The organism is Streptomyces sp. A0642, assembly GCF_004795105.1.
In the GTDB taxonomy this organism is placed as follows: domain Bacteria; phylum Actinomycetota; class Actinomycetes; order Streptomycetales; family Streptomycetaceae; genus Streptomyces.
In genome coordinates this window covers 1-56,241 of the sequence record NZ_SSBL01000037.1, presented here as the reverse complement: position 1 = coordinate 56,241, position 56,241 = coordinate 1, and the positions used below count along the sequence as shown (strand labels likewise).

The following is a 56,241-nucleotide window of genomic DNA, read 5'->3' as shown; positions in this document are numbered from 1 at the left end:
TAGGGCTCGTAGGCAGAGTTAGCGTCGTCGGTATGAAGGCCGTGACCGAGCAGGACATCCGCACATCGTTCGTCAATTGCTCCAAGGGGGAGGCCAAGCGCTTGCCGCTGCCCCGGGAGTTCGAGGAGCTGCCGTGGGACGATCTCGACTTCCTGGGGTGGCGTGACCTCTCCGCCCCGGGGCGGAGCTACCTCGTCACCGAGCACGAAGGCCGGCTGACCGGGATCTCGCTGCGCTTCCCCTCCCACCAGCGCGGATTCCTCCACCGCAGCATGTGTTCGCTCTGCCTGACCACACACCCGGGCAGCGGGGTCTCCCTGCAGACGGCCCGCAAGGCGGGGGTGGCGGGACGCGAGGGGAATTCGGTCGGGCTGTACATGTGCACCGACCTGGCCTGCTCGCTCTATGTGCGCGGGAAGAAGGCGGTGGCCTCGGGCGCCCGGTTCGAGGAGTCCCTGTCGCTCGAGGAGAAGATCGCGCGGACGAGGGGGAATCTCTCCGCGTTCCTGGCCAAGCTCTCCAGCTGAGGACGGCCGGCCGCGGGCGCCTGCGCACCGGTCCGAGGGCCGGCCGCGGGCCCCTGCCCACCGGCGTTTCCGCGGACCGGCCGCTGTTCCGGCCGCGGCCCGGTCCCCCGCCGACGCGGTGAGCCGAACAGGCCCGCCCCTGCCCTCGGAAGCGCAGAACGGGGTCCTGGGACGGTGGTCGCCGATCGGCGACGGCTGCGCCGAGAACGACCGAGGGGCCGATCCGGATTGCTCCGGATCGGCCCCTCGGTCTACGACTCTCTCGAGTCGGGACGACAGGATTTGAACCTGCGACCCCTTGACCCCCAGTCAAGTGCGCTACCAAGCTGCGCCACGTCCCGCTGCCAGTCCCCCGGTCCTCCGGGCGGCTGCGCAGGACAAACATTACCTCACTCCGTGGACCGGATCGACGCCCGTGCCTGCTGGGCGCGGGTCGCCAGTGCTTCGGCGCCGCAGGCCGTCGCCAGCTTGTGCGCCCGGGCGAGTTCCCGAGGGGACCGGGTGGCGACGCCGTGGTCGAACAGGGCGAGCGCGCGTTCGTAGCCGGACGGCGAGGCCTCCAGGTGGCGGACCGCCTCGCCCAGCAGATGGACGGCCTCCTCGGGGCGGGCGAAGACGGCCACACAGCGCAGCGCCTCGCCGATCGCCGTGTCGGTACCGAACCGCTCGGCGTGTATCCGGGCGGAGTTGGCCAGCTGGGCGGCGCGGTTCGGGTCGTCGTCGGCCAGGGCGCGGGCCAGGTCGCCGGCCCAGGGCGCCCAGATGCCGTTGAACCTGCCCCGCGGTTCGAGGGCGTGGCCGGCCGCCTCCAGTTCCGTGACGGCCTCCTTCGTACGGCCTTCGGCGAGGAGCAGGCGGCCGCGGACGCACGGGGCGTCGGGCAGCACCATGGCGCTGGGGTAGGGCAGGCCGAAGTCGTACTGGTCGGCTGTCTTGCGGGCTTCCGTGACGCGGCCACGGGCCAGCAGCGTGTCGATGAGCAGACAGGCGGCGTCCCAGTGGACGGGCAGTCCGCTGCCCACACGGTCGGCGAGGCGGAGCCCCTCGCGCAGGAAGCCCTCCGCCTCGGCCAGCCGCCCGCGACGGCGGTGGACCAGTCCCATCAGCGTGTGGGCGAAGGCCAGATGGGCACCGCTCCAGCCCGAGATCTCGAAGGCGCGGACGGCCTCCCCGAAGAGTTCCTCGGCGCGGTCGAGTTGGTCGGTGAAGGCGTACGTGATGCCGAGCAGCGTCGGGAGTTCGAAACCCCATTCGGTGTCGGTCCAGCCGAGGCCGCGTGCGGGATGGCCGTTGACCAGGGCGCGTTCGCACAGGTCCACGATCAGCTGGGAGTTCTCGCCGCGCAGCATCGCGTCGAAGGCGCGCAGCGTGAGCAGCGCCCGTTCGGCGTTGTCCCGGCCGGCGAGGTGGTCGGCGTTGGCGGCGAGCCGGCGGGAGCGGCCGGGACCGTCCTCCTCGGTGGCCTGCATGCCCTCCCAAAGGAAGTGGGCGGCCTGCAGGCGCATCAGGCCCGGGCCGGGCGCGGTGCGCTCGGCCTCGGCCGCCAGGGCGAGCGCCGCCTCCTTCAGCTGGTTGTTGTGCGACAGCGCGGCGGCGAGCCGGTACGTGGCGTCGACCCGCAGTTCGTCGGCGAGGCCCGGCATGTCGAGCGCGGCCCGCAGGTGCTGGACGGTGGTGGCGGGCGAACTGAGGAGGGTGGCGCAGCCCAGTTCGTAGAGCAGGGTCGCGCGCACGTCGTGGCGCGGGGGCTCCCGCAGGGCCCGCTCGAGGCAGCGCCGGGCGGCCTCGGGGGCGCCGACCGCGAGGTGCTGGTTGGCGGCCGCCCGCAACTGTGCGACCAGTTCCTGGTCGTCGTCCGGGTGGACTTCGAGCAGATGGCGGGAAGCGGCGGCCGGTCCCAGGCCGGCCCGGGTGATCGCCCAGGCGGCCCTGCCGTGCATGGCGGTGCGGGTGGCCGGCGGGATGGAGCGGTACACGGCGGTGGCGATCAGGGGGTGCACGAACTCCAGCGGGTCGAAGCCGCTGACGATACGGGCCTCGCGCAGCCGGGCCGTGCAGTCCGCCGCTTCGGCGGGGCTCATCCCGGCCAGGGTGGCGGCGAGGTCCTGGGAGATCTCCGTACCGAGGACGGCGGCGGCCCACGCGAACCGGTTGGCGTTCGTGCCGAGCCGTTCGAGCCGGTCGACGAGACCGCTGCCCCGGGCGGACGCACCGAGTTCGCGCAGCAGTCCGGCGGATTCCTCGAGCGGGGCCAGCTCCCGGTCCTGGACCTTGGCGACGAGTTCGACCGCCTCGTAGGGATTTCCGCCCGTGACGGCCCACACCTCACGGCAGAACGGGTCGTCGGCGTGCTCCCCGAGGGTGGCGCGGACCAGCTCCGCGGTCGCGTCGGGGGTGAGCGCGCGCAGGGCGACCCGGACCTGTGCCGGGTGGCTGCCGGCCGGGGTGCGCTTGGCCTCGCGGGCCGCGAGCTCCTCGGGGCGGTGGGCCTGGACGACCAGGACCTTCACCTCGCCGAGCCGGGCGGTGAACGAGGCGAGCCAGGCGAGGGATTCACCGTCCGCCCAGTGCGCGTCGTCGATGATGAGCAGCAGCGGGCGGTGGCTCCACCGGGAGGCGAGCTGCCGGACGACCCAGTCGAGGCCGTCACGCACACCCTGCGGGTCGGGCTGCGGTCCGGTCGGCTCGGCGAGGCCGAGGGCCGGTGCCGCGCTCTCGTACCACGCCCCGAACAGGGCCTTCACCTCGTCGGCGGAGAACTCGTCGAGCGCGGGCTGGAGCAGTTGGCGCACGACATGGAACGGGACCGAGGTGACCGTCTCGCCGCCTCGTGCGGACCAGATGGTGCACCGGTCGGCGGCCATGGCCTGGATCTCGGCCAGCAGCGCCGTCTTCCCAATCCCCGCTTCGCCGCTGAAGACCAGCAGCCCGCCGGTGGCCTGCGCGCCGCAGAGCGCGTCAACGGCTTGTGCGGCAGCGGCGAGTTCCGGTTCGCGCTCGTACAGCGGCCGGGACGGCTTCATGCCTACCCTCCCCCAAAGTCGTTTCGGTGACAGTCGAGACTAGTCGTGCGCGGGGGCCCACCGACAGTGGTTCGGGCAGTTCGTCGCAGGTACGAGGCACAATCGACGGGTGGACGAGACGCGCAGGGACCGGGATGTGGAGGGGCGGGCGCACAACGCGCGCCCCCGGGACGGGCTGGGACGCCCCCTGCCGTACGGGGCGCCGGGGGTGGAGCGGCAGCCCGAGGGGGTGGTGCGCGACCCCTTGGAGACCGTACGGGAGGCTCAGCGGCTGCTGGACGCGGGAATGCCGTTCCACGCGCACGAGGTCTTCGAGGACGCGTGGAAGTCGGGCCCCGACGCGGAGCGGGAGTTGTGGCGCGGGCTGGCCCAGCTGGCCGTCGGGCTGACCCATGCGGCCCGGGGGAACGCGACGGGCGGGGCGCGGCTGCTCCGGCGGGGCGCGGCGGCGCTGGAGGAGTTCGCCACCCGAGCGGATGCGTCCGGCTCCGGCTCCGCCCCGCCGCCGTACGGGATGCGCATCGGCGCACTCACCGACTGGGTTACGGAGCTGGCGGCGCGGGTGGAGGAGCCGGGCGCCCCGGCCGTCGACGCGGCCGCGGAAGCACCGCGACTGCGCCCGGACGACTGACGGCTGCGCGTAGACGCCTCACGGCTGACGGCGCACGCCTCACGGCCGACGGCTGACGGCTGACGGGGCGAGCGGTGCGGTGGGCGCGGGAGCCAGGGGGCGCCGGACTCCGAACTCCCGTTACTTTCCCTCTCCTTGACCGAGAGCGGTGAACAGTGTCGTGGGAAACCATTACGATCCGGCGTCATGAGCACTTCTGACCAGGACCAGGCCGTGGACGCACCGATAGCCGAACCGGAGGACTCCGCCGAAGCCGGCGACCGGAGGCTGACGCCCCGGCAGGCCAGACGCCTGCGGATCGTCCTCTCCTCGGTCGGGATGGCGGCGATGGCGGTCGTCCTCGGGCTGCGGATCGCGAGCCGGTCCTCGGTCCTGGTGGTGGGGGTGTACGGGCTCGCGCTGATCCTGTGCGGGATCGTGATCGAGCTCAGCAGGAACGGCCGGACCCGGCTCGGCAGCTGGCTGCTGGGAGTCGGCCTGGTCGCGGCGATCGGTGCGGACTGGCTGCTCATCCCCTGAGCAGCCGTTCAGCCGGTCGAGACGTTCACCGTCCCGCCGTGCGGATCGGCCCGGTCGAGCCAGCCGGCGGGCAGGTGGAAGGGGCGGCCCGGCCGGACGGTGCGCAGCAGGCGCCGGCGGTACAGCTCCCGCCCGCCCTGCCGGACCACGAGCAGCGGGGCCGTCAGCGGCCGGACGGCGCGCAGGACGAAGCGGCCGTGCAGCGGCCGGTCGCCGTCGGGTCCGAGCAGGTTGGGCGCGATCCATTCCAGCGGGTGGGCGACGGTGATCGCGGGCCGGCGGGCGGGCCAGGCGCCCGCGGCCAGATGGCGTCGTACGGGGACGGCGAGGGCGCGGCCCTCCGCCGCCGCGGCACCGGCGCTCTCCACCGCGTGGAGCAGATTGCCGACGGCGAACACCCCGGGTGCGCCGGTGCGGTAGGCCGCGTCGTACGCGGGACCGCGGGTCCCCGCGTCCAGCGGCACCTCGCCGCGGCGCGCGAGTTCGTGGTCGGGGATCCAGTCGCCGGTGAACACCACGGTGTCGCACGGCAGGGTCGTCGTACGGCCGTCCCTGTGCCGCACCGCGACCCCGGTGAGCCGGGTGCGGCCCGTCAGGGCCGTGACCGTGGTGCGGGTGAGCAGCGGGACGCCGTGGCGCGGTCCGAGGGCTGCGGGGAGGAAGGGCGGGCGGTCGGTGACCCGGGCGACGACCGCGACCCCGGCGGCCCGCAGGGTGCCGGCCGCGGCGAGGCTGACCGGCTCGTCGCCGACGATCACGGCGCGGGTGCCGATGTGCTGGTGGTGGAGGTGAACGGCCTGCTGGAGTTCTCCGGTGGTGTAGACCCCCGCCGGGCGGGTCCCGGGGACGAGCCGGGCGCTGCGCGGGCGTTCACGGGCTCCGGTGGCGAGGACGACGGCGTGTGCGGTGATCCGTTCGAGCCCGCCCGGTCCCGTGGCGTCGAGGGTGAGCGGTCCGGCCCACCCGGTGACGGTGACGCCGGTGCGCAGGGTCGCACCGGCGCGCGTGGCCGCGTCCGTGCACCGGCGGGCGTACTCGGGGCCGGTCGTCCCGCCTTCCGTACGGCTGCCGCCGAATCCCGTGCGGTGGCAGTGGCGGGGGATGCCGCCCGCGGTCTGTTCCCGTTCCAGGACCTCGACCCGTCGTACGCCGGACGCGGCGAGTTCGGCGGCGGCGGCCAGTCCTGCGGGTCCCGCTCCGACGACGAGGACGTCGACGGTCCGCTCGCGGCGGCTCATGGCTGTACCCCCTCGGTCAGTGCGCGGAGTGCGGCTCCGCAGTGGAAGCCCTGGCAGCGTCCGTTGCCGGCTCGGGTCCTGCGGGCAAGTCCGGCGACGGTGCGCGGCGGGAGGGTGGAGGCGAGTGCGTCACGGATCTCGCCCGCCGTGACACGTTCGCAGTGGCAGACCACGGTGCCGTAGGCCGGGTCCCGGGCGATGAGTTCCGCGTCGAGGCAGGGGCGGCGGCCCGCCTCGCCGAGGCCGGGCATGGTGAGGGGTTCGAGCCCGGTGGGGTCGCCCGGATCGAGTCCGGTGCGGGCGAGGAGGGCGATCACGTGGTCCGCGATGGCCATGGACGCGGTCAGCCCGGTGGACCGGATGCCGCCTACGGCGACGTAACGCCGGTCGGGGTACTCCTGGATCCGGTAGTCCTCCTGGCCGGTGGCGGCCCGCAGTCCCGCGTACACGGCGGTCACCTCCTCGTCGAGGAGCCGGGGCAGAATCCTGCGGCCCTTCTCCCTCAGCAGGTCGAGGCCCTCCCGGGTGGATCCGGTGGCGGTCTTGTCGTCGAGTTCCTCGGCGGTGGGGCCGAGCAGCACGTTCCCGAAGACCGTCGGTGCGATCAGGACGCCCTTGCCCGCCGCGGTGGGAACGGGGAGCAGGATGTGGCGGACGAGGTCGCGCGCGAGTTTGTCGAACACGATCAGCTGGCCGCGGCGCGGGGTGACGGTGAAGACGTCGTGGCCGAGCAGCCGGTCGATCTCGTCGGCGTACAGCCCGGCGGCGTTGACCAGGAAGCGGGTGCGCAGGGGTCCGCGCCCGGTCGCCAGGGTGTGGACGGCGGCCCCGGGCCGGATGTCGCGGACCGGGCAGTCCAGGTGCAGGTGGACGCCCCCGCGGACCGCCTGGGTGGCGAAGGCGAGGGGGGTGGTCCATGGGCAGATGACGGATTCGCCGGGGACGTCGAGCGCACCGAGTGCGCCGGGGCCCAGAAGGGGTTCCCGTTCGGCGACCTCGTCGGCGTCCAGGATCCTGGCTGCGTGGTAGCCGTTGGCTTCGGCCTTGGCCAGCAGGCCGGGGAGCGCGCCGAGTTGCTCCGTGTCCCAGGCGACCAGGAGGGCGCCGACGCGTTCCACGGGGATCCCCGTCTCGGCGGCGTACGCGGAGAGCTTCCGCTGTCCCTCGCGTACGAGACGGGCCTCCAGCGAACCGGGGACGGCGTCGAACCCGGTGTGCAGGATCGCGGTGTTGGCCTTGGACGTGCCGTTGCCGATGTCGTCCGACGCCTCGACGAGGGCGGTGTGCAGCGGGTAGCGGGCGAGTTCGCGGGCGATGGCGGTGCCGACCACGCCCGCTCCGATGACGGTGACGTCGTACGGGGCTCCGCCGGGCAGTACCGGCAGCGGGTCCCCGGCGGTCGTGACGGTCTGCCTCATCGGGCGGTCCGGCCGGTGCTCACCGCGATCCAGCCGGCGCACACACCATGCCAGTCGGCGCTCACGACGCTCCGGACGGGGCTCATGCCGTGCCAGTCGGCGCTCACGACGCTCCAGCCGGCGCTCACGCCGTGCCGGCCGCTGCTCACGACGATCCCGCCGGCGCTCATGACCGTTCCAGGAGGGTTTCGACGGCCGCACGGAAGCCGGCGAGGCGCTCGGCCGCCTCGTCACCGCCGATGCGCGGTTCGTACACCGCGGCGGGGCGCCAGGCGGGGACGGCCTCGGCGACGGAGAGTCCGGGATCGATGCCGAGCCTGGCCACGGCCCCGGCGCCGAGTGCGGTGACGTCGGGCAGGGCGGAGACCTCTACGGGTCGTTGCAGCAGGTCGGCCTGGGTCTGCATGAGCAGTGCCGAGCGGGTCAGCCCGCCGTCGACGCGCAGGGCGGAAAGCGGCCGGCCCAGGTCGGCCGCCACCGCGTCGGTGAGCTCGACGACCTGGGCGGCGATGCCCTCGCACAGCGCGCGCACGAGGTGGCCGGCGGTGGTGTCCAGGCCCAGGCCGGTCACCGAGCCGCGCAGGTCGCCCCGCCACCAGGGGGCGGCGAGTCCGGCGAGCGCCGGTACGAAGGTGACGCCCCCGGAGTCGGGGACGGAGCCGCCGACGGGGTCGAGGTCGGCGGCTCCGGAGATCACGTTGAGGTCGGTGAGCCAGCGGACCGCGGAGGCTGCCGTGTAGACCTGGCCGTCCAGGCAGTAGCTGGTGCGTCCGCCGAGGCGCCAGGCCACGCAGCTGACCAGCCCGGTGGAGCTTCGGCGGGGCACGGATCCCGTCTGGGCGAGGAGGAACGCCCCGGTGCCGTACGTGCACTTGGCGGATCCCGGGTCCAGGGCGCCCTGGGCCAGCAGGGCGGCCTGCTGGTCGACGAGGAGGCCCGTGAGCGGGAGTTCGCCGCCGAACGCGGTCGTCGTACCGAACGCGCCGGCCGCGTCGACCACATCCGGCAGGCGCTCGTCGCCCAGGCCGAAGACGTCCAGGGCGGCGGGTGACCAGCCGACGTGGTCGAGGTCGAGCAGTTGGGTGCGCCCGGCCGTGGCCGCGTCCGTCACGAACGCGCCGGTGAGCCGGTGGACCAGCCAGGAGTCGCTGGTGGTGACGACGCCTTCCCGGGTCAGTTCGCGACGGATCCAGGCCATCTTGGGCGCGGCGAAGTAGGGATCCAGCGGCAGCCCGCTGAGACGTCTCAACTCATTCGCATGAGACGCGAGTTCACGACAGATCCCCTCGGCCCGGCGGTCCTGCCACACGACCGCGTCGGTGAGCGGTCTCCCGGTGTCCGGGTCCCAGGCGAGCACCGTCTCGCCCTGGTTGGCCAGCCCGACGGCGACGACCGGTTCGGCGGCCTCCGCCAAGGCCCGCGCCCCGGCGTCGAGGACCGAGCCGAGGAGCTCCTCGGGGTCCACCTCCACCGCTCCCCCGGGTCCGTACCGCGGGCGCACCGGCGCGGAACCGGAACCGATCACGCCGCGCTCGGGGCAGATCACCAGCGCCTTCGTCCCCGAGGTTCCCTGGTCCACGGCGAGTACCGGGCCTGTCATCGGGTCTCCAGCGGTACGCAAGCCCACGGGCTTGAACGGAATCATGATCTTCGGGCGCGGGACTTCAGGGTGGTGCAGCCCAGCTGTTACGTCAAGCGCCCGCAAGACCTGTGTCCGGAACCCCGCACCGGTACTCAACCTCCTGTTTGCATACGCGACTTGAAGAAGATCCACGATTCGTTCGGGAGTTCGGCGCGCAGGGCTCTACACTCACCGCCGAGCAAGAAGCCGAGCAACAACCGGACGCTTTACAGCGGTTCACGCTTCAACCGCTGCTTCACCCCCCACGTCCCGAGGACCGATGAGACCGACACCATGCCCCGAGCACGTCCATGGCCAACAGTGAATTCCGGCCGGTCTACCATCCGGCCGGTCACGACAACGAACTCCGTTCCGCATTACAGGACTTACGAACCGGTCGATGGCTCTCCATGCGGGATCTGTTGGAGAGCACCCCGGACTGGGCCCTGTGGACCCAGCGGACCCAGGTGCTCGGGGCGGTCGCCGCGGGATCGGACGCCGTCCAGGCCTGGCTGACCGAGGAGCCGCGCAGCGTCGCGGCTGCCGTGATGCGCGCACGGGTCGCCGTGGAGCGGGCGGTCCGCGCCCGCCGCGCGGACCACCCCAGCGGGCAGGAGCTCTGGCAGGCGGCCTGGGAGGCATGCCGTTCGGCCGCTCACGCCTCGCCCGCGGACCCGGTGCCCTGGGTGTGCCTGCTGGCCCTCTCCCAGCTCGACGAGCGCCAGCGGCTCGAGGAGCACCGGCTGCATCCCCCCGGGCCGATGCTCTTCCCCGGGCCGTGGGGTCTGCTCGCGGAAGCCGACAAGCGCGACCCGCACAACCGCGAGGCGTACCACCGCATGCTCCAGTTCGTGTACGCCCGCCAGGCCGGGGGCTCGCTCTCGGAGGCGGTCAACTTCGTCCAGTGGGCCGCCTCCTCCGCGCCCGACGGGTCGGCGCTCCATGTGCTGCCGCTGTACGTGAGGGTGGAGCGCTATCGCCGCGAGCACGGCCACGAGAAGGCGCTCGACCTGCACTGGGTCACCGAGGACGCGGAACGCGAGGCGCTGCGCGCCCTGGAGATCTGGTTCCGCCGCACACCGCCGGCCACCCACACCCTGCTCGATCTCAACCATCTGGCGCACGCGCTGTGGGGGGCGCTCCGCTTCGCCGAGGCCGCTCCCGTGTTCCAGGAGCTCGGTCCGTACTTCACCTCGCTGCCGTGGGCGTCCCGCACCCGCTCGCCCAAGGACCCCGGCGGGGCGGAGGAAGTGTTCCTGCGCGCCCGCACCCGCGCCCTCGCCGCCGCCCGCGATCCCGGCCGGGGGCCGCACGGCTGAGGCCGGCCCGTACTCCCCGTACGTCCCTTTGTTCCCTTATCTGCTCACCGCTCACGGAGGTCTCCCCATGTCCATATCCACCTCGAACCGGAAGGGCGCCGAGGCCGTACCGCCCCAGGACGAGGAACAGCGGCTGCGCGAACTCGGCTACCAGCCGGTGCTCGCCCGCCGCATGGGCGGCTTCGGCAACTTCGCCATCAGTTTCTCCGTCATCTCGATCCTGTCGGGCTGCATGACCCTGTACGGCTTCGGCATGTCCACCGGCGGGCCGTCGGTGATGCTCTGGGGCTGGGCCGGGGTCGGTCTCTTCGTGCTCTGCGTGGGCATGGCGCTCGCCGAGGTCACCAGCGCGTATCCCACCTCCGGGGCGCTGTACTACATGGCGGACCGGCTCGGTGGCCGCAAGTGGGGCTGGTACACGGGTTGGCTGAATCTGCTCGGGCTGCTCGGGGCGATCGCCGGCATCGACTACGGTGCCGCGCTGTTCACCGGTGCGTTGATGAACCTGCAATGGGGCTTCACCCCGACGCCGGGCAAGACGATGGTCATCTTCCTCTGCATCCTGCTGCTGCACGCCGTCCTGAACCTCTTCGGCGTCCGGCTGGTCAGCGTGCTCAACTCGATCAGCGTGTGGTGGCACCTGGCGGGTGTCGCCGTGATCGTGTCCGTGCTCGCGATCGTGCCCTCGCACCACCAGTCGCCGTCGTTCGTCTTCACCGAGTTCGTCAATGACACCGGCTGGGAGAACCCCCTCTACGTGGCGGCCATCGGTCTGCTGCTCGCGCAGTACACCTTCTGTGGTTACGACGCCTCCGCCCACCTGTCGGAGGAGACCTCGGACGCCTCGGTCTCGGCGCCCCGCGGCATCGTCCGCTCGATCTGGGTCTCCTGGGTGGCCGGTTTCGTCCTGCTCGCCGGGCTGACGTTCGCCATCCAGGACTACGCGGGCACCCAGGAGAGCGCCACCGGGGTGCCTCCGGCCCAGATCCTGATCGACGCGCTGGGAACCTCGGGCGCCACGGCGATGCTGCTGATCGTCATCGCCGCGCAGCTGTTCTGCGGCAACGCCGAGGTCGCCGCGACCAGCCGGATGGTGTTCGCCTTCAGCCGGGACAACGCGCTGCCGGGCTCCTCGCTCTGGCGCAAGGTGAGCGCCCGCACGCAGACCCCGGTCAACGCGGTATGGCTGTCGGTCGTCGTCGCCGGAGTGCTCGCCCTTCCGTCGCTGTACTCGGCGACCGCGTACGGGGCGGTGACCGCGATCAACGTCATCGGCATCACGCCCGCCTACGCGATCCCGATCTACCTGAAGCTGCGCGCGGGGGGCCGCTTCGAGCGCGGGCCGTGGCACCTGGGCCGCTGGTCGAAGCCGGTCGGCTGGATCGCCGTGGTGTGGGTCGTGCTCGTGACCGTGCTGTTCCTGCTGCCGCAGAGGTCCCCGGTCACCGTCGACTCGATGAACTACGCGTCGATCGCGCTCGTCGCCGTGCTCGCGCTGGCCACCGTGTGGTGGTTCGTCGCCCGTGGCTCGTACGGCACCCCGTCGGCGTACGGAAGCGCGCGTCAGCAGGCGGAGATCGAGGAGGACATCGTCTGAGCGGCCCGGTCCCGTCCGCTCACCGGCCCTTCCGGATCACTCCGGTCCGGAAGGGCCTGGGGCCTTTCGTCCGGATCAGGCCGGGGACCCGGCGTGATCCGAACGAGAGGCCCTATGGGTTCAGGAGCAGTTGCAGGCCGCCCAGCACCGTGGCGCCGATCACCAGGCGCTCGAAGAGCAGCTGGTTGATCCGGTCCACGCATGTGCGGCCGATCCATGCGCCCGGGAGGACGAACAGCAGCAGGCAGGCGTCCAGGAGCAGCGAGCGGGCGTCGATCAGCCCGAGCCCCACGCTGAAGGGCACCTTGGACGTGTTGACGATGAGGAAGAACCACGCCGACGTGCCGAGGAAGCCGAGCTTGCGGAAACCCGCGGACAGCAGGTAGAGCGACATCACGGGGCCGCCGGCGTTGGCGACCATGGTGGTGAAACCGCCCAGAACGCCGTACGACCGCGCCTTGAGCCGTTCGGCCGCGGTGGGCGGTCCCGCACCTGCCGCCGGCTCCGCACTCGTGTCGGTGGTGCGGCGACGCCAGACCGTGACCCCGGCCATGAAGACCAGGATCGCGCCGATCGAGGTCCGGACGGCGGCGTCGCCCGCCCACATCATGAAAAGCGTGCCCGCCACCACGCCGACGGCGACGGCGGGGAAGAGCCGCAGCAGTGTCGGCCAGTGCGCATGGCGCCGGTAGGTGAGCACGGCGAGGACATCACCGGCGATGAGGATCGGGAGCAGCACTCCGGTGGATTCGCGGGCGGGCAGGACCGCCGCGAAGACCGCGAGACTGATCGTGTTGGCACCGCTGACGGCCGTCTTGGAGAAGCCGACGAGTGCGGATGCCGCGGCCAGTGCCGCCAGTTGCCAGAGGGTGAGGGTGTCCATGCCAGGGACAGATCGTAATACCCGTGATCTCACGCCCGGCACGAGCCCTCGACGGCCCATGGCTATGCTGCGCTCCAAGCGCTCACACGAAGCGTTCAAACGCACAACGCACAGCGGTAGGGCGAGGGGGCCAGCAGCATGCGGGAGCCGGTTGAACTCAGGCGGCGGCGAATCCTGGCGGTGGTGGAGTCGCGCGGCGCGGTCAAGGTCAGCGCGCTCGCGGCCGAACTGGACGTCTCCGTGGTGACGGTGCGGCGCGACGTGGAGGAGCTGGCCCGGGCGGGGCGGCTGCGGCGCGGGCACGGGGTGGCCCGGCCCGTGCGCGATCCGGCGGGGCCGCCGGCGGTGCCCGCGCCGAGGGACGGCGACCCGGCCGGTGACGGGGGCGCGATCGCCCTGGTCGTGCCGGAGCGGCATTCGTATCTGTACGAGACCCTGCACGGCGCCCGGACCGTCCTGGAGGAGGCCGGGATTCGCATCGCCCTGCACATCGCACCGCAGGCGGCCGGTGCCGAACGGCCTCTGGTGGAACGGGCGCTGGCGGACGGTGCACGTGGTCTCCTCATCGCCCCCCGGTGGCGCAACGCCCTCTCCGAGGAGCTCGACTACGGCTGGCTGGCGGAGGTGGGGGTGCCGACCGTGCTGATGGAGCGGCGGCCCCGGCCGGGCAGCGCCCTGCACGCCCTGGACTCGGTCTGCTCGGATCACTGGTACGGGATCCACCTCGCCGTGGAGCACCTCGTGTCCCTCGGGCACCGCCGGATCGTCCTGGCCGCCCGCGACGACAGCCCGACGGCCCGGACGGTGCGCGCCGCCTTCGCGTCCGTGGCGGAGGCCCGGCCCGAGGTCGAGGACTGGACGGTGGTGCTGAGTTCGCCGGACGCGGTGCCCGGCCCCGGCCCCTCCGAGCCGGGGTACGAGGGCGGCGGGGCGCCTCGGAGCGAAGGCGACCCGCTCGATCTCGCCGCGCTGCTGCGGGAGCGGGGTGCGACGGCCGCCGTGCTGCACGGCGATGTGGACGCGCTGATGCTGGTGCAGCGCCTGGCGGAGAGCGGGGTGCAGGTGCCGCGGGACTGCTCGGTGGTGGCGTACGACGATGTGGTCGCGGCGCTGGGCAGCACCCCGCTGACCGCGGTGGCCCCGCCCAAGGCGGACATCGGCCGGGCCGCCGCCGAACTGCTGCTGCACCGGCTGTCGCCGGCTCCCGGGGCGGCCGGGCCGGTGCGCAGGACGGAACTGCTGCCGGAGCTGAAGGTCCGTGGATCGGCGCAGGCGATTGCGCCCGACGAGGAGTGAGCGTTTGACCGCTTTATTTTTCTTCTGAGCGATCTATTGACCGCTACCGATCAGCCGATCAGGATTCCCCGTGTCTTCATTCAGGAGCCGCGGGAGGCGCCCATGTCCGGTCGACAGAGCCGTCGGTCCCTGCTCGCCACGATGGCCGCGCTACCGCTGGCCGGCGCGCTCGGCGCATGCAGCGGTGGAGCGTCGGGGGCGAGCAGCACGAGCAGAACCACCACCGGCGACAAGGCCGGCCGCAACGCCACACACATCACCTTCTGGTCCGCCCTGCGCGGGAGCCAGCAGGTGGTGGACGCGTTCAACCGGACGCACGACACGGTCCAGGTCGACTTCCAGCAGATCCCCGCGGGAGGTCAGGGCGGCTACGCGAAACTGAGCAACGCCTCGCGGGCCGGCAACGCCCCGGACGTCGCGACGATCGAGTACCCCCAGGTCCCCGGCTTCGCCATCGACGGAGTCGCGTCGGACCTCACGGACATGATGAGCGACGGCCTGCGGTCCAAGCTCCTGCCGCAGGCCCTGGGGCTGACCACCTTCGAGAAGCGCGTCTTCAGCGTTCCGCTCGACGTGGAACCGATGGTGATGCACTACCGCACCGACCTCTTCGCCGCGTACGGCATCGAAGTCCCGCGCACCTGGGACGCGTTCGAGGAGGCGGCCCGTACCGTTCGCAGCAAGGCGCCCGGCCGCCGGCTGGTGGCCTTCGCCACGGACGGCGAGCCGCACTTCGCCGCGTTCGCCTGGCAGGCGGGCGCCCAGTGGTTCGACACCCGCGGCGGTGCCTGGAACGTCTCGCTGGCGGACGAGCCGACCCGCCGTGTGGCGGCGTACTGGCAGCGCATGATCGACCAGGACCTGGTCTTCATGACACCCGTGGACAGCCGTCAGTTCGACTCACAGGTCAGCAACGGCAAGGTACTGGTCCGGCTGAGCGGCGCCTGGGACGCCGGAGCCCAGATGAACGCCCGGCCCGGCCAGAAGGGCAAGTGGGCCATCGCGCCGCTCCCCCAGTGGAAGGCGGGGGACGCCGCGCTCGGCACGCACGGCGGGTCGACCTTCGCGGTCACCCGGGGCAGCAGGCATCCGGAGGCCGCGCTGGAGTTCATCGAGTGGCAGGTCTCGCACCCCGACGCGCTGCGGGCCCGGCTCTCGAGCGGGGCGAGCAGCCAGTACCCGGCGGCGCCCGGTCTCGTCGCCGTCGGCCGCGAGGCCTTCGACCGCGCCTACTACAGCGGCCAGGACATCTACACCCTCTTCGAGCAGGAGGCGCACAAGATCCGGGACGGCTGGACCTGGGGGCCTCGGATGACCGCCACGCAGAAGGTCATGCAGGACGGCTTCGCCCGGGTGAGCGGCGGCCAGGGCTCGGTGCTCGAATCCGTGCGCGCGGCGCAGCGGGGCACCATGCCCGACCTCAGGGCGCTCGGCCTGTCCACCACCGAGCACAGCAGCTGAACCGTGATCCGTCCCCCTTCCCCGCAGCAGAGAGGCAGGTGACCATCGATGACCACCCCCGTCACCACGCCGGCTTCCACCCCCGTACGCGTCTCCGCGGCGGCGCCGGCGTCCACCCCGTCCCCGCGCACCGGGCGGAAGTCGGCCCGTCGCCGTGAACTCGGCGCGGCCGGAGCCCTGATGACCCCCTTCTTCGTCCTGATGGTGACGGTCTTCCTCATCCCCGTCGGGACCGCCGTCTGGCTCAGCTTCTTCAGCGACGACCAGCCGGGACTCGGCTTCGGCCCGGAGCGCACGGTCTTCGTCGGGATGCGCAGCTACACCGCCGTACTGACCGACCCGACGTTCCTGAGCGGGCTCGGCACCGTCGTGCTGTACTGCGTGATCTACATCCCGCTGATGGTCACCGGCGCTCTCGCGCTGGCCCTCCTGCTGGACTCCGGCGTGGTGCGGCTGCGTTCATGGGCCCAGCTCGGACTCTTCCTGCCGCACGCCGTGCCGGGCATCATCGCCGCCATCATCTGGCTGTACCTCTACACGCCCGGGCTGAGCCCGGTCATCGACCTGCTCGGCAAGGCCGACCTGACGATCGACTTCCTCGGTGTGCACACGGTCGTGCCGTCGATCGTGAACATCGCCCTGTGGAGCAACCTCGGCTACAACATGGTGGTCTTCTACGCCGCCCTGCAGGCCGTGCCGCGCGAGGTCATCGAGGCGTCCGTCGTGGACGGGGCCGGCCCCGTCCGCACCGCCGTCCAGATCAAGACGCCGCTCGTGCGCTCATCGGTCGTGATGGTCGCCCTGTTCACCCTGATCTTCGCGCTCCAGCTGTTCACCGAGCCGATGCTGCTGAGCCAGTCGACGCCGATGATCAGCTCGCGCTTCTCGCCCAGCATGTACATCTACGACGCCGCGTTCACCCGTAACAACTACGGTCTGGCCGCGGCCGCCTCGGTCGTCCTGCTGGTCTGCACGATCGCGCTCTCCTACGGCGTGACCCGCTGGACCAACCGCTCCGCCGCAGCCGAGGAGGACGCCCGATGAGCGCGACCGCTCCCACCCGCACCGCCGCCGTCCTGCGGCCCCGGCTCCTGGGCCGGTCCGTCGTCAACGTGGTCGTCGGCATCTCCGTGCTGTACACGCTGCTGCCGGTGCTGTGGCTGGTGCTCGCCGCGTCCAAGGACCGTGACGCGCTGTTCGGCAGCGACGTGCTGTCGCTCGACCACTTCTCCTTCGCGCAGAACCTCTCGGACCTGTTCGCGATGGACGGCGGTCTGTACACGAGGTGGTACGGCAACAGCCTGCTGTACGCGGTCCTCGGCGCCGCGCTCGGAGCGCTGATCAGCATCGCCTGCGGGTACGCCTTCGACAAGTACCGCTTCGCGCACAAGGAGAAGCTGTTCGGTCTCGTGCTCGCCGCGGTGATGGTGCCGCAGACCGTCCTGGCCCTGCCGCTCTATCTGATGGCCTCGGGCACCGGACTGGTGAACACGTTCTGGGCGGTCTTCATACCGGTGCTCTTCAATCCGTTCGGCGTGTACCTCGGACGGATCTTCAGCCAGGGCTACGTGCCGAACGAGGTGCTCGAAGCGGCCCGCGTCGACGGGGCGGGCGAGCTGACGACGTACTTCCGGGTCGCTCTGCGGATGCTGGGCCCGGGTCTGGTCACCGTGTTCCTGTTCCAGCTCACCGCCATCTGGAACAACTTCTTCCTGCCGATGGTGATGCTCTCGGACCAGGACCTCTATCCCGTCAGCCTCGGCCTGTACACGTGGAACAGCGCCGCCACCGTCTCACCCGAGTACTACCCCGTGGTGATCATGGGTTCGCTGCTCGCGGTCCTGCCGCTGATCCTCGCCTTCGCGCTGCTCCAGCGCTTCTGGAAGTCGGGGCTCACCGCGGGCGCCGTCAAGTAGCCGTACCCGTACCACGTTCCCGCCCCCGGACCAGGAGAAAGATGACCGGCACCTCCCCCCTCGCACCTGTGGCCGGGCGACGGCCGCGCGCCGCCCTCGCCATGCAGCCGGGCACCGCGTCCGCCCTGCTCGACGCCCGGTCGCTCGCCGCGCTCTCACAGGTGTGCGACCTCGCGCCGCTGCCCGTACTCGACGACTTCACGACCGACCGGGCCCGTGCCGTGCTCGCGGACACGGAACTGCTGGTCACCGGATGGGGCTGCCCGCCCCTCGACGCGGCGGCGCTCGCTTCCGCCCCCCGGCTGCGGGCCGTCGTGCACACCGCGGGGAGCGTCCGCGGGCACATCACCGACGCCTGCTGGGAGCGCGGCATCGAGGTGTCGTCGGCCGCGGCCGCCAACGCGCTCCCGGTCGCGGAGTACACCGTCGCGATGATCCTGCTGTCCGGCAAGCGGGTCCTGGAGCGGGCCCGGGCCTACCGGTCCGAACGTCACCGCGACGACTGGCTGAGCACCTCGCCCGCCGTGGGCAACTACGGCCGGACGGTGGGCATCCTCTCCGCGTCGCTCATCGGCCGCCGGGTCATCGAGCTGCTGCGCCCCTACGACCTGCGGGTGCTGCTGCATGACCCGTACGTCTCCGACCGGGAGGCCGGCGAGCTCGGCGTCCGGCCCGTCGGGCTCGGCGAACTCTTCGAACGCAGCGATGTGGTGAGCGTCCACACGCCGCTGCTGCCCGCCACGCGCGGACTCGTCAGCCGTGAACTGCTCATGGCCATGCGCCCGGACGCGGTGCTCCTCAACACCTCGCGGGGCGCCGTCGTCGATCAGGACGCACTCGTCGACGTCCTCGGACTGAACCGCATCCGGGCGGTCCTCGACGTCACCGACCCCGACACCCTGCCGGCCGGCCACCCCCTGTGGGAGTGCGAGAACGCCCTGATCACCCCGCACCTCGCGGGCTCCCAGGGCAACGAATGGCAGCGGCTCGTCGACCTGGCGGTGGGCGAGGCCGAACGCTGGGCCGCGGGCGACGGATTCGCCCATCCCGTACGACGCGAAAGGCTGGCTTTCCTCGCATGACCGATCCGCACCCGAAGTCCCCGCTGGAACTCCCCGCGGACGACCGGACCGCGAGCCCGTTCACCGGCTACACCCGCGCGCACTGGGAGGCCGCCGCCGACGGGCTGCTGAAGGCCGCCTGGCAGTGGGCCACGCCCGGCGGCGCGCTCCTCGACCTGCCGGGACGCCCCTCCGCGTCCGGGGTCCGCTCCGACGGTCTGGAGGGCTACGCGCGCACGTTCCTCGCCGCCGCCTTCCGGGTCGCGGGCGCGGAAGGCAAGGACCCGCACGGCTGGCTCGACCGGTACGCGGACGGGCTCGCGGCGGGTACCCGTACGCCTGGACGGGACGACGCGGAGTCCTGGCCGCGGATACTCGACCACACCGTCTTCGGACAGCCCATGGTGGAGTCCGCGTCGGTCGCCATCGGGCTGCGCGTCACCCGCCCGTGGCTCTGGGACCGGCTGGATCCGGCCGTGCAGGACCGCGCCGAACAGTGGCTGCGCGGCGCCCTGCGCCACACCCCGGCGCCGAACAACTGGTACCTCTTCCCCTACTCGGTCGCCGGGTTCCTGGAGTCGGTGGGCCGCGGGGACGCCGAGACGGCTCGCGCACGCGAGCGGGCACAGGACCTGATGGAGAGCTGGTACCGCGGCCAGGGCTGGTACGCGGACGGCGACGCCCGCGCCTTCGACCACTACAACGGCTGGGCGCTGCACCTGTACCCCGTGCTCGACGCCCATCTCTCCGGCGACGCCGAACTGGCCGCTCACTACGGGGCCCGGCTGCGCGAGCACCTGGAAGGTTACGCGCTGCTCTTCGGCGGTGACGGCGCCCCGATCCACTTCGGTCGGTCGCTGACCTACCGGTTCGCGGCCGGTGCGGCGGTCGGGCTCGGCGCGCTGACCGGAGACACCCCGCTCAGTCCGGGGGCGTCGCGCCGGGTGATCAGCGGGTCGCTCCGCTACTTCCTGGACCGCGGCGCGACCGGCACGGACGGCCTGCTGAGCCTCGGCTGGCACGGACCGCACGAGGCGACGCTCCAGCCGTACTCGGCCCCGGCCTCCCCCTATTGGGCGTCCAAGGCCTTCGTCTCCCTGCTGGCCCCCGCGGACCACCCGCTGTGGACGGCCGCCGAGGAGCCGGCGCCGAGCGAGGGGCCGGACCGGGTGCTCGCGTTGCCCGCGCCGGGGTTCCTCGTCCAGTCGACGCGGGCGGACGGGATCGTACGGCTGCACAACCACGGCAGCGATCACGTCCGGCCGCACGAGGGCGAGTCGGCGGGCGAGGACGACCCGCTGTACAGCCGTCAGGCGTACTCGACGGTGACCGGCCCGACCGCGCGTGCGAACACGGCCGACAACCACGTGTCCGTCGTCGTCGCCGGCACGCGCAGTGGCCGCCGGGCCATCCGCCCGCTGGGCGCGGGCGGCACCGGGGGCTGGGGCTGGGCCGCGTCCTGGCACCGTCCGGTGTTCGACGGCGGGGCGCCCATGGTGCCGGGTCTGCGGGTGGAGAGCGTGACGGTGGTCCGCGGCCGGTACGAACTGCGCGTGCACCGGGTGCTCGGCGCCCCGTACGGCGCCAGGGTGGAGCAGACGGGCTGGGCGACGGGCCCCGAGTCCCCGGTGACCTCCGCGCTGCACGGTCTGCACGGCTGGGAGTCCCGGGACGAGGTACGGGCCCCGCAGGGAACCGCGTACACGCGCTGGGCGCTGCTGCCTCGGCTGAGCGCGGAGGTGGAGGGCACGGCGGTCCTGGTGGCGCTCGCCTCGCTGAGCGCGGAGCCGGGAGCGGACGCACTCGACGCGGTGGTGAGCGGGGTCAACGTCGACGCCGACACCGTCGAGGTGTGCTGGGCCGAGGACTCGGCGACGACCCGGATCGTCTTCGGCGGCGCGACCGTGGCGGTCACGCACGGCTGACGCCGTGGGGGGGCGCGGGTGCGCGCACCCGCGCCCCGTCACGCGTCCGTGCGGATCACGACGGCGAGGGTCCGCGGGCCGTGCACGCCCTCGACCCGTTCGAGTTCGATGTCGGACGTGGCCGAGGGTCCGCTGATCAGCGTCGTCGGCCGCTCCGGCACCAGTCGGGCCACCGCCTCGGGTACGCCCACCTCCACGCTCGACAGATCGACGACGCAGACGTGGAGGTCCGGCACCAGGGACAGCGCCCGCCGGCCCTGGTCGGGCGAACCGTCCAGGAAGATGGTGCCGGTCTCGGCGCAGCCGACGGCCGAGGCGGTGACGACCCCGTCCAGGGCGTCGAGCAGCGGTGCGGGGATGCCGGCGGCGTCCTGCTGGACCTCGCCGTCGTAGGCGGTGAGCCATTGCGGGTCGAGGCCGGCGGGCACTCCGATCCGGCGGGCTCCGCGCGCCCGGAGCACGTCGGCGACGACTTCGGCGGTGCGGTCGGCGGTGCAGGGATGGACCTGTGCCTTGTAGTCGACGAGCCGGTCGGTGAACAGCGCGAGGCGCTCCTCGTCGGGGAGCGTGCGCCCGGTGCGGTAGGCACGCGGGATCGGCGTGGCGGCGGCGGGTGCCAGGGCCAGGGCGTCCCGGACACGGCCGAGCACGGTTTCGCGGGCGGTCGTCACTTCTCCTCCTCCTGCTGCTGGTTGTCCGCGTACGCGTCGGCGGCTGCGCGCATCGTCGCCGCGCCGTCGGCCGAGGCCAGCCAGGAGCGGAAGGTCTCCTTGGGCGGGGCGGGCGTGTCGCGGCTGTCGCTCCAGCCGCTGAACGGCGGGGGCAGCTGCGAGAGCTTCCCGTCCCGTCCGGCGGCGACACGGCCGAGTCCCGCCGCCTTCTGCGCGGCCGAGAACAGCTTCGGCCTCTTCATCACTCCGGCCGCCGCCTTCATGGCGAGCTTCTCCGCCGTGGTGCCGGACTGCTCGGTGTACTGGTGGCGGAGCTCGACGAGCAGCGAGGGGATGTCGATCTTGACGGGGCAGGCGTCGAAGCAGGCGCCACACAGGGTGGAGGCGTACGGCAGCGAGCTGTTGGGATCGTCCTTGGCGGCGTGCATGCCGGCGAGCTGGGGGGTGAGTACGGCGCCGATCGGTCCGGGGTACGTCGATCCGTAGGCGTGGCCGCCCGCGCGTTCGTACACCGGGCAGACGTTGAGACAGGCCGAGCAACGGATGCAGTTGAGGGCCTCGCGGCCGATCCTGTCGGCGAGCGCCGCGGTACGCCCGTTGTCGAGGAGCACCAGATGGAAGGTCTGCGGTCCGTCGCCGGGGGTGACGCCGGTCCACATCGAGGTGTACGGGTTCATCCGCTCGCCGGTGGAGGAGCGCGGCAGCAACTGGAGGAAGACCTCCAGGTCCTGGTAGCGCGGCAGCACCTTCTCGATGCCCATGACCGTGATCAGCGTTTCGGGCAGGGTCAGGCACATGCGGCCGTTGCCCTCCGACTCGACGACGGAGAGCGTGCCGGTCTCCGCGATGCCGAAGTTGGCCCCGGAGACGGCGACCTTCGTCGTCATGAACTTCTCGCGCAGATAGGCGCGGGCCGCGGCCGCGAGATGCGCGGGAACGTTGTCCAGCGACGGGTCCACCCCCGGGATCTCCTTGAGGAAGATCTCCCGGATCTCGTCGCGGTTGCGGTGGATGGCGGGCACGAGGATGTGCGAGGGCCTGTCGTGCGCGAGCTGCACGATGAGTTCGGCGAGGTCCGTCTCGTGCGGGGTGATGCCGAGGGATTCGAGGTGCTCGTTGAGGCCGATCTCCTGGGTGGCCATCGACTTGACCTTGATGACCTCCTTGCTGCCCGTCTCCTCGATCAGTCGCGCGACGATCTCGTTGGCCTCGCCGCCGTCCCGGGCCCAGTGGACGGTGCCGCCCCGTTCGGTGACCTTGCGCTCCAGCTCCTCCAGGAGCTCGGGGAGCCGGTTCATGGTGTGGGTCTTGATCGCCGATCCCGCGTCGCGCAGTTCCTCCCAGTCGGGCAGCTCGCCGGTGACGTTCAGGCGTTTGGCGCGGATCGTGTGGGTGGCCTTGCCGAGGTTGCGACGCAGTTGGGCGTTGCCGAGGTCGTCGTGGGCGGCCTCGGGGAACTTCCGGTCGCCGCGCAGATTGCCGGTCCCGTACGGGGAGCGGGGCGGGGTCGCGGGCATGCCGAGAAAGGTGCTGCTCATCGGGCGGCCTCCGTCAGGACGTGCGGCGAGGTGCGGGTGGAGGAGAGGATCTGGGCCAGGTGCAGGGTGCGGGCGCCGGACGTGATCCTGGACAGCCCTCCGCCGATGTGCATCAGGCAGGACGAGTCGCCGGCGGTGCACACGGCGGCGTCGGTGGTGGCGATGTTGCGCATCTTGTCCTGGAGCATCGCGGTCGACGTGTCGGCGTTCTTCACGGCGAAGGTGCCGCCGAATCCGCAGCAGGCGTCCGCCTCGGGCAGCTCGACCAGGTCGATCGAGTCGACGGCCCGCAGCAGCCGCAGCGGTTTGTCGCCCACCCGCAGCATGCGCAGGGAGTGGCAGGTGGGGTGGTAGGTGACGCGGTGCGGGAAGTAGGCGCCGACGTCGGTGGCGTCCAGTACGTCGACGAGGAACTCGGACAGCTCGTACGTCTTCGCCTTCACCGTGGCGACTCCCGCGCGCAGGGCCGCGTCCCCGTAGCGCTCGGCGACGATCTCGTGCTGGTGGCGGACCGAGCCGGCGCAGGAGGCCGACGGCATGACGACGGCGTCGAGGGAGGCGTCACCGAACTGCTCGGCGAAGTTGCGCACGAGGGGGACGGGTTCGCGCTGGTAGCCGGTGTTGACGTGCATCTGTCCGCAGCAGGTCTGTCCCGGCGGGAACACCACGTCATGGCCCAGGCGGGCCAGCAGCACCGCGGTGGATTTCACCGCCTCCGGGAAGAGCGTGTCTCCCAGGCAGGTGGCGAAGAGTCCGATGCGCATGGGTCTCCCCCGTCAATTCTCAGCGTGGTGTTCCAGAGGTAATGTTCGTGCGTTCTATGGTCTGACCATACTACGGCCGTGCTGGTGCGGGAACGAGAACGGCACCGGCGAACGGGTGGCCCCGGCTCCGCCCACGCAAAAGCCGTCACGGCGCCCCCGGGCGGGGTTCCGTGACGGCGGGGCCGGGTTCGGTACAGGTCAGATGAGGGTCTTCTCGTCGACCAGCTTCCCGTGCAGTCCCCGGATGTGCGCCTCGACCACATCGGCGGCACGCGGACCCTCGCCCGCCCGCACGAGGCGGAGCAGCTCGGCGTGGTCCGCGTTGAGGGCGGCGGCGGTGGCGGGCCAGTCCTCGGCCGCCTCCAGGGCGCGGAGGATGAGCGGGCGGACCGACTCCCGTACGGCGGACGTCAGCGTGGAGGTCAGTTCGTTGCCGGAACTGCGGGCGATCCGGACGTGGAAGCGGGTGTCCAGGTCGTTGAACTCGGACACGTCGACATCCGGCTCCCCCATCCGTACGACCAGGGCCTCGGCCTCGCCCAGGTCCTCCTCCAAGGCGTGCCGCGCGGCGGCCTCGAAGCTGGACCGCTCCAGGACGACGCGCGCTTCCAGCATGTCCTCCAAGCTGTAACTGCCGAGTGCGAAATGCAGCCTGAGCAGCCGTCCGAGCGCGTCGTCGGGGTTGCGGACGATGCGCGCCCCGGCATCCGGCCCCCGGCCCGGCTGGGCCACCAGGACGCCGATGGTCTCCAGGACCCGCAGCGCCTCCCGCAGGGCCGACCGGCTGACGCCGAGGACCGGGGCGAGTTCCCGTTCGGGCGGCAGGCGGTCGCCGGCCTTGAGGTCACCGGCCAACACGCGCTGCTCAATGGTCTGGAGCACCAGTTCATGCGTCCGCGACTGCCGTACGGGCTGCCATTCCGCGGGCATCCGCCACCCCCTGCCCCGGCCGGAGCCGTTCCGTCGCCGACCGCTCTTTCCGAATCTCCCCACTATGTCACACAGGGCATGTGGTCGGACCAGAAGACCGGGCAGGCGCCGGCTCCGCCCCCTAGTACGTCACCACCACCCGGCGGGCCACCCCGTCCACGCGCACACGGCCGCCGAACGGGATGATCACCTGCGGGTCCGTGTGACCGAAGTCGACATCGAAGACCGCCATGGTCTCGGGGGCGTACTCGCGCAGAGCCCGCAGCACCGCCTCCCGCTGCCGTTCCCGGTACAACTGCCCGGCTGCGGCGTCGAAGGGCTGCGCGAAGGACCAGTTCTTGGCCCGCCCCATCAGCAGCGCCGGGAACCGGCGAAGGAGTCCGCGCTCGCCCATACTCCGCAGGATCCAGTACACCTCGTCGGCGCTCGGCATGTCCTCAGACGTTTCGAGGAACAGCACCCGGCCCTCGTACTCGGCGGCCGGGCGGATCCCCCGGCCGGCCATGAGCAGCCAGGACAGGATCTCCAGATTGCCGCCCCAGCCGGCCCCCTCGACGACCCGCCCGGCGTTGTGCCAGGTCCAGCCGTCGGCGGGCAGCATCGCGGGTTCCTGCTCGAAGGTGCGCGGATCCTCCCAGGGGCTGTTGACGCTGCCGGTCTCCTTCGCCGGGGTCAACTCCCACTCCCCTCGGGTGAAGAGCGCCGCCCGCAGCGACTCGGCCGTCAACGGGTGCATGGCGCCGGGGCGGCCCCACTCCACCATCACCGATCCACCGTGGTAGCCGACGATGCCGAGGTTGTCGAGGAACACCAGCAGATTGGTGTTGTCGCTGTAGCCGAAGAACGGCTTGGGGTGGGTGCGCAGCAGTTCGCCGTCCAGATGCGGCAGCACGGTGATCTGGTCGTCCCCGCCGATGCTGGAGATGACCGCCTTGATCGCCGGGTCGGCGAAGGCCGCGTGGAGGTCGGCGGCCCGCTCCTGCGGAGTGGAGCCCATCTTCCGGGTCGTCGGGTACTCCACGGGATCGAGCCCGAAGTCCTCACGGAGCCTGCGCAGGCCCAGTTCGTAAGGCAGCGGGAGGATGCCCGGAAGCCCGGACGAGGGGGACAGTACGGCGACGCGGTCGCCTGGCCGGGGTTTGGTGGGGTACTGGGGTGCCGTCATCCGAGGACCCTACGCGGGAGCCCGGGAGCCGTCCTCCCGATATCCGGCGGCAGGTCACGACGGACCGGCGGGCGTTCCCTGATGGAAGTACAGCCGCCAGTGCGCATCCGACCGCCGCCAGAGCGAACTGCGCCTGACGCGAAGGCCGTTGTTTTCGGAGACGTAGGTCAGATGGACGAGGCCGGGGCCCAGCAGCACACCGGACATCTCGGTGGCGGCGGCCGGCTCGGGGGCGTTCTCGTCCACGGCGGACGTGACGGCCAGGATCGACGTCCTGTCGTACCTCCGCCCGGAGGCGCCGAACTCGGTGAACTCCGGGTCGAGGAGCCGGGTCACCGCGTCGGGCGAGGCCCGCACGCCCGGGTCGAGCAGCCTCAGTTCGCCCTCGACGGCCGCCCGCACGGACCGTTCCTCCTCGTTGCTCACGCTCATGCCTGGACCCTAGGCGAAGACCGCCGGACAGGCACGGCCCGCTTCCTCCGCCCCGCCAGGTGAGGAAGGTGGCAGAACGGCTTCCGGCGCGCGATACCGGCGTCCGTCCGCTCATCCGATTCATAGGATTCTCACGCAACCCGGCTACGGTGGCTGCCGTGACGCAGACGAGCCCGCCCGGCTGGCATCCAGACCCCGGGTACACAGGATTTGGTCCCATCCAGGAACGCTGGTGGGACGGCACTCGGTGGACCGATCAGCTCCGCGTACCGCCGGCCGCGCGCCGCAGCCGCCGCATACGCATCGGCGCCGGCATCACCGCGGCCGTGGTGGTCCTCGCCGCCATCGGCGGCGGTGTGTACGTGCTGACGGACGACTCCGGCAGGACCGGGAACACCGCGGCGGCCCCGTCCGCCTCGCCGTCCCCCGATACCAGCCGCCGGCCCGGTGCGCCGGGCGGCAGCGGGGGCAAGGGCGGCGGCGGGACGCCCGAGCAGAAGCGGCCCGGGACCGAGGACGGCTACGCGACGGACATGGCCAGCGGCATCAGCATCCCGGTCCCCGACGGCTGGACCGGCGAGTCGGGCATGGGCGCCGGGGTGACCACGGGGACGTACGCCTGCCCCGGGGACAGCGGGGAGAAGTGCGTGCGCGGCGGAGTGTTCTCCGCGCCGGCCGAGGCGCTGAAGCTGACCACCAGGACCGCGAAGGCCACGGCCGAGAAGGACATCGCGGCCAATGCCGAGGAGTCGTACGGCGAGAAGATATACGGCGGCATCACCTCGCACGAGCAGCTGAAGTCCGAGGCGGTCACGGTGGCCGGCCAGCAGGGCTACCGGGTGCGCTGGAAGGTGGTCACGAAGAACGGCGACGACGGGTACGTGGAGTCGCTGGCGTTCCCCTCGCCGCACGCCGAGGACATGCTGGTCGTCGTACGTTCCGGCTTCGACATCAACGCCAAGGCGCCCGGCCTGTCCGTGCTGGACGACATCACCGAGGGCATCAAGGCCGCCTCGGGCACCGGCTCCGGTCCGGGTACCGACGCATGACCCGGACGGCCCGGGTGAGTACCCGGGCCGTCCGGACTGAGTACGCCACCCGATCCCACGCCGGGCCGCCGCTGCTGGAATGACGTCATGGCACCCGACGCGCCCCGCCCCCGCCTGCGGCAGATGACCAGCACCGGCACCACGCTGGCCGTCACCTTCGCCCCCCTGGTGATCGGGGTCCTGCTGGCCCGCACCACCCTGGCCCTGGACCCGCTGACGCCGGTGAACGCGCTGATCACCCGTACCGGCCACGGGCCGGGCGTCTCCCCCGCCGAGTGGCGCGGCTGCGGCCGGAGCGCGCTGCGACGGTGCGGGGCGCTGACCCCCCGGACCCGGCGCGGCGTCCGCCGCGCGGCGGACGCGGTCCGGGGCATCGCCCGGCCGGGCCGGTAGCACCAGGTCCCGGGGCGCGTCCCCGGGGGCCGAGAAGCCCGAGCCCGGGACCGGAGGCCGGACGCGGAAAAGCGGTTCCCCCGCCCGTATGCCGTTCCCTAGACTCACCACGACATCGCCCGCCGGTCCTACGACACGGCGCGCACCGTGACCATGAGGGGAGACGTGCCGTGCGCTACCGCACCGCTGTCGTCGTTCCCCCGTCGCGGTACGAGGTGATCCTGGTGTCCACCTCCGCCCGGCGCCGGCTGCGCGGCCGGCCCCGGACACCCGCGACGAACACCTGGTCCCCTTCCGCCTTCTGACGGACCGTCCACCCGGGGGCGCCACCGCGCGCCCCGCCATGGACGGCCAGGGCTCCGCGGCTCCGTGAACAGCCGCTCGTCCGGGCATCGCGCCGTCTTCTTCCGGATCATCCGAAAGGCCACGGACCGTGCGTACCGAACTGCACCGTCAACCCACCAGCGCGCTCAGCGCCGTTCGCAATCTGGGCATCCTCGCCCACGTGGACGCCGGCAAGACCACCGTCACCGAGCGGATCCTCTACGCCACCGGCACCACCCACAAGCGCGGGGAGGTTCACGACGGGACGACCATCACCGACTTCGACTCCCAGGAACGCGACCGCGGCATCACCATCTTCGCCGCCGCCGTGAGTTGTACGTGGGCGGGCCACCGGATCAACCTGATCGACACCCCGGGGCACGTCGACTTCGCCGACGAGGTGGAGCGTTCGCTGCGGGTGCTCGACGGCGCGATCGCCGTGTTCGACGCGGTGGCCGGGGTGGAACCGCAGAGCGAGTCGGTGTGGCGCCAGGCCGACCGGCACGCCGTGCCCCGCATCGCGTTCGTCAACAAGCTCGACCGGGCCGGCGCCGATCTCGACACGGCGGTCGCGTCGATCCGGGAGCGGCTGCACACGGTCCCGCTCGTGGTCCAGCTCCCGATCGGCCGGGAGGAAGGGTTCGCCGGAGTGGTGGATCTGCTCCGCATGCGGGCGCTCGTCTGGGCCGACGGCCGCGACGCGTACGAGGAAGGGGAGGTGCCCGATGAACTGCGGGACGAGGCTCAGCGGCGCCGGCGGCGGCTGGAGGAGGCGGTCGCCGAGCTCCACCCGGGGGCGCTGGAGGAGTTCTGCGCGCGGTCGGAGCTCTCCGAGCGGACACTCTCCGGGGCGCTGCGCGACCTGACCCGTACAGGCGAGGGTGTCGTGGTGCTGTGCGGTTCGGCGTACCGCAACCGGGGCACCGAGCCGCTGCTGGAGGCCGTCGTGGACTATCTCCCCTCCCCGCTGGACGTGCCACCCGTACGGGGCACGGCCGGCGACGCGGTGCAGGAGCGGGCCGCCGATCCGGCGGCGCCGTTCGCCGCGCTCGCGTTCAAGGTGAACGCGACCGCGACGGGCCGGCTGACCTATCTGCGGGTGTACTCGGGAACGGTCCGGAAGGGGGAGACGGTGCTCGACGTCGGCGCCCGGCGCAGCGAACGCATCGGCCGGATCCTGCGGGTCCGGGCGGACCGGCACGTCGACGTCGACGCGGCGGTGGCCGGGGACATCGTCGCGGTCATCGGCCCCAAGGCCGCCCGGGCCGGCGCCACGCTGAGCGCGCCGGACGCACCGCTGGTCCTCGAACCGCCGACGGTGGCCGATCCGGTCGTGTCGGTGGCGGTCGAGGCCCGCCGGAGCACCGACACGGAACGGCTGATGGCCGCACTCGTACGGCTGGTCGAGGAGGATCCGTCGCTCGCGGTGCGGACGGACCCGGAGACGGGTCAGACCGTGCTCTCGGGGATGGGCGAACTGCATCTGGAGGTGGCCGCGGAGAAGATCCGCCGCGCCCACGGGCTGGAGGTCAGGGTCGGGCGGCCGCAGGTCGCCTACCGGGAGACTGTCGCCCGCGGCGTTTCCGGTCTGGTGTACCGGCACGTCAAACAGGACGGCGGGGCCGGGCAGTTCGCCCATGTGGTCATCGACGTCGAACCGTGGGAGGCCACCGGTGACGAGGCGGCGGAGTTCGTCTTCCGCTCGGCGGTCGTCGGCGGCCGGGTTCCTCAGGAGTACGTCCGTGCGGTCGAGGCCGGCTGCCGGGACGCGCTGCTGGAGGGCCCCCTCGGCGGACACCCGGTGACCGGGGTGCGGGTGACGCTGACCGATGGCGCCACCCATCCGAAGGACTCTTCGGAGATGGCGTTCCGCACCGCCGGGCGGTTCGCGCTGCGTGAGGGGCTGCGCGCCAGCGCGATGGTGCTGCTGGAGCCGGTGGTCGAGCTCACGGCGACGGTGCCCGACGAGGCCGTCGGCGGGGTGCTCGGCGATCTGGCGGCGCGGCGCGGCCGGGTGTCCGGCTCCACCGCGCGCAGCGGCGCGGCGGTGATCACCGCGACCGTGCCGCTGGGCGAGCTGTTCGGCTACGCGACCCGGCTGCGCAGCCGGACGCAGGGCCGGGGCACGTTCACCACCCGGGCCACGGGCTATGCCCCGGCCCCGGTGTCCGGCGCGGCGCCGGCCCGTTAGCGCCGAGGCAGGGCCGGTCCCACCCGTCAGGGGGCGGGACCGGCCCTGCCTCTGTCAGGGAGTGCCGGATCAGTGAACCGGTACGGGGTACGTCGGGTACTCCACCCCGGAGACGTGCTGCACGACCCGGATGACCTGGCAGGAGTAGCCGAACTCGTTGTCGTACCAGAGGTAGAGGATCGCGTTGTCACCGTCGACCTGAGTGGGGCCCGCGTCGACGATGGAGGCGTGGCGTGAGCCGATGAAGTCGCTCGACACCGCGTCGGGGGCGGTGGTGAAGTCGATCTGGCGCTTGAGCGGCGAGGTCAGCGACACGTCGCGCAGGTACTCCAGGACCTCGTCGCGCGTGGTCTCGCGGCCGAGCTTCAGGCTGAGCATGGCGATCGAGACGTCCGGTACCGGCACCCGGATGGAGCTGCCCGTGATCGTCGCTTTCAGATCGGGGAGCGCCTTGGCGACGGCGGAGGCGGCGCCGGTCTCGGTGATGACCATGTTCAGCGGCGCGGAGCGGCCGCGACGGTCGGAGCTGTGGTAGTTGTCCAGCAGGTTCTGGTCGTTGGTGAACGAGTGGATGGTCTCCACATGGCCGCGCAGGACGCCGTACTCGTCCGCCATCGCCTTCAGCGGCGGGACGATCGCGTTGGTGGTGCAGGAGGCGCAGGAGATGATCTGCTCGTCGGGCTTGATCATGTCGTGGTTGACGCCGTGCACGACGTTGAGGACGTCGCCCTTGCCGGGCGCGGTCAGGACGACCTTGTCGATGCCCGGGCGGAGGTGGCGGGAGAGGCCCTCGCGGTCGCGCCACTTGCCGGTGTTGTCGATCAGGATGGCGTCGTTGATGCCGTACGCCGTGTAGTCCACCGACGCCGGGTCGTCGGAGTAGATCACCTGGATCTCGTTGCCGTTGGCGATGATCTTGTTGTTCGCCTCGTCCACGGTGATCGTGCCCTGGAACTGCCCGTGGATGGAGTCCCGGCGCAGCAGCGAGGCGCGCTTGACGATGTCCTGGCCCGCACCCTTGCGGACGACGATGGCGCGCAGCCGCAGCCCGTTGCCGGAGCCGGCCTTCTCGATGAGCAGTCGCGCCAGCAGGCGGCCGATGCGGCCGAAGCCGTACAGCACGACATCGCGGGATTCACGGCGCTCGATCTTGTTGGCACCGGTGGCACCGGCGACGGCGCCGGCGGTGAACTCCGCCTCCGAAAGGCCCCGGTCATCGGCCTTGTACGTCGCGGCGAGCATGCCGATGTCGATCTGCGAGGGGCCGAGATCGAGCGTGGTGAGGGCCTGGAGGAAGGGCAGGGTCTCGGTGACCGAGAGCTCCTCGCCGTCGATCTGCCGGGCGAATCGGTGGGTCTTGAGGATGCTCACCACCGACTTGTTCACCAGGGAGCGGCTGTGCAGAAGGACGGTGACGTCCCTCTCGCGGTGCAGCTTCCCGATGATCGGGATCATCGACTCCGCGATCTCCTCGCGGTGCATCCAATTGGTGAACGAGTCGTCATTGACAGTCACAGGTTTATCTTTCGAGCTAGGCGGCGCTCATATGGTAACCCGACGCTCTTTTGATCATGTCAACGGTGTCCCCCACCGGCTGGGAGAGGACACCGCGGCGATGTGCCGGGCGTCCGGCCGAAGCCCGGACGGGTTCACACGGCGGACACGAAGCCGTCATGAAGAATCCGGAATGCGCGGCCAACTGCCCGCGGTTTTCCCTGACATGACTGTGGGAGTAGCGCTCAGCGCGACCGGATCCGACAACCAGATCGACGCCACCGTGCAGCTCGCCCGGGAGGCCGCCGCCGCGGGGCTGCGGTCCGCCTGGTTCGGACAGACCTTCGGGGCCGATTCCCCCCTGCTCGCCGCGATCGTCGGCCGCGAGGTGCCCGGCCTGCAGGTGGGCACGTCCGCCATCCCCGTCTTCGGGCGGCACCCTCTGCTCATCTCCAGCCAGGCCCAGACCGCGCAGGCGGCCACGCACGGCCGCTACCACCTCGGGCTCGCCCTGGGCACGAAGCCGCTGACCGAGACTGCCTTCGGCATCCCGTACGAGCGCCCGATCGCCCGCCTCCGCGAGTTCCTCACCGCACTGCGCCAGCTCACCGAGACCGGCAACGCCGACTTCCACGGCGAGCTGCTCACCGCGACCACTCCCCTCCCCGCCCGCGTGCCCGGGGCGGAGGGCGGTGTTCCGCTGCTCGTGGCCGCGATGGGCCCGCAGGCGCTGCGGGTGAGCGGTGAGCTGGCGGACGGCATCCTCCCCTACCTCGCGGGGCCCCGGACCCTGGACGGGCACATCGTTCCGGCCGTCACCGCCGCGGCCGAGGCCGCGGGCCGCCCCGCGCCCCGGATCGTGGCCCTGGTGCACGGCGTGGTCACCGGCGACCCCGAAGCGGCGCGCCGGACCGCCACGGAGCAGCTGGCGTTCTACGAGCAGTTCCCGTCGTACGCACGGGTCGTGGAACTCTCGGGCGCGGCCCGGGCCGGCGAGGTGGCCGTGATCGGCGACGAGAAGGCGGTCGCGGCCGAGGTGCGGCGCTACCGGGACGCGGGGGCGACCGAGGTGGTCTTCGCGGGGACGGACCTGGCCGGAGAGGCCGACCGGCGTCGTACGTGGGAACTGCTGGGGGAACTCGCGGGCTGAGCCTGCGGCCGCGCGCCGTCCGCGTCATGTCCCGGGTTCATGACGCGGACGTGCGTGGCGTCCGCCGCTCAGGACGCGTCGCTCCTGGAAACTGACCGGTGGACGCGCAGTGCTGCGCGACGCGGTCCGCACCGGCGGCGTGCGCCCCGGGCTGCGTGCGGGAGGGAAGGACGGGGAATGGTCACACGCAGAGCATTCATCGACGGCGTGTCGGCGGCCGGCGCCGCGACGATCCTGGGCGGCGCCCCGCCCGCCTCCGCGGCCACCCGTGCGGGCGCCGCCGTGACGGACGCCGAGCAGAAGGCCCGTGACGCGATCCGAGCGGCCAACGCCGGCATGCGGGCGAACTACGCCGCCCTCAAGTCCGATCTGATCGGTCGACTCAGTCCTGTGATCGTCGTCCAGAACGATGCCACGGGAGGCACCTTCACCCTCATCCGTGAAGGAAGCCCGCGGGAGTCGGTCAGGCCCGTGCCCGAGCTGTTCGAGCTGGCGAAGTCGATCAGCCATGTGCCTCAGGGCATCTTCTCCACCCTTGCCGCCTATCTGAGCGACAAGGTTCCCCACCTCCCCAACGCGGGCCGCATCGACCCCCACGACCTGGACATGGTCGCGTTCGAAGGGCCTCGGACGGACGGCTGGACCGGCCCGCTCCAGGCGTACGCGGCCACGCTCACCACTGCACGCCGGCAGCTCGGGAAGGCCGGTCTGCCGCCCGAGCTGGAAGGCTCCTGCGCGCGGATCCTCGACGAGGCACTCTCGTTCATCCGCGATTCGGTGAGGAGCCGCACCTTCGACATGGCCTCGTTCGAGGAGTTCTCCGCCAGGACGTACCCCGGTATCCGCGTGAACATGCGGTACGCGGCCGCGGCGCAGATCTCCGGCGTGCAGGGTCTCATGCGCAGGTGGCGGGCCGCGATCGGCGAGGAGGCGTGGGAGAACCTGTACACGGTCGTGCTCTCGATCTGGACGACGTCGGAGCTGAACCAGGCCTCGATCATCATCCGGCGTTGCATGAATCCGGCGAAGGCCGCCACCCATCTCATCGACCTGCCGACCGTCGAGGTCCCCCGCGACCCCGTCTTCGTCGCGCTGGACAACCTCGCCCGGATCGTTCAGGACAACGTCTCGGCCGAACTGGTCTTCCCCACCGATCCGGTGGTCGCGGACGCGTTCAAGGGCAAGGAGGACCTGCTCTCCGTCGAAATCCTGGAGCAGATGGGCGAAACGGCCGGGGCAGCACGCATGGCCTCCCCCACGTCGAGGCCATCCGGCTGCCCGATCCGCAAGGAAGAGACTCCGCCTGCCCCGTGACGTCGGTGGTGCCCGGGAAGTCCCCGGGCACCACGGACCGATCACGGGGACGGTCAGTCCACCACGTACAGCTTCTTCGGCCAGCCGAGCTTGTCCAGGCGCTTGAACAGGTCCTTGATGTTGGCCGGGTTGAGCTTGATGCAGCCGTTGGAGTAGTAGTCGTTGGGCTTGCTGTCGGTCCAGCGCTCGGACTCGATGACGCCGTTCGCGCCGTTCGGCTTCATCTCGCTGTGGATGAACAGCTCGGTGCGCTTGGTGCCGTTGTGGCACTTGCGGTCAGAGATCTTGATGACGAAGCCGTTGATCTTGGCGTCGTAGTTCTTGCGGTGCCACTCGATGGCATACGGCTTGCTCGCGCCGGCGTTGGGGAGCCATCCCCTGTTGACGGCGCAGGTGTCCTTCGACTGACCCGAGCCCGCCCGGTAGGTCTTGATCACCTTGTCCTTGCCGGGAGTCCGCTTGACCAGCTCCAGGCGGGAGTTCGTGAACGAACTCTTGTCGAAGCGCAGGTAATGGGCGTCGCTCACCTTGGCGGCGGACGCCTGCGTCCCGGTGCGCGCCTGCGCCGGGGCGGTGGCGCTGAGCCCACTCACGCAGACCGCGGCAAGCGCGAGGGGGACGATGCGTGCGGACCGTGCGTACTTGCGCATGAGAACACTCCTGGGTGCGTGGTCTGGATCGGCTGCTTCGCCTGAGGCGTTCGGCTGTCTTCGCCGGCAGCACAGACACTGCTCGTCCGGGGATCCGTCCGGCAAGGGATTCCCTGTGTCCCGGACAGCCCCTCGTCGTCCGGGCTGGTCAACGCCGTCTTTCGGACAAAGCACAGGCTGCGCGGAGACCTCTTGCCGCCTCCCGGACGGAAGACCAAGGATGAGGACATGACCACCACGGCGAGGGGGGGAGCCATGAACACCACGGGGGGTGTCGATCCCGAACACGCGGACGGGGTCGAGGAGTTCGTCGGCATGATGAAGCGGCTCAAGGAGGTGTCGGGGCTGACGTACCGGCAACTCGAAGAGCGCGCCGAACAAGAGGGGCAGGTCCTGCCGCGCAGCACGATCGCGGACGTACTGCGCAGACAGGCGCTTCCGCGGCCGCAGATGCTGAACGCCTTCGTACGGGCCTGTGGCGCGGGCGCGCACGCCGACGTCTGGCTCCAGGCGCGCAATCGCCTGGCCCGGGGAGAGGGACCGGTGAACCGTTCGGCGGAAGAGGCCCCCGCCACCGAACGCCGTTCCTCCGCCCGCCCGTCCCCGTCGGAGGCCGGCCACGACACGGAGGAGGGTGCGGAACACTCCGCCCCGCGGAGCGGGCCCGGCCCCGGGGCCCCGCCGAAGCGGGCGCGCCCTCGTGCCGCGGCGCCCGGCGTGTGGGTGACGCTGTCCGCCGTACTGCTGGTGGGCCTCGTCTCCTGGCTCGCCCTGCCGGACACTTCGGGCAGGGATCCCGCGGAGAGCGCGCCCTCGTCCCAGGAGCCGGCACCCGGGTGGTACAGCATCCGGCCGGCCCGGGCCACCGGACTGTGCGTGACCGAGGGCCGTGAGCCGGGCGGCGAATCGGTCGCCGTCCAGCGCCCCTGTCCCGGGTCGACACCCCCGTACACCAGACTCGAACCGCTCGGCGGCGGTCGCCTCTTCATCAAGTGGGTGCATCCCGTGCAGGGGTGGGGATGCCTGACCGTCGTCGCCGATGGAATGCTCGCGCCCTGGGACGACTGCCGCAGGGGCAGGACCACCCAGGTGTTCACGTTCGAACGGGTCGACGCGAGCGGGCCGCCCGGCTCGGGCAGTGGGCGGGTCACGCCGTACCGGATACGGTCCGCGAACGACGGGCAGTGCCTCGGCGTCTCCGGTACGGATCCCGGAGCCGTGGTGGTCGCCGGGCCCTGCGCCGAGAGCGCGGCCCAGCGCTTCTTCCTGGCCCCCGGGAGCGAGCCGGCGAAGAGCGAGCTGCCCCCCGCTTCCGGCTGACGGCGTCAGCCGCGTCCCGACCGGCGTTCCCGGCCGGTGCCCGGAACGAGCAAGGGCCGGTGGCGGATTCCTCCGCCACCGGCCCTGACCTGCCACTGTCCGCACCGATAGACGGCCGCCGGCGGGGTCGATGCGGTGCGGCGCACAGCGGGCCGGCGACGCCGGCCCGGCGCCTCCGTACGCTCAGGCGCGGGCGACGGGGCGTCGGGATCCGGCGGGATCGCCTCGGTTCAGGGCGTGGCCAGTTCGCGAACCGCGTGACGCGGACCGAGCCGCCGAGCGCCCGGGTGGCGTGGTTGAAGAGGGCGAACCGGTAACCCATGAAGAACCGCCAGTCGTTGCCCATGGAGAAGTCGGGTCCGAGGCGGGTGAACGTGATGCCGTCGGTGCTGTACGAGAAGGTCCCCGGCCGTGCCGCGCCGGGGCGGATGTCCGCGCTCACGCGCAGCCAGATACGGCCGCCCGAAACGGCCGCTCCGGCGAGCTCGTAGCCGGTTCCGGTGGTGTTCCAGTTGCCGTCCATCGTCAGCCCGCCGACCCGCACCACCCGCGTGGCTCCGCCCTCGCGCTTGACGCCGATCCACGCGGAGGAGTCGCGCAGCAGCGCGAGTCCGGCCCGGTCGCCGTCCCGCATCGCGGAGTGGTCCAGCTCGATCGTGGCGGTGGAGGTGGGGCCCTGGATGCGGTGCGTGAGGGTGTTACGGGCCGCGTACAGGTCGCCGGTGACCGTCGCCGTGCTCAGGGTCAGACCGTTGCCGGCCGACCACTTGGTGTTGTCCGGGTTGTGGTTCCACTCCCATCGCTGGTTGAGGGTGGTGCCGCCGAAGGTGTCGACTCCGGTCATGGGGGCGACCTGACGGGGCGGCGGCGGCACGGCCGGGCTGGGGTAGGAGGCGCCCCACGCCCCGTTCACCAGTTGGACGACGGGCCAGCCGTCCCAGGTCCAGGTGACCGGTGCCAGGACGGGCACCCGGCCGCCGGGGTAGGCGTCGACGAACGCCAGGTAGTACCAGGCGCCGTTCTGCGTCTGCACCAGGCCGCCCTGGTGCGGGACGCCCCCGCCGGGGACCGGCCCGCGCAGATCGAGCAGCACCTGCCGCATCGTGTACGGACCGAACGGGCCGCCGGAGGACTTCAGGATGTACTGCCCGTTGGCCGGGCGGGTCAGGAAGATGTAGTACTGCCCGTTGATCTTGTAGAAGCGGGATCCCTCCAAGGTGCCGACGCTCGACGGGGTCGTGAAGACCTGCTGCGAGCGGACCTGGGTGCGGCCGTCCGGGGAGAGCTGGGCCACATTGATCGTGGTGTTGCCGTAGGCGACGTACAGGCTGTCGTCGCTGTCGACCAGCAGGCCCGCGTCGTAGTACGGCGTACTGATCGTCGTCAGCCGGTTCCACGGCCCCTCGACGGCCTTGGCGGTGTAGATGTACGTCCGGGCGAAATCGATCTGGCCGAGCCAGTAGAACGTCCCGTTGCTGGGACGGTAGGCCAGCGACGACGCCCAGATCCCCCTGACGTAGCCGCGGCCCCCGTTCAGGTCGTACTTGGCGCCGAAGTCCAGGACCGGCACCGCGTGTCCGGCGATCTCCCAGTGCACCAGGTCGTACGAGCGCAGGACGGGCGCGCCCGGCGAGTAGTGCATGGTCGACGCCGAGGCGTAGTAGGTGTTCCCGACGCGGATGACGTCGACGTCCGCGAAGTCCTGCCAGATCACCGGGTTCGCATACTCCCCGGCGGCTGTGAGCTCCGGCCCTCGGGCGGAAGCGGCTGCGGCGCCCGGGGCTGCCGTGAGCGGGAGGGCCGCCCCGGCGGCGAGGCCGGTGGCGGCCGCCAGCGCGCGCCGCCGCGAGACGGGTTGATGAAGCCATGACATAAACATGCGTGGCGTGCTCCTTGCGGCTCGGCCGTTGCGGGGGTGCGACCCGGCGTTGTCCTTGCTGTACGAGTGGAGCCAGGCGGTTTGTTCGGAATATCGAACAAGGGTCGTCATGTCGATCACCTTGGATCATAGGGACCTGACAAAGCCCGTCAAGACTTCCCGCATGATTCGTCGTGACGGTCGAAACATTCGCACGGCGATCGAGGGCCGCGCTGTCCCTCGGAACGGACCGACGGACACCTCGCCGATTCCCGGGCGCGGCGGTTCAGCCAAGGACGTCGAGACCCGTCCTGCGCGACGCGGCCCCCGGGACGACGTGACCACCGAGCCGCCGAGTCCAGCCACGAGCATCGCGCCGCCACGACCTCCGGCACACCGAAGCGACCCGGTTCGCCGACGCCGGAGTCCCCGTACACGCCCCGCGCGGGATCGCCGGTCCTCACAGGGTCCCGAAAACGATCAAGGGCCGGTGTCGGATTTCTCCGACACCGGCCCTGACCTGCGACTGTCTCCAGTCGGGACGACAGGATTTGAACCTGCGACCCCTTGACCCCCAGTCAAGTGCGCTACCAAGCTGCGCCACGTCCCGATACCCGTCTGACCTGGGGTTTCCCCTGGCCGAACGCGCATGAGAACAATACCGCACTTCGACAGATGGTCACGAACGCCTTTTCCGCTTGACCTCAACCATGCTTGACGTTGAACGCTGGGCACATGACGAACACGACGACCGCCGCACCGGGACCCGCCTACCGCGACCTGGCCCGGCTGATGAGCCTGATGACCGGCGACGAAAAGCACGGCCCGGCCGCCACCTCGACCCTCGACGCCCTGTGGGTGCTGTACGACCGGGTCCTGCGCGTGACACCGGAGACCGTCGACGCACCGGACCGGGACCGTTTCCTGCTGTCGAAGGGGCACGGGCCGATGGCCTACTACGCCGTCCTCGCCGCTCAGGGGTTCTTCGGGGAGGACTTGCTGGCCGGCTTCGGCTCGTACGGATCACCGCTCGGCCACCATCCCGACCGGCTGCTGGTTCCCGGCGCCGAGATCGGCAGCGGGTCCCTGGGGCACGGGCTTCCGCTGGCGGTGGGAAGCGTGCTGGGGCTGCGGGCCCAGGGGCTGACCGGCCCGCGGGTGTGGGTGCTCACCGGCGACGCCGAACTGGACGAGGGCAGCAACCACGAGGCGATCGCCTACGCCGGTCCGGCCGGCCTGGAGCAGCTGCACACCGTAGTGATCGACAACGCCTCTGCGACATACGGACGCCCCGGAGGGATCGCCGACCGGTTCAGGACCGCGGGCTGGTCGGTCGAGTCCGTGGACGGGCGGGACCACGAAGCGCTGTACGCGGCCTTCACGGCGCCGCACCCCGGCCGGCCGCATGCCGTCGTCGCCCGGGTCGCGCCCAAGCGCTGAACTCTCTCGCCGCCCGCCTCACCCTCCCCACCAAGAAAGAAGAGGAAGACCCCCATGGACACGATGCGTGACCGTTTCATCTCCACCACCACACGGCTGCTCGACGAGGATCCACGCCTGGCGCTCGTCCTGGCCGAGATCAGCCGCGACGGATTCGGCCGCGCCGAGCGGGACCATCCCGATCGGGTCGTCAACGTCGGCATCCGTGAACAGCTGCTCGTCGGCGCCGGGGCCGGGATGGCGCTCACGGGCATGCGGCCGATCGTGCACACCTTCGCGAGCTTCCTGGTGGAGCGGCCGTTCGAGCAGGTGAAGCTGGACTTCGGACACCAAGGGGTGGGCGGGGTGCTGGTGAGCGCCGGGGCCTCGTACGACTGGCCGGCCGGCGGGTTCACCCACATGGCGCCGGGGGACGTCGCACTCATGGACACGCTGGACGGCTGGACCGTGCACGTGCCGGGACACCCCGACGAGGCGGAGACGCTCCTGCGCGACGCGGCGGCCGGGGAGGGGCGGGTCTATGTGCGCCTGTCGCTCCAGTCCAACGACCGGGCGCGTCCGGTGGGCGGGACGGGCGGCTTCGCCACCGTGCGTGAGGGCACGGGCGGCGTGGTGATCGCCGTCGGACCGATGCTCGACAACGTCCTGGCCGCGACGGAAGGTCTCGACGTGACCGTGCTGTACGCGACCACCGTGCGGCCCTTCGACGACGAAGGGCTGCGCCGGGCGGTCGGCGGCCGGAGCCCCGCCGATGTCGTGCTCGTCGAGCCGTACCTGGCGGGCACCTCGACGGGCGCGGCCAATGACGCGCTCGCCGCCGTCCCCCACCGGATCCTGGGTCTCGGCGTGGCCCGGGAGGAGCTGCGGCGGTACGGGCAGATGGACGAGCACCTCGTGGCGCACGGTCTGGACCCGCGCGGTCTGCGGGAGCGCATCGGCGGGTTCCTGGCGGCCTGAGGCGGCGGACGGGACCCGTCGGCGGCGGGCCGGTTCACGGCGAGGGGCAGGGGTGCGGAGGTGTGACGGCGTCCTGCTGGTGCGGCGCTCAGATGCCGAAGATGTTGTCCTCCCGCTGGTGGATGTGCCCGACGAGCTCCTGCGCCAGGGATTTGATCGTCTCCAGCCCCGCCCGTCCCCACGAGCGGGGCACGACGTCGACGGCGCAGACCGCGCCCAGGGCGATGCCCGTGCGGTCGATGAGCGGCGCCCCGAGGTAGGAGCGGATGCCTATGTCGTCGACGACCGGGTTTCCGGCGAAGCGCGGGTAGTCGCACACGTCCTCCAGGACGAGCGCCTTGCGCCGGACGACGACGTGCGGGCAGTAGCCGTGGTCGAGCGCCACGTACCGCCCTCGGCGACCGCTCCCGGCCGCCGCCGCTCCCAGGTCCGAGCCCTTCCAGGTGCCGGCTGGGGTGTGCAGCCCGGCGTGGAACTGACGGTTGCCGTCGATGAAGTTGACCATCGAGAAGGGTGCCTCGGTCACTTCGGCCACCCTGTCGGCGAAGGCGTCGAAGTTGTCGAACGAGGCGTCGGCCCGCTCCCCCAGGCCGAGGCGGCGCAGCCGCCGGGTCCGGACCGGGGCGTCGCTGTCGACGGGTGTCAGCAGCAGCCGTCCGAGGGCGTGCGGGGTCGTCACGGATGGGCTCCGTAGCTTCCGTGGCCGGTCAGCGGAGCGGGTTCGGCGGTGGCGTTGATGAGGTGCTGGACCAGCGTGACCAGTGCGCCGGTGCCCGAGCTCGCGATGCGGGCGTCGCAGAGGACGACCGGGACCGCGGGGGCGAGGTCGAGGGCCGCCCGCACCTCCTCGGGGCCGTAGCGGAAAGCGCCGTCGAACTCGTTGACGGCCACGATGAATCCGATCCCGCGCCGTTCGAAGAAGTCGACGGCGGCGAAGCACTCCTCCAGTCTCCGGGTGTCGGCGATCACGACCGCTCCCAGCGCGCCCTGGGAGAGTTCGTCCCACATGAACCAGAAGCGCTCCTGCCCGGGGGTTCCGAACAGATAGAGCACGTGCTGCTCGTCCAGCGTGATGCGGCCGAAGTCCATCGCCACGGTGGTGGAGGTCTTGGACTCGATGCCTTCGAGGCTGTCCGTCGCCGCACTGACCTGGGTGAGCAACTCCTCGGTGCTGAGGGGTGCGATCTCGCTGACCGCCCCGACGAACGTCGTCTTGCCCACACCGAAACCGCCCGCCACGAGCACCTTGAGCGCGACGGGGAAGCCCTCGGGGCTGCCGGAGGCCTCCCGGTGTCCGGAGGTGCCGGTGCGGTCGCCGTACCCGGTGCCGTCCGGCGGATCCGCGTATCGGCCGCTGTCCGAACGGCCCCCGTAGCGTCCGCCGTTGGCATGGTCCGCGTAGCCTCCGCTGGCCGCATGGCCCGCGCACCCTCCGCTTCCCGGGGCGTCCGCGTAGCCGACGTGTCCTGGGCTTGCGGTGCCCGCGTACGGCGCGGAGCCGTCGAAGCCGTCAGAGCTGTCGTCGTAAGCCATCGAGCACTGCCTCCAGCAGGGATCGGTCGGTGGGCATGTCATGGAAGGCGGGCGGGTGCGCGGTGACCGCGCCGCAATCGACCAGGTCCGAGAGGAGGACCTTGGTGACCACCGCGGGCAGCCGCAGATGCGCGGCGATCTCGGCCACCGAGGTGGGACCCCCGCACAGCCCGAGCGCCACGGAGTGCTCGGGGCCGAGATGCGTCTGCGGCATGGTCCCGGTGGCCATCACCAGGGAGAGCAGGTCGAGCACGGTCGTGGGACGGGTACGGCCGTTGCTCACGGTGTAGGGGCGGATGAGGCGGCCTGCCGCATCGTCGAGCAGCGGCCCGTCCTGCGTGGCCGGCACGGTCACAGCCCCGCGGCGCCCGGCGCTCCGGCCGCTTGTCTCGTCGGAGTCATCAGATAGGGCCGGACGCTCTTGACCAGCATCGTCATCTCGTAGCCCAGGACGGCGGCGTCGGCGTTCCGCCCGGCGAGGACGGCCAGACAGGTGCCGGAACCGGCCGTGGCCACGAACAGGAGCGTCGAGTCGAGCTCCACCACTACCTGGCGGACCTCTCCGTTGTCCCCGAATCTGGCCCCGGCGCTCCGGCCGAGCGAGTACAGCCCCGCGGCCAGCGCGGCCATGTGGTCGGCGCTGTCGGCATCCATGCCGTGCAGCGACTTCACCAGCCCGTCGGCGGAGAGCAGGACCGCGCTGCGCGTGTACGGCACGCGCTGTACCAGCCCGCTCAGCAGCCAGTCGAGGTCCGAGACCTGACTGGACGGCATATCGGTCGCCATGGCGCATCTACTCCTTGGTGGTGTTCACGGGGGTGGTGTTCACGTCCGCGTGGTGTGTTTCGAGCGGTTCTTGGTCGTTGGGGTACGGGCCGGCCCGGAGGAGTTTCACCGGAGCCGCGCCGCGGACCGGGAGCGGCTCCAGTGGTGCCCGTTCCCGCACCGGGGCTTCCCGGCCGGTCCCCGAGTCTCCGGGTCCGCCCGCGTCCGCTCCGGCTTCCGGGGAAGTCCCGGAGCCGGTGGCGTCCGGTGCGGACTCCGTCTCGGACTCCGCACGCGCCTCGGCGAGGTCGATGCCGCGCCGGAAGGCCGCCACCAGACCCGGGTCGTGCAGGGTCGGCTCCTCCTCCGCGCGGGCTGCGGGAGCCTCCCTGAGCTGCGGGACCAGGTGCTCCTGGTTGGCCCGCCTGGGGAGCTGGGGCCTGCCCATCGTGCCGCGCACGGCCCCTGGCTCCTCGGGAAGCCCGGGGAGAGCGTCGTCCGTGGAGCGGACGCCGGGAAGGGCGTCGGCGGGGGTGGGCCGGTCGAGGCGCTCGGCGCGCAGCGGAAGCGGAGGGCCCTCGCCCTGTCGCGGCGTCTGCCGCGGATCTTGTCGCGGCCTCTGGTGCCGTCCTTGTTGCGGCGTCTCCTGCGGTCCTTGTTGCGGTGCCTGGTGCGGTCCTTGTTTCGGTGCCTGGTGCAGCCGCAGTTGCTGCTGCTGCGGTACGTAGGGGCGCTGCTCCGGCTCGGGGGCGCGGGCCGGTTCGGGGGCGCGGGCCGGCTCGGGGGCGCGGGCCGGCTCGGGGGCGCGGGCCGGTTCGGGGGCCGGCCCCCGACGTCCGACGGAATCGTCCGCGGGGGGCGGGCGATGCACGGGACCGAGGGGCGGGGCGGGTGCGCCGGTGGTCTCGGCGGACACCTCCTCGTCGGCGCCGAGCAGGGTCTGCGGCAGGACGAGCACCGCCTGAGTGCCCCCGTAGATGTTGCTCTGGAGGCGCACGGCGATGCCGTGCCTGCGCGCCAGCGACGCCACCACGAACAGCCCGATGCGGCCGTCCTGGAGCAGGCGGGCGACGTTGACCTGGTCGGGGTCCGCGAGCAGGGCGTTCATCCGCTTCTGCTCGTTGCCGGGCATGCCGAGGCCCCGGTCCTCCACCTCCAGGGCGAGGCCCGCGGTGACACGCTGGGCGCGGAGCAGGACCTGGGTCTGGGGGGCGGAGAACACGGTGGCGTTCTCCACGAGCTCGGCCAGCAGGTGGATCACGTCGGCCACGGCGTGCCCGCGGAGCGTGCCGTCGATCGGGGGCACGAGTTTGACCCGCGGGTACTGCTCGACCTCGGCGATCGCCGAGCGCAGCACCTCCGTCATGGTGACCGGATTGCTCCACTGCCGCCGGGATACGGCGCCGCCGAGGACCGCGAGGTTCTCTGCGTGCCGGCGGATGCGTGTGGCCAGGTGGTCGACGTGGAAGAGCCCCTTGAGGAGATCGGGGTCCTCGACCTGGTGCTCCAGCTCGTCGAGCAGCTGGATCTCGCGGTGTACGAGCGACTGGAGCCGCCGGGCGAGGTTGACGAACACCTCGACCTTCTGGTCCTCGCCCGTGTGGTCGGACAGCCTGGACGCCTGGACCACGGCGGCCACGGCTCCGTCCTGCTGGCGTCCGATCTCCTGCGCGAGCAGTTCGAAGGGGTCGCCGCCGGGGGCGGCGGGCGGAGCAGCGCGCCGCGCGGGCACGGGTTCGCCGTTGCGGAGCTGCTCCACCACCCGTTGCAGCTCGGCCTGACCCTGGGCGCTGATGCGGCGCAGGGCCAGGCAGCGTCCGAGGACGGTGGTGGCGACCCGGTTGGCGGCCAGGAAGGCGGCCACCATCGCGGCGAGCGCCAGCGCGCCCGCCGCGCCGAGCGCCGTCCAGAGCTCGGTGGAGGGCGGGGCCCCACCGGAGCGGGCGGTGAAGATGACGGCCGCGGCGCCGGCCAGTGCGACCGCGACGGCCGGCAGCACTGCGGTGCGCAGGAGTTGGGGGCGTATACGCGCCTCGGGAGACGGCCGTGCGGCGCGCGGCCTGGCCGGGGCCGAGTGGGAACGGGGACCCGGTCGGCCGTGCCGCCCGCCCTCTCGTCGTTCCGGTCGCGCGTCGGGTGCGCGAAGTTGAGACATCAGCGTCCTCGGTACGTGGGGCCCCAGGAATCGGCATTCATGTGGTGGCACCTACGGTGGTCGGTCATTCTCGGGTCAGCGGCCGGGCAGGCTCGCGGAACATGAGCCCACCGTTGATCACCGGCCACACACGGTAGTCGCCCGGCGCGCGGGTGCGACGGGCAGTTGTGGAACTTGCCCGCCATCCGTCCCGCTCTGGTATGACCTCTCGCACGAGCGACCGATTTCGCCGAGCAGTCGCTGGGGCCCGAGAGCCGGGAGGCGTTCCGGAAGCCGCCCGTGCGGCCCCTGACATCACCGCGCCCGGACAGCACTGCGCCAGACAGCACCGCGCCGGACAGCACTGCGCCGGCCGTCCCGGCGCCTCGGCCGGGACGGCGTCAGCGGGGGACGGCCGGCGCGGCCGTCTCAGAAGTTCGTGTCCTGCTCGGGAAGGGGCGTCCCGGCGCGGGCCTGCGCCCGACTCCGGTGCGCAGGCCCGGCTCAGGCCTGGGGTGCCCGGTCCCGGTCGCGGTCGGGGAGGGCTGCGGCCTTGGCCCCGCCGGGAAGGGGTACGTGCACGGGCGGCCAGTTGCCCCAGCCCGGCGCCGGTTCGGCCGCGACCTCGCGCCACCACGGCTCGACGGCCGGAGTGGCGGCCGGTTCGAACGGCTGGCCCGGTCGCGGGGCCGCCATGGTCACACCCGCGGCCTCGGTGGCACGCATGGACCATTCGGCGGGTTCGGCCCACGGATGAAGGGCGAGGTTGAACGTACCCCAGTGGATCGGCAGCATGACACCCGCCGACGGGTCGCCGCCCTGGAGGTCGAGATGCGCCTGGACCCCCTCGTCGGGGCTCATGTGGATGTCCGGCCAGGCGCCGGGTTCCGGCTTGCCGCCCGGGCGGTCCTTCGGCCAGTACTGGCTGTACGCACCGATCTGGATCATGGTGGCGTCGAAGGGGCCGTGTTCGGCGCCGATCTCCTTGAACCCGGGGAAATAGCCGGTGTCACCACTGTGGTAGATCCGGTGCTCGGGCCCTGCGACGGCCCACGACGCCCAGAGGGTGTGCTGCTGGTTGCGCAGACCGCGGCCGCAGAAGTGCCGGGCGGGCGTGGCGGTCAGGCTGATTCCCGCGACGGTCGTCGACTCGTTCCAGTCGAGCTCGTGGATCCGGTCCGGAGGCACTCCCCAGCGCTCCAGATGGGCGCCGACCCCGAGCGGCACCGCGAAGACCGTGGCGGTGTCCGCCAGGGAGCGGATCGTCGGCAGGTCGAGGTGGTCGTAGTGGTCGTGGGAGATCACCACCACGTCGACCGGGCCCAGGGCGCCGAGCGGCAGTGGGGCGGGGTGCACACGCTTGGGGCCGGCGAATGCGAAGGGCGAACAGCGCTCACCCCACACCGGGTCGAAGAGCACGCGCCGGCCGTCGATCTCGGCGAGGACGCTGGAATGCCCCATCCAGGTGAGCCGCAGACCGGAGGCGGGTGGCTCGGCGAGGTCGGCGAGGGTCGTGGCGTGCACGGGTACGGTCCCGTCCGGCGTCCTGAGGACCCGCTCCTCCTTGCGGAAGTAGACCTTCGCAAACTCCAGGGCTGATCCGGACGGTCTGATTCTCGCCCCCACCGGATTCTGGAAGGTCCCGTCGGCGAAATGCGGGGAGCGGCGGATGCGCTCCATGCGGGCGCCTTCCGGGTCGGCCCCGAAGGCTGCGGGACGCAGGGCACGCAGCCGGGTGCGGAGCGGAAGCTTGGGGTCGGCGCCGGTCACAGGATCTCCTGAGGGAGTCGGGATCGTCTCATTATGGACAGGGTGGACGAGTGCGCGAGAGCGGAACACCTGACGGGACGGCGCTCCGGAAGGAGCCGTTCAGCCACGGCGCTGCCCGTACACGTGCTCGACGTGAAGACGCAGGACGATGCGCCGGTCCCGGACCATGGCCTTGCGGTAGTCGTCCCAGTCGGGGTGTTCGCCCTGGACGTCGCGGTAGAGCGCGATCAGTTCCGCCACGGTGGCGTCGCCGGGATCGGCGGCCACCGGAGTGAGCTCGGCGGTCCCGTCCACGACCGTCCAGGCCCAGCGGTCCTGACTGGTCACGTGGTAGCTCGCCCGTGGGTCCCGCAACAGGTTCCGGGTCTTCGCCCGGCCCTCCGTGACCGAGACGCGGACGATGCCCTCGTCGGGGTAGTAGAAGTGGTTGACATTGGAGAGCTGCGGCCTGCCGTCCCGCCTGAGCGTGACCAGCACACCGCCGTCCTCCTCGGCCACCAGCCGTAGCAGCCCCTGCTGCTCTGCGTCGAATCCCGTCATGCCGGACCCAACGTCCGGCCCGCCCGCAGGATTCCGCATCCGGCCGGGCTCTCCCCCGGTACGTCCGTTTCCGGCCAGGGCCGCCGAGGCGGCCGGCGCCCGCCCCGGTTCGGCCGCCGCCCGCCCCGCCCGCGCACTCCGGCCACGGACCGGCGATGCGGCCCAGGCCTCATTGACAGGGCGCCCCGCCCTCCCAATACTGACTGGCGATTCAGTAATAGTACGACGACCGGTGTCAGGGGCCGCGCTTCCGTTCCCGCGAAGGCCCGGCCTGCCCGGAAACCCGGCGCCGCCGCCCCGGGCCCGCCGTGACCGCCTCGACCGAGGAGTGCCCCGATGCCGACACCTCCGGTGTCCCCGCCCACCCCGTTGATCTCGCTGACCTGGACGGATCACGTCACCGGCCGGCAGGGGCACCTCGTCGTCGACCGGCTGGTGCGCGGGGTGTCCAGCGGCGGGCTGCGGATGCGGGCGGGCTGCACCCTGGACGAGGTGGCCGGCCTGGCCCGTGGCATGACCATGAAGGAGGCGCTCCACTTCGACGCGGACCGGCCCGGAGCGCGCTACATACCGCTCGGCGGGGCGAAGGGCGGCATCGACTGCGACCCCCGCGACCCGGCGGCGTACGGCATTCTGGTGCGCTATCTGCGTGCGGTCCGCCCCTACATGGAGAGCGTGTGGACGACCGGCGAGGACCTGGGGCTCTCCCAGGACCTGGTCGACCGGGCCGCCACCGAAGCCGGGCTCGTCTCCACCGTCCAGGCGGTCTATCCGCTGCTCGACGACGAGGCCGCGGCGCGCCGGAGGCTGGCCGACGCCTTCGCCGCCGAGGTGGACGGCATCGGTCTGGACGAGCTGGCCGGCGGCTGCGGAGTCGCCGAGTCCGCACTCGCCGCGCTGGACGGGGCCGGGGTCGCGTACGGCGACGCGCGCGTCTCCCTCCAGGGATTCGGCACCATGGGCGGGGCGACGGCCCGGTTCCTGTCCAGGGCGGGACTGCGGGTGGTGGCCGTCGCCGACGTCAAGGGCACCCTCGCGAATCCGGCCGGTCTCGACGTCGAGGCTCTCCTGGGCGCGCGTGACGCCTTCGGGACGGTGGACCGCGGCGTGCTGCGCGACACCGATCAGGAGCTGCCCGCGGACGCCTGGCTGGACCAGGACGCGGAGGTCCTCGTTCCCGCGGCCGTCTCGTACGCCGTCGACCTGACCAACCAGGCCCGGATCAGCGCTCGTTGGGTCGTCGAGGCGGCCAATATGCCGGTCCTGCCGGAAGCGGAGGCACTGCTCACCGCGCGCGGGATCACGGTGCTGCCCGATGTGGTCGTCAACTCCGGTACGAACGCCTGGTGGTGGTGGACCCTGTTCGGTGACATCGGCCCCGACCCGGACGAGGCCTTCGCGCACATCCGGCGTTCCATGCGCGCCCTCATCGATCTCGTGCTGGCCCGCGCCGCGGCGGACGGCTGCACTCCGCGCGCGGCGGCGCACGCCGTCGTCGCCGACCGGCTGCCGGTGATGGCCGACCGCTTCGGCTGGTTCCGCTGACGGGCGGCCAGGCCACGGGCTGGGCGGGTGGGGACGGCGCGGGTCGAGATGGCGCGGCCGGCCCGTGTCCCCTCCCGCCCGCGGCCTGCTCCGGATCGGGCATTGGTTAGGGTGACGCCGTGGCAAGAGTGCGGTTGGGTGTGGCGGAGCGACGCGAGGAGCTCCTGCGCGCTGCCATCGAGCAGATCGAGGTACGGGGTGTGGCGGCCGTGCGGATCGCCGATGTGGCGTCCGTGCTCGGGGTGAGCAACGCCCTGGTGCTCTATCACTTCTCCACCAAGGAGAAACTGGTCGCCGCCGCCTTCGCACACGCCGCCGAGGCCGATCTCGCCCATCTGCGCAAGCTGTTGAGCCGGCGCACCAGCGCGGTCCGCCGACTGCGTGCCGCCGTGCGCTGGTACGCGCCGACCGGCCAGGCCAAGGGCTGGCGGCTGTGGATCGAGGGCTGGGCCGCTTCCCTTCGCGACCCGGCGCTGCGCAATGTCGCGGGCGATCTCGACCAGCAGTGGAAGGCGGAGCTGGCCGAGGTCATCGAAGAGGGCGCGGCGGCAGGTGAGTTCGAGTGCGACGACCCGATGTCCGTCGCCTGGCGGCTGACCGCTCTGCTGGACGGTCTGGCGGTGCAGATGACGTCGTACGCCGGTCCGCTGTCCCGGGCCACGATGCTGGACTGGGCCGAGGAGGCCCTGGCCCGGGAACTGGGCATCGACCACGAGACCCTGACGGCGTGAATGCTTGAGGGCTTGGCGGCTTGGCGGCTTGAGCACTTCACGGCTTGAGGGCTTCACGGCTTGGCGGCTTGAGGACCTCGCAGCGGGAGCCTCCACGGCCTGAGGCTCCGACGCCGGAATCCCTCGACGGCCGTGCGCCGGACACCTCGCCGGCGTGGTGCCGGGAGACCCGATGCCTAGACGGCCGTGCGCCGGGCCCGCCGCACGGTGCCGGCGGCCCGCTCCGACCCTGCCCCGGCCGGGCCGGGTCAGGCCGGTCAGGCCGGTCAGGTCTGCCGCACCGGCGCGTACGACTCGCCCTGGAGCCCGAAGGTCCACGCGACGCCCTCCTTCGCGGTCCTGGTGCGCGGCGGAACCCGCAGCCAGTACGTACGGTGCGTCCCGTCCGGCTCCGGCGTGGAGTTGACCACTTCCACCATGACCACGTCCTCGTCCCCGTCGAGCGGGATCCGCCAGAGGACGCCCGTCTCGTCCCGGTGCACCGGTTCGGCCCCGGACTCGGTGAGATAGCGGTCGTACCCGTAGAACTCCAGCATCACGCGGCGCAGCTCCGCGTTGTCCTCGGCGCGGATGCGGTCGGGAGTCAGTGCGCCCAGCTCAGCGAGGAATGAGGCGGGCACCGGCATGCCACGCCAGGCGTACAGGGCGAAGCCGTCGCGGTAGGCGAGTGCGGGCCCCTCGCCGCTGTCCAGGCGGCCCGCCTCGTCGCGGTGCAGCACCTCGGGGCGTTCGCTCATCACCACGGTGCGCTCATAGGGCCACCACCAGCCCGCGTTCCTCGCGACGGCCGCGAGCCCGTCGAGCCGGTCGCCCCGGCCGTCGAAGGCGGCGAGCCAGGCCGCGTCGTGCTGGCCCAGGACGGCGTCGAGCAGGAGCAGCCGGACATCCGACTCGTCCTCGGGCCGCACGGCGAGGTCCGCCACGACCCCGGCCCGTATCCGGTCGGCGAGCGCCGACGTGGTCTCCCAGAGCTGGGCGCCGGTGGCGGACCACAGAGCCGACCAGCCGGCCGGTCCCAACTCGTCGTACATACGGCGCCGTTCCTCCGCCCAGGGCCGGGTCCGCACCTCGTCCCGGACGGACCGCCCGGGATCGGTCAGCTTCTCCACCGCCTCGACGGCGGCCCTGGGCGAATCGGCCCAGACGAACTCCGCCGGCTCCGCGAGGCCCGCGCCGCGGTAGGCCAGCCGCACCCCGTCCTCGGCCGCCTTCCGGTCCGCCGTGCCGGTCGCCGCCGCCACGGCCCGCCAAGAGTCCACGTACTGCATCGGTTCCCCGTCCCCTGTTCCTCTGGTCCTGTGGTCTGTGTTGCTGGTGCTTCCGAGTGGGTGAGCGTCCCGGTCCTCAGTCCGCGACGATGCGGACGGCCCCCGGTGCGTACTCGCGCTGACGCACGACCCTGAACCAGCCCTTCGGCAGCGAGATCACCGCGTGTTCCTCGTGCACCACGCGCCCGCCGTCGGGGAGGTGGAGAAGCATCGGGCCGAACACCCCGCCCTCCCGTATCAGCCGTCCGGGCCCCGGCACCGCGTGCGCGTGCCCGGTGACCTCGCCGAGCGCGAGCACCAGCCGGCCGCGTCCGTCGCGCAGTTCGCCGGGTGCCTCCAGGAGATTCGCGGGCACCGCGGACTCCTCCAGCGCCATGATCAGTACGTCGCCCTGCCGGTACACAGACGTCTCCCCTCCGCGGCGGCACCCGCTGTGCCGGCCACGTGGAAAACGCTACGGCGGGGGTCTGACAATCGGCGGCGAGCGCGTCGGCGGCCGGGGCCGGTCGCCCCCTTGTCAGTGGGCCTTGATAGACCTTGCGGACATCATTCCGTCGCCGTCATCAGGAGATCAGGGCCATGTCCGATGCGGACCACCTGCACGAACTGCTCGGCCTTCCGGCCGTCGACTTCCAGTCCGGGGAGGACGACAGCCCCCGGCCGGCCGCCGGCGCGGCGGCCTGGCGCGTTTCGATCGAGCCGTACGAGGACGAGGACCGCACCTGGGAGCAGGAGTTCGCCGCGTTCCTGGACGAGGTGGATCCGGCCGGCGTCCGCGCACTGATCATCGGTCAGTGGGGCGAGTCGTACGAGGAGAAGTCGTCGTATCCGATCGGTCTCGTCATCGCCGCAGCCGAGCGGCTGACGTCGCTGGAAGCGGTGTTCGTCGGCGATCTGACGGCGGAGGAGGCGGAGATCTCCTGGATCGAGCAGAGCGACGTCACCGCACTGCTCACCGCCTTCCCCGCGCTGGTGGAGTTGGGGGTGCGCGGCGGTTCCGAGCTCGTCTTCCCGGCCACGAAGCACGAGCGGCTGCGCTCGCTCACCATCGAGGCGGGCGGGCTGCCGGCAGAGGTGGTGCGCGGAGTGCTGGACAGTGAACTGCCCGCGCTGGAGCGGCTCGACCTCTGGCTCGGCGTCTCCGCGTACGGGGGCGACACCGAGGTGGCGGATCTGGCGCCGCTTCTTTCCGGGACGCGCTTCCCGGCCCTGCACCATCTCGGTCTGCGCAACAGCGAGGTGGAGAACGAGATCGCGGCAGCCGTCGCCTCGGCTCCGCTCGTGGCCCGGCTGCGCACTCTCGACCTCTCCTGCGGCACGCTCGGCGACGAGGGGGCGGCGGCGCTGCTCGAGGGCCAGCCGCTGACCCATCTCGACGTCCTCGATCTGCACCACCACTTCCTCACCGAGCCCATGGAGCGCCGGGTCAGGGAGGCGCTGGAACCGCACGGTGTGCGGGTGGATCTGTCGGAACGCTGTGAGCCGTGGGGCGACAGCGGCGCCGAGGGCCGGTACGTCACGGCCTCGGAGTGAGGACGCGATGACGGATATCGAGCATCCCGAGACCTTCCACGGTCTGCCCGTCTTCACCCTGCCGCGGCCGGGCGAGGACGGTCCGGACCTGGCTGCCCTGCCCGACGACGCGGACCCCTGGGACCCCGAGGACGACGACCCCCGCTATGTCGCCGTCAGCGAGTAGCGGCCCGCCGCGGCTGGCGGTGGTCGGCAACCCTGGCAGCCGCCGGGTCGGCCTCTTCCAGGACGCGGTGCGCGCCGCCGGGCTGCCGCCGGCCCGGCTGCTGCCGTGGCGCGACGTGCTGAAGGGGGAGGTGGACCTCCTGCCCGGGGAGACCGTTCGCATCGATTCGCCCGGCGAGGACCCGGAGATCGACCGTCTGCTGCGCGGGGTCGACGACCCGACGCGGGTGGAGGGTTCGGCCCTCTGGTACGCGCGGTTCACCTCCGCCGTACGGGAGGTGAACCGGGCCGCGACGACGGCCGGGGCGCTCCTGCTGGACGGCGCCGGGGACATCGCGGTGCTCTTCGACAAGCGCCTGTGTCACCGTGCCCTGGACGCCGCGGGCGTCCCCGTGCCCGCCTCCCCGACGTCGGGGCCGGACGCGTCCCCTGTGCGGGGATGGGCGGATGTGCGGGCGCTGATGGGGGACCGCCGCATGCCGCGGGTGTTCGTGAAGCCCGCGCACGGGTCGTCCGCCTCCGGAGTGATGGCCGTGGAAACGGCCGGTCCCGGCCGGGTCCGGGCAGCCACCTCGGTCGAACGGGACCTGTCCGGCCGTCTGTACAACTCGCTGCGGGTACGCCGCCTCACGACGGAGCGGGAGGTCGGGGCGATCGTCGACGCGCTCGCCCCTGACGGACTGCACATCGAGCGGTGGATACCCAAGGCGGCGCAGCGCGGCCGGGTCGCGGATCTGCGGGTCGTGGTGGTCGAGGGCCGGGCGACCCACGCGGTCGTGCGCACGAGCCGCTCCCCCATGACCAATCTGCACCTCGGCGGTGCGCGCGGCGATCTCGACGAGGTGCGGGCCGCCGTCGAGACGGCCGGGGGCACGTGGAGCGAGGTGCTGGCGGTCTGCGAGAGGGCGGCCGCGGCCTTCCCGGACACGCTGTGCGTGGGCGTCGATCTGCTGCCGGCCACCGGCTGGCGGAGCTTCGCCGTCGGCGAGGTCAACGCCTTCGGCGATCTCCTGCCGCGGCTGACCGGTCTGCCGGGCAGCGGCGCCGAAGGCCTGGACACCTATGCGGCGCAGGTCGCCGCCGTACTGAACCGAGCAAGGAACCACCGTGTCAGCACCACCCCCTGAGCCCCTTTCCGGTGCCACGGGCGCCGCCGATCCCGACATGAGCGAGGTCGTGGGCAGCCACGATCTGCTGCTCGTCACCCTGGACACGCTGCGGTACGACGTCGCGGCGGAGCTCGCCGCCGCCGGGCGCATCCCGAATCTGGCCCGGCACCTCCCGGGCGGCGTCTGGGAGAAGCGGCATGCTCCCGGGAGCTTCACCTATGCCTCGCACCAGGCGATCTTCGCGGGGTTCCTCCCCACACCGGCCGCCCCCGGACCGCATCCCCGGCTGTTCGCCGCCCGGTTCGCCGGCAGTGAGACCACGGCGGACCGCACGTTCGTCTTCGACGCGCCCGACCTGGTCTCGGCGCTGGCCGGGGAGGGTTATCGCACGGTGTGCATCGGCGGGGTGGGGTTCTTCAACCGGCGGGCCCCCCTCGGCTCCGTGCTGCCCGGGCTGTTCCAGGAGGCACACTGGGAGCCGGAGTTCGGCGTGGCCTCGCCCGTCTCGTTCGAGGCACAGGTGGACCGTGCCGAGCGCGTCGTCCGGGAACTCCCGGCCGGCCGAAGGCTGTTCCTCTTCGTCAATGTGTCCGCGCTGCACCAGCCGAACTGGTTCCACCTGCCGGGCGCGGCCCGCGACGCGGGCGACAGCCGCGCCACCCACGCCGCCGCGCTGGAGTACGTGGACGCCCACATCGGCCGCCTCTTCGCCGCCGCGAGCAGCCGCCGCCGGGCCTTCGCCATCGTCTGCTCGGACCACGGCACGGCGTACGGCGACGACGGCTACACCGGTCACCGGCTCGGTCACGAGTCCGTCTGGACCGTTCCGTACGCCCATTTCTTCCTCGAATCGCTGGAACCGGGGGCCACCGCACGATGACCAGTCGGCACACCACTCGTCCGTACCAGAGCTACGTCTACGCCTATCCGCACAAGACGGCGTACGGAGATCTCTCCGGACACCCCGGCGGGAGGCCCGTACTGAGCGACCTGTGGGCGGGTGAGAGCAAGGACGCGCTCTCGCTCTACCTCCACATCCCCTTCTGCGAGGTCCGCTGCGGCTTCTGCAACCTCTTCACGCGCATCGGCGCGCCCGACGAGCTCACCACCCGCTACCTCGACGCCCTGGACCGGCAGGCCACCGCCGTGCGGGAAGCGCTGGGCGACGGGGAACCGGTGCGCTTCGCCGCCGCCGCGTTCGGTGGAGGGACACCGACGTTCCTGACCGCCGGGGAGCTGGAACGCCTGTGCGACATCGCGGAGAAGCGCATGGGCGCCGACCTGCGGTCCGTGCCGCTGTCCGTCGAGACGTCGCCGTCGACCGCGACGGCCGACCGGCTGGCCGTCCTCGCCGACCGCGGGACGACCCGGATCAGCATCGGTGTGCAGAGCTTCATCGACGCCGAGGCCCGTGCGGCGGTCCGCCCGCAGCACCGCGCCGACGTCGAGACGGCCCTCGCCCGGATCAGGGACAGCCGCATCCCGGTCCTCAACATCGACCTGATCTACGGCATCGACGGCCAGACCGGGAGGAGCTGGCGCACCTCGCTGGACGCGGCACTCCAGTGGCGGCCCGAGGAGCTGTACCTCTACCCGCTCTACGTCCGTCCGCTGACCGGCCTGGGCAGGGCCGGAGCCGCCGGCGCGGCGGCCGCTGACGCCGCGTGGGACGAGCAGCGGCTGCGGCTGTACCGGGCCGGCCGCGATCACCTCCTCGCCCACGGCTACGAGCAGGTGTCGATGCGGATGTTCCGGCGCGCCGAGGCCCCGCGGACCGAGGGCCCCGACGACTACGCCTGCCAGACGGACGGCATGATCGGCCTGGGCTGCGGCGCCCGTTCGTACACGTCGAAGCTGCATTACTCCTTCGACTACGCGGTGGAGATGCGCGAGGTGCGGTCCATCATCGACCGTTACACGGCCACCGAGGACTTCTCGCACGCCGAGGTCGGCCGGTTCACCGACGGCGACGAGGCGCGCCGCCGCCACCTCCTGCAGTCCGTCCTCCAGGCCGCGGGCCTGCGCGTGGCCGAGTACCGCGAGCGCTTCGGCACGGACCCCGCGGAGGACTTCCCCGAGGAGCTCGCCCGGTTCGAGGCGCGGGGCTGGCTCGACGGGGGCGCGGCGGCCGACGGCCTGCTGCGCCTGTCGCCCGAGGGGCTCGCCCACTCCGACGCCCTGGGCCCCGGCCTCTTCTCCCCTGCCGTGCGGGCCGCGATGGCCGCGTACGAGCTGAAGTGAGTCCCGCATGGACCTGACGATCCTCTACCGCGGGCCGCTCGCCTCGTGCGACTACGACTGCCCGTACTGCCCGTTCGCCAAGCGGCGCGACAGCCGGGACCAGCTGCGGGCGGACCGGGCGGCGCTGGAGCGCTTCACGGCGTGGGCGGCCGCGCAGACCGATGACCGGATCTCGGTGCTGTTCACACCGTGGGGCGAGGCGCTGGTCCGCTCCTGGTACCGCCGCGCGGTGGTCGGGCTGGCCCGGCTGCCGCACGTCCGCCGGGTGGCCGTCCAGACGAACCTCGGCGGCCGGACGCAGTGGCTGGCCGCGGCGGGGGCCGAGGACCGCGACAAGATCGCTCTGTGGTGCACGTACCACCCCGGCCAGACCCGGTACGAGCGCTTTCTCGCCCGGTGCGGGGAGCTGGCGTCCCTGGGGGTCCGGCACAGCGTGGGGGTGGTGGGGCTCGACGGCCATCTCGACGAGGCACGGCGGCTGCGGGCGGCCCTGCCGGAGGAGGTCTACCTCTGGGTCAACGCCGCCGAGGGCCAGACCTACACGGACGAGGAGGCGGACCGGTGGACGGCGATCGACCCGCTGTTCCCGTACAGCCGCCATCCGCACCGCTCGGCGGGTCTGCCGTGCCGGACCGGCGAGTCGGTGATCTCGGTGGACGGTGACGGGACGGTGCGCCGCTGCCACTTCGTCCGCGCCGAGCTGGGCAACCTCTACGACGGCAGCTACCGCGCGGCGTTGGGGCCGCGGGCCTGCCCGCTCGCCGTCTGTGACTGTCACATCGGCTATGTACATCTGGAGACGCTGCCCCTGTACGACGTCTTCGCCGGCGGG

Annotated in this window: 51 protein-coding genes, 2 tRNA genes and 1 pseudogene; 28 read left to right on the top strand and 26 right to left on the bottom strand. The window is 72.1% G+C overall.

What is annotated here, in order from left to right; genetic code table 11:
- The first annotated feature begins 32 nt into the window (after positions 1-32).
- On the top strand, positions 33-527 hold the full coding sequence (locus E6R60_RS33935; protein ID WP_136330562.1) for an FBP domain-containing protein: 495 nt from the start codon (positions 33-35) through the stop codon (positions 525-527).
- 267 nt (positions 528-794) lie between these two features.
- On the opposite strand, the gene E6R60_RS33930 is transcribed toward E6R60_RS33935, so the two are convergent.
- Both E6R60_RS33930 and E6R60_RS33925 read right to left on the bottom strand, forming a co-directional pair.
- Positions 795-868, bottom strand: a tRNA-Pro gene (locus E6R60_RS33930).
- A gap of 48 nt (positions 869-916) precedes the next feature.
- On the bottom strand, positions 917-3,550 hold the full coding sequence (locus E6R60_RS33925) for an AAA family ATPase (protein ID WP_136330561.1): 2,634 nt from the start codon (positions 3,548-3,550) through the stop codon (positions 917-919).
- 109 nt (positions 3,551-3,659) lie between these two features.
- Here E6R60_RS33925 and E6R60_RS33920 point away from each other — a divergent pair, with 109 nt between their 5' ends.
- Together E6R60_RS33920 and E6R60_RS33915 are read left to right on the top strand one after the other, a co-directional pair.
- Positions 3,660-4,181, top strand: a complete 522-nt coding sequence (locus E6R60_RS33920) for a DUF309 domain-containing protein (protein WP_136330560.1) — start codon at positions 3,660-3,662, stop codon at positions 4,179-4,181.
- A 186-nt stretch (positions 4,182-4,367) separates the two neighbouring features.
- The gene (locus tag E6R60_RS33915) at positions 4,368-4,700 is read left to right on the top strand and encodes a hypothetical protein (RefSeq protein WP_206309585.1); all 333 of its coding nucleotides are present in this window, start codon (positions 4,368-4,370) and stop codon (positions 4,698-4,700) included.
- Between the two features lie 8 nt (positions 4,701-4,708).
- Here E6R60_RS33915 and E6R60_RS33910 read toward each other — a convergent pair whose 3' ends face one another.
- The 4 genes from E6R60_RS33910 to E6R60_RS33900 are packed head-to-tail and all read right to left on the bottom strand — an operon-like array spanning position 4,709 to position 8,956.
- Positions 4,709-5,938, bottom strand: a complete 1,230-nt coding sequence (locus tag E6R60_RS33910) for an FAD-dependent oxidoreductase (RefSeq protein ID WP_136330559.1) — start codon at positions 5,936-5,938, stop codon at positions 4,709-4,711.
- Positions 5,935-7,356: an NAD(P)/FAD-dependent oxidoreductase gene (locus E6R60_RS33905; protein WP_136330558.1), complete on the bottom strand. Its 1,422-nt coding sequence runs from the start codon at positions 7,354-7,356 to the stop codon at positions 5,935-5,937. Before E6R60_RS33905 ends, E6R60_RS33910 begins: the two co-directional genes overlap by 4 nt.
- A complete protein-coding gene (locus E6R60_RS36910) occupies positions 7,353-7,526 on the bottom strand; it encodes a hypothetical protein (RefSeq protein ID WP_168713724.1) in 174 nt (57 codons plus the stop codon). The genes E6R60_RS33905 and E6R60_RS36910 overlap by 4 nt, the downstream gene beginning before the upstream one ends.
- Positions 7,523-8,956, bottom strand: coding sequence for an FGGY family carbohydrate kinase (locus E6R60_RS33900; protein WP_136330557.1), 1,434 nt, complete (start codon positions 8,954-8,956; stop codon positions 7,523-7,525). The genes E6R60_RS36910 and E6R60_RS33900 overlap by 4 nt, the downstream gene beginning before the upstream one ends.
- 332 nt (positions 8,957-9,288) lie before the next feature.
- Between E6R60_RS33900 and E6R60_RS33895 the strand changes: the two genes are divergently transcribed.
- Together E6R60_RS33895 and E6R60_RS33890 are read left to right on the top strand one after the other, a co-directional pair.
- Positions 9,289-10,296 (top strand): hypothetical protein, encoded by a 1,008-nt coding sequence (locus tag E6R60_RS33895; RefSeq protein ID WP_136330556.1) that lies wholly within the window; start codon positions 9,289-9,291, stop codon positions 10,294-10,296.
- 67 nt (positions 10,297-10,363) lie between these two features.
- Positions 10,364-11,893: an amino acid permease gene (locus tag E6R60_RS33890; protein ID WP_136330555.1), complete on the top strand. Its 1,530-nt coding sequence runs from the start codon at positions 10,364-10,366 to the stop codon at positions 11,891-11,893.
- A 112-nt stretch (positions 11,894-12,005) separates the two neighbouring features.
- Here the strand turns inward: E6R60_RS33890 and E6R60_RS33885 are convergent, their stop codons facing one another.
- A complete protein-coding gene (locus E6R60_RS33885; protein WP_136330554.1) occupies positions 12,006-12,776 on the bottom strand; it encodes a sulfite exporter TauE/SafE family protein in 771 nt (256 codons plus the stop codon).
- Positions 12,777-12,914: 138 nt separating this feature from the next.
- On the opposite strand from E6R60_RS33885, the gene E6R60_RS33880 reads away from it, so the two are divergent.
- The 6 genes from E6R60_RS33880 to E6R60_RS33855 all read left to right on the top strand — a co-directional run bounded on the left by E6R60_RS33880 (position 12,915) and on the right by E6R60_RS33855 (position 20,435).
- Positions 12,915-14,072: a substrate-binding domain-containing protein gene (locus E6R60_RS33880; protein ID WP_136330553.1), complete on the top strand. Its 1,158-nt coding sequence runs from the start codon at positions 12,915-12,917 to the stop codon at positions 14,070-14,072.
- 102 nt (positions 14,073-14,174) lie between these two features.
- Entirely contained in the window at positions 14,175-15,533 is a 1,359-nt protein-coding gene (locus tag E6R60_RS33875) for a sugar ABC transporter substrate-binding protein (RefSeq protein WP_136330552.1), read from the top strand.
- Between the two features lie 48 nt (positions 15,534-15,581).
- A complete protein-coding gene (locus tag E6R60_RS33870; protein WP_136330551.1) occupies positions 15,582-16,577 on the top strand; it encodes a sugar ABC transporter permease in 996 nt (331 codons plus the stop codon).
- The gene (locus E6R60_RS33865; RefSeq protein WP_136330550.1) at positions 16,574-17,449 is read left to right on the top strand and encodes a carbohydrate ABC transporter permease; all 876 of its coding nucleotides are present in this window, start codon (positions 16,574-16,576) and stop codon (positions 17,447-17,449) included. Before E6R60_RS33870 ends, E6R60_RS33865 begins: the two co-directional genes overlap by 4 nt.
- 41 nt (positions 17,450-17,490) lie before the next feature.
- Positions 17,491-18,531: a hydroxyacid dehydrogenase gene (locus tag E6R60_RS33860; protein WP_136330549.1), complete on the top strand. Its 1,041-nt coding sequence runs from the start codon at positions 17,491-17,493 to the stop codon at positions 18,529-18,531.
- A complete protein-coding gene (locus tag E6R60_RS33855) occupies positions 18,528-20,435 on the top strand; it encodes a DUF2264 domain-containing protein (protein ID WP_136330548.1) in 1,908 nt (635 codons plus the stop codon). The genes E6R60_RS33860 and E6R60_RS33855 overlap by 4 nt, the downstream gene beginning before the upstream one ends.
- A gap of 38 nt (positions 20,436-20,473) precedes the next feature.
- Here E6R60_RS33855 and E6R60_RS33850 read toward each other — a convergent pair whose 3' ends face one another.
- The 6 genes from E6R60_RS33850 to E6R60_RS33825 all read right to left on the bottom strand — a co-directional run bounded on the left by E6R60_RS33850 (position 20,474) and on the right by E6R60_RS33825 (position 25,935).
- Complete coding sequence (locus tag E6R60_RS33850; RefSeq protein ID WP_136330547.1) at positions 20,474-21,106, bottom strand: LUD domain-containing protein; 633 nt, start codon at positions 21,104-21,106, stop codon at positions 20,474-20,476.
- A complete protein-coding gene (locus E6R60_RS33845; protein ID WP_136330546.1) occupies positions 21,103-22,644 on the bottom strand; it encodes a LutB/LldF family L-lactate oxidation iron-sulfur protein in 1,542 nt (513 codons plus the stop codon). Before E6R60_RS33845 ends, E6R60_RS33850 begins: the two co-directional genes overlap by 4 nt.
- On the bottom strand, positions 22,641-23,408 hold the full coding sequence (locus E6R60_RS33840) for a (Fe-S)-binding protein (protein WP_136330545.1): 768 nt from the start codon (positions 23,406-23,408) through the stop codon (positions 22,641-22,643). The genes E6R60_RS33845 and E6R60_RS33840 overlap by 4 nt, the downstream gene beginning before the upstream one ends.
- A gap of 198 nt (positions 23,409-23,606) precedes the next feature.
- Positions 23,607-24,338 carry an FCD domain-containing protein gene (locus E6R60_RS33835; RefSeq protein WP_136330544.1) on the bottom strand — a complete coding sequence of 244 codons (732 nt, stop codon included), beginning with the start codon at positions 24,336-24,338 and terminating at the stop codon, positions 23,607-23,609.
- Between the two features lie 121 nt (positions 24,339-24,459).
- Complete coding sequence (locus tag E6R60_RS33830) at positions 24,460-25,503, bottom strand: S66 peptidase family protein (RefSeq protein WP_136330543.1); 1,044 nt, start codon at positions 25,501-25,503, stop codon at positions 24,460-24,462.
- A 54-nt stretch (positions 25,504-25,557) separates the two neighbouring features.
- Positions 25,558-25,935, bottom strand: coding sequence for a DUF4440 domain-containing protein (locus E6R60_RS33825; RefSeq protein WP_136330542.1), 378 nt, complete (start codon positions 25,933-25,935; stop codon positions 25,558-25,560).
- A gap of 158 nt (positions 25,936-26,093) precedes the next feature.
- Here E6R60_RS33825 and E6R60_RS33820 point away from each other — a divergent pair, with 158 nt between their 5' ends.
- The 4 genes from E6R60_RS33820 (at position 26,094) to fusA (ending at position 29,892) form a co-directional block, all read left to right on the top strand.
- Positions 26,094-26,984, top strand: a complete 891-nt coding sequence (locus tag E6R60_RS33820) for a DUF2510 domain-containing protein (RefSeq protein WP_136330541.1) — start codon at positions 26,094-26,096, stop codon at positions 26,982-26,984.
- 87 nt (positions 26,985-27,071) lie between these two features.
- A complete protein-coding gene (locus E6R60_RS33815; protein WP_240802796.1) occupies positions 27,072-27,377 on the top strand; it encodes a hypothetical protein in 306 nt (101 codons plus the stop codon).
- A gap of 170 nt (positions 27,378-27,547) precedes the next feature.
- Complete coding sequence (locus E6R60_RS37885; RefSeq protein ID WP_276614099.1) at positions 27,548-27,682, top strand: hypothetical protein; 135 nt, start codon at positions 27,548-27,550, stop codon at positions 27,680-27,682.
- Positions 27,683-27,810: 128 nt separating this feature from the next.
- A complete protein-coding gene (gene fusA, locus E6R60_RS33810; RefSeq protein WP_136330540.1) occupies positions 27,811-29,892 on the top strand; it encodes an elongation factor G in 2,082 nt (693 codons plus the stop codon).
- Between the two features lie 69 nt (positions 29,893-29,961).
- Here fusA and E6R60_RS33805 read toward each other — a convergent pair whose 3' ends face one another.
- Positions 29,962-31,407, bottom strand: coding sequence for a glyceraldehyde-3-phosphate dehydrogenase (locus E6R60_RS33805; RefSeq protein ID WP_136330539.1), 1,446 nt, complete (start codon positions 31,405-31,407; stop codon positions 29,962-29,964).
- 205 nt (positions 31,408-31,612) lie between these two features.
- Between E6R60_RS33805 and E6R60_RS33800 the strand changes: the two genes are divergently transcribed.
- The gene (locus tag E6R60_RS33800) at positions 31,613-32,536 is read left to right on the top strand and encodes an LLM class F420-dependent oxidoreductase (protein WP_136330538.1); all 924 of its coding nucleotides are present in this window, start codon (positions 31,613-31,615) and stop codon (positions 32,534-32,536) included.
- A 177-nt stretch (positions 32,537-32,713) separates the two neighbouring features.
- A complete protein-coding gene (locus tag E6R60_RS33795; protein WP_206309584.1) occupies positions 32,714-33,850 on the top strand; it encodes a hypothetical protein in 1,137 nt (378 codons plus the stop codon).
- A 53-nt stretch (positions 33,851-33,903) separates the two neighbouring features.
- Here E6R60_RS33795 and E6R60_RS33790 read toward each other — a convergent pair whose 3' ends face one another.
- Entirely contained in the window at positions 33,904-34,500 is a 597-nt protein-coding gene (locus E6R60_RS33790) for a L,D-transpeptidase (protein WP_136330537.1), read from the bottom strand.
- A 228-nt stretch (positions 34,501-34,728) separates the two neighbouring features.
- Between E6R60_RS33790 and E6R60_RS37995 the strand changes: the two are divergent.
- Positions 34,729-34,977: pseudogene (locus tag E6R60_RS37995) on the top strand (helix-turn-helix domain-containing protein); the annotation flags it as partial.
- A 670-nt stretch (positions 34,978-35,647) separates the two neighbouring features.
- Here the strand turns inward: E6R60_RS37995 and E6R60_RS33780 are convergent.
- Together E6R60_RS33780 and E6R60_RS33775 are read right to left on the bottom strand one after the other, a co-directional pair.
- Positions 35,648-37,699, bottom strand: coding sequence for a glycoside hydrolase 43 family protein (locus E6R60_RS33780; protein ID WP_240802795.1), 2,052 nt, complete (start codon positions 37,697-37,699; stop codon positions 35,648-35,650).
- Positions 37,700-38,214: 515 nt separating this feature from the next.
- A tRNA-Pro gene (locus E6R60_RS33775) sits at positions 38,215-38,288 on the bottom strand.
- A gap of 125 nt (positions 38,289-38,413) precedes the next feature.
- Between E6R60_RS33775 and E6R60_RS33770 the strand changes: the two genes are divergently transcribed.
- Both E6R60_RS33770 and E6R60_RS33765 read left to right on the top strand, forming a co-directional pair.
- On the top strand, positions 38,414-39,118 hold the full coding sequence (locus tag E6R60_RS33770; RefSeq protein ID WP_136330535.1) for a transketolase: 705 nt from the start codon (positions 38,414-38,416) through the stop codon (positions 39,116-39,118).
- 54 nt (positions 39,119-39,172) lie between these two features.
- A complete protein-coding gene (locus E6R60_RS33765) occupies positions 39,173-40,075 on the top strand; it encodes a transketolase (RefSeq protein WP_136330534.1) in 903 nt (300 codons plus the stop codon).
- 88 nt (positions 40,076-40,163) lie between these two features.
- Here E6R60_RS33765 and E6R60_RS33760 read toward each other — a convergent pair whose 3' ends face one another.
- From E6R60_RS33760 to E6R60_RS33730, 7 genes are all read right to left on the bottom strand, one after another.
- Positions 40,164-40,754, bottom strand: coding sequence for a GAF domain-containing protein (locus E6R60_RS33760; RefSeq protein ID WP_136330533.1), 591 nt, complete (start codon positions 40,752-40,754; stop codon positions 40,164-40,166).
- Positions 40,751-41,320, bottom strand: a complete 570-nt coding sequence (locus tag E6R60_RS33755; protein WP_136330568.1) for an ATP/GTP-binding protein — start codon at positions 41,318-41,320, stop codon at positions 40,751-40,753. Before E6R60_RS33755 ends, E6R60_RS33760 begins: the two co-directional genes overlap by 4 nt.
- A 265-nt stretch (positions 41,321-41,585) precedes the next feature.
- Complete coding sequence (locus E6R60_RS33750; RefSeq protein ID WP_136330532.1) at positions 41,586-41,957, bottom strand: DUF742 domain-containing protein; 372 nt, start codon at positions 41,955-41,957, stop codon at positions 41,586-41,588.
- A 2-nt stretch (positions 41,958-41,959) separates the two neighbouring features.
- Positions 41,960-42,394, bottom strand: a complete 435-nt coding sequence (locus E6R60_RS33745; protein ID WP_136330531.1) for a roadblock/LC7 domain-containing protein — start codon at positions 42,392-42,394, stop codon at positions 41,960-41,962.
- A 7-nt stretch (positions 42,395-42,401) separates the two neighbouring features.
- Positions 42,402-44,528: an ATP-binding protein gene (locus tag E6R60_RS33740; RefSeq protein ID WP_206309583.1), complete on the bottom strand. Its 2,127-nt coding sequence runs from the start codon at positions 44,526-44,528 to the stop codon at positions 42,402-42,404.
- 483 nt (positions 44,529-45,011) lie between these two features.
- Positions 45,012-46,277, bottom strand: coding sequence for an MBL fold metallo-hydrolase (locus E6R60_RS33735; protein ID WP_136330529.1), 1,266 nt, complete (start codon positions 46,275-46,277; stop codon positions 45,012-45,014).
- 99 nt (positions 46,278-46,376) lie between these two features.
- On the bottom strand, positions 46,377-46,817 hold the full coding sequence (locus E6R60_RS33730; protein WP_136330528.1) for a PPOX class F420-dependent oxidoreductase: 441 nt from the start codon (positions 46,815-46,817) through the stop codon (positions 46,377-46,379).
- A 336-nt stretch (positions 46,818-47,153) separates the two neighbouring features.
- On the opposite strand from E6R60_RS33730, the gene E6R60_RS33725 reads away from it, so the two are divergent.
- Together E6R60_RS33725 and E6R60_RS33720 are read left to right on the top strand one after the other, a co-directional pair.
- Positions 47,154-48,362, top strand: coding sequence for a glutamate dehydrogenase (locus E6R60_RS33725; protein WP_136330527.1), 1,209 nt, complete (start codon positions 47,154-47,156; stop codon positions 48,360-48,362).
- Positions 48,363-48,481: 119 nt separating this feature from the next.
- Positions 48,482-49,093: a TetR/AcrR family transcriptional regulator gene (locus E6R60_RS33720; protein ID WP_240802794.1), complete on the top strand. Its 612-nt coding sequence runs from the start codon at positions 48,482-48,484 to the stop codon at positions 49,091-49,093.
- Positions 49,094-49,359: 266 nt separating this feature from the next.
- Here E6R60_RS33720 and E6R60_RS33715 read toward each other — a convergent pair whose 3' ends face one another.
- On the bottom strand, positions 49,360-50,361 hold the full coding sequence (locus E6R60_RS33715; RefSeq protein ID WP_136330526.1) for a DUF6745 domain-containing protein: 1,002 nt from the start codon (positions 50,359-50,361) through the stop codon (positions 49,360-49,362).
- A 76-nt stretch (positions 50,362-50,437) separates the two neighbouring features.
- The gene (locus tag E6R60_RS33710; RefSeq protein WP_136330525.1) at positions 50,438-50,764 is read right to left on the bottom strand and encodes a hypothetical protein; all 327 of its coding nucleotides are present in this window, start codon (positions 50,762-50,764) and stop codon (positions 50,438-50,440) included.
- A gap of 176 nt (positions 50,765-50,940) precedes the next feature.
- On the opposite strand from E6R60_RS33710, the gene E6R60_RS33705 reads away from it, so the two are divergent.
- The 6 genes from E6R60_RS33705 to E6R60_RS33685 form a co-directional block, all read left to right on the top strand.
- Entirely contained in the window at positions 50,941-51,894 is a 954-nt protein-coding gene (locus tag E6R60_RS33705) for an STM4015 family protein (protein ID WP_136330524.1), read from the top strand.
- 7 nt (positions 51,895-51,901) lie between these two features.
- The gene (locus E6R60_RS36905; RefSeq protein ID WP_168713723.1) at positions 51,902-52,060 is read left to right on the top strand and encodes a hypothetical protein; all 159 of its coding nucleotides are present in this window, start codon (positions 51,902-51,904) and stop codon (positions 52,058-52,060) included.
- The gene (locus E6R60_RS33700; RefSeq protein WP_136330523.1) at positions 52,041-53,186 is read left to right on the top strand and encodes an STM4014 family protein; all 1,146 of its coding nucleotides are present in this window, start codon (positions 52,041-52,043) and stop codon (positions 53,184-53,186) included. Before E6R60_RS36905 ends, E6R60_RS33700 begins: the two co-directional genes overlap by 20 nt.
- 37 nt (positions 53,187-53,223) lie before the next feature.
- The gene (locus E6R60_RS33695; protein ID WP_136330566.1) at positions 53,224-54,048 is read left to right on the top strand and encodes an STM4013/SEN3800 family hydrolase; all 825 of its coding nucleotides are present in this window, start codon (positions 53,224-53,226) and stop codon (positions 54,046-54,048) included.
- A complete protein-coding gene (locus E6R60_RS33690) occupies positions 54,045-55,409 on the top strand; it encodes an STM4012 family radical SAM protein (RefSeq protein WP_136330522.1) in 1,365 nt (454 codons plus the stop codon). Before E6R60_RS33695 ends, E6R60_RS33690 begins: the two co-directional genes overlap by 4 nt.
- Before the next feature lie 7 nt (positions 55,410-55,416).
- Positions 55,417-56,241 (top strand): STM4011 family radical SAM protein (locus tag E6R60_RS33685; RefSeq protein ID WP_136330521.1); only part of this gene is annotated, 825 nt, incomplete at its 3' end.

Coding starts and splice junctions, on each gene's coding strand:
- E6R60_RS33935 (WP_136330562.1), top strand. CDS start 33: ATGAAGGCCGTGACCGAGCAGGACATCCGCACATCGTTCGTCAATTGC.
- E6R60_RS33925 (WP_136330561.1), bottom strand. CDS start 3,550: ATGAAGCCGTCCCGGCCGCTGTACGAGCGCGAACCGGAACTCGCCGCT.
- E6R60_RS33915 (WP_206309585.1), top strand. CDS start 4,368: ATGAGCACTTCTGACCAGGACCAGGCCGTGGACGCACCGATAGCCGAA.
- E6R60_RS33910 (WP_136330559.1), bottom strand. CDS start 5,938: ATGAGCCGCCGCGAGCGGACCGTCGACGTCCTCGTCGTCGGAGCGGGA.
- E6R60_RS33905 (WP_136330558.1), bottom strand. CDS start 7,356: ATGAGGCAGACCGTCACGACCGCCGGGGACCCGCTGCCGGTACTGCCC.
- E6R60_RS36910 (WP_168713724.1), bottom strand. CDS start 7,526: ATGAGCGCCGGCGGGATCGTCGTGAGCAGCGGCCGGCACGGCGTGAGC.
- E6R60_RS33900 (WP_136330557.1), bottom strand. CDS start 8,956: ATGACAGGCCCGGTACTCGCCGTGGACCAGGGAACCTCGGGGACGAAG.
- E6R60_RS33895 (WP_136330556.1), top strand. CDS start 9,289: ATGGCCAACAGTGAATTCCGGCCGGTCTACCATCCGGCCGGTCACGAC.
- E6R60_RS33890 (WP_136330555.1), top strand. CDS start 10,364: ATGTCCATATCCACCTCGAACCGGAAGGGCGCCGAGGCCGTACCGCCC.
- E6R60_RS33885 (WP_136330554.1), bottom strand. CDS start 12,776: ATGGACACCCTCACCCTCTGGCAACTGGCGGCACTGGCCGCGGCATCC.
- E6R60_RS33880 (WP_136330553.1), top strand. CDS start 12,915: ATGCGGGAGCCGGTTGAACTCAGGCGGCGGCGAATCCTGGCGGTGGTG.
- E6R60_RS33875 (WP_136330552.1), top strand. CDS start 14,175: ATGTCCGGTCGACAGAGCCGTCGGTCCCTGCTCGCCACGATGGCCGCG.
- E6R60_RS33870 (WP_136330551.1), top strand. CDS start 15,582: ATGACCACCCCCGTCACCACGCCGGCTTCCACCCCCGTACGCGTCTCC.
- E6R60_RS33865 (WP_136330550.1), top strand. CDS start 16,574: ATGAGCGCGACCGCTCCCACCCGCACCGCCGCCGTCCTGCGGCCCCGG.
- E6R60_RS33860 (WP_136330549.1), top strand. CDS start 17,491: ATGACCGGCACCTCCCCCCTCGCACCTGTGGCCGGGCGACGGCCGCGC.
- E6R60_RS33855 (WP_136330548.1), top strand. CDS start 18,528: ATGACCGATCCGCACCCGAAGTCCCCGCTGGAACTCCCCGCGGACGAC.
- E6R60_RS33845 (WP_136330546.1), bottom strand. CDS start 22,644: ATGAGCAGCACCTTTCTCGGCATGCCCGCGACCCCGCCCCGCTCCCCG.
- E6R60_RS33840 (WP_136330545.1), bottom strand. CDS start 23,408: ATGCGCATCGGACTCTTCGCCACCTGCCTGGGAGACACGCTCTTCCCG.
- E6R60_RS33835 (WP_136330544.1), bottom strand. CDS start 24,338: ATGCCCGCGGAATGGCAGCCCGTACGGCAGTCGCGGACGCATGAACTG.
- E6R60_RS33830 (WP_136330543.1), bottom strand. CDS start 25,503: ATGACGGCACCCCAGTACCCCACCAAACCCCGGCCAGGCGACCGCGTC.
- E6R60_RS33825 (WP_136330542.1), bottom strand. CDS start 25,935: ATGAGCGTGAGCAACGAGGAGGAACGGTCCGTGCGGGCGGCCGTCGAG.
- E6R60_RS33815 (WP_240802796.1), top strand. CDS start 27,072: ATGGCACCCGACGCGCCCCGCCCCCGCCTGCGGCAGATGACCAGCACC.
- E6R60_RS33800 (WP_136330538.1), top strand. CDS start 31,613: ATGACTGTGGGAGTAGCGCTCAGCGCGACCGGATCCGACAACCAGATC.
- E6R60_RS33795 (WP_206309584.1), top strand. CDS start 32,714: ATGGTCACACGCAGAGCATTCATCGACGGCGTGTCGGCGGCCGGCGCC.
- E6R60_RS33790 (WP_136330537.1), bottom strand. CDS start 34,500: ATGCGCAAGTACGCACGGTCCGCACGCATCGTCCCCCTCGCGCTTGCC.
- E6R60_RS33780 (WP_240802795.1), bottom strand. CDS start 37,699: ATGTTTATGTCATGGCTTCATCAACCCGTCTCGCGGCGGCGCGCGCTG.
- E6R60_RS33770 (WP_136330535.1), top strand. CDS start 38,414: ATGACGAACACGACGACCGCCGCACCGGGACCCGCCTACCGCGACCTG.
- E6R60_RS33765 (WP_136330534.1), top strand. CDS start 39,173: ATGGACACGATGCGTGACCGTTTCATCTCCACCACCACACGGCTGCTC.
- E6R60_RS33745 (WP_136330531.1), bottom strand. CDS start 42,394: ATGGCGACCGATATGCCGTCCAGTCAGGTCTCGGACCTCGACTGGCTG.
- E6R60_RS33740 (WP_206309583.1), bottom strand. CDS start 44,528: ATGTCTCAACTTCGCGCACCCGACGCGCGACCGGAACGACGAGAGGGC.
- E6R60_RS33730 (WP_136330528.1), bottom strand. CDS start 46,817: ATGACGGGATTCGACGCAGAGCAGCAGGGGCTGCTACGGCTGGTGGCC.
- E6R60_RS33725 (WP_136330527.1), top strand. CDS start 47,154: ATGCCGACACCTCCGGTGTCCCCGCCCACCCCGTTGATCTCGCTGACC.
- E6R60_RS33715 (WP_136330526.1), bottom strand. CDS start 50,361: ATGCAGTACGTGGACTCTTGGCGGGCCGTGGCGGCGGCGACCGGCACG.
- E6R60_RS33705 (WP_136330524.1), top strand. CDS start 50,941: ATGTCCGATGCGGACCACCTGCACGAACTGCTCGGCCTTCCGGCCGTC.
- E6R60_RS36905 (WP_168713723.1), top strand. CDS start 51,902: ATGACGGATATCGAGCATCCCGAGACCTTCCACGGTCTGCCCGTCTTC.
- E6R60_RS33700 (WP_136330523.1), top strand. CDS start 52,041: ATGTCGCCGTCAGCGAGTAGCGGCCCGCCGCGGCTGGCGGTGGTCGGC.
- E6R60_RS33695 (WP_136330566.1), top strand. CDS start 53,224: ATGAGCGAGGTCGTGGGCAGCCACGATCTGCTGCTCGTCACCCTGGAC.
- E6R60_RS33690 (WP_136330522.1), top strand. CDS start 54,045: ATGACCAGTCGGCACACCACTCGTCCGTACCAGAGCTACGTCTACGCC.